The 51,764-nt window shown below is 42.1% G+C and carries 48 protein-coding genes, 1 rRNA gene and 1 pseudogene (1 of these 50 only partly in view); 39 read left to right on the forward strand and 11 right to left on the reverse strand.

The genetic code is table 11. The features are described from left to right. Nucleotides 1–300 carry the 3' portion of a CcdC protein domain-containing protein gene (locus tag BUA75_RS02645; RefSeq protein ID WP_255567423.1) on the forward strand. It extends 246 nt beyond the left edge of the window, so the window shows 300 of its 546 coding nt (coding positions 247–546); the start codon falls outside the window, past its left edge; its stop codon occupies nt 298–300. Here BUA75_RS02645 and BUA75_RS02650 read toward each other — a convergent pair. After that, nucleotides 275–1,918 (reverse strand): ATP-binding cassette domain-containing protein, encoded by a 1,644-nt coding sequence (locus BUA75_RS02650; protein WP_072873038.1) that lies wholly within the window; start codon nt 1,916–1,918, stop codon nt 275–277. The genes BUA75_RS02645 and BUA75_RS02650 overlap by 26 nt on opposite strands. After that, the gene (locus BUA75_RS02655) at nt 1,915–2,787 is read right to left on the reverse strand and encodes an ABC transporter ATP-binding protein (protein ID WP_083574029.1); all 873 of its coding nucleotides are present in this window, start codon (nt 2,785–2,787) and stop codon (nt 1,915–1,917) included. The genes BUA75_RS02650 and BUA75_RS02655 overlap by 4 nt, the downstream gene beginning before the upstream one ends. 101 nt (nt 2,788–2,888) lie before the next feature. On the opposite strand from BUA75_RS02655, the gene BUA75_RS02660 reads away from it, so the two are divergent. Beyond that, nucleotides 2,889–3,485 (forward strand): biotin transporter BioY, encoded by a 597-nt coding sequence (locus tag BUA75_RS02660; protein WP_072873040.1) that lies wholly within the window; start codon nt 2,889–2,891, stop codon nt 3,483–3,485. 32 nt (nt 3,486–3,517) lie between these two features. Here the strand turns inward: BUA75_RS02660 and BUA75_RS02665 are convergent, their stop codons facing one another. After that, complete coding sequence (locus BUA75_RS02665; RefSeq protein WP_072873041.1) at nt 3,518–4,201, reverse strand: GntR family transcriptional regulator; 684 nt, start codon at nt 4,199–4,201, stop codon at nt 3,518–3,520. Between the two features lie 265 nt (nt 4,202–4,466). Here BUA75_RS02665 and BUA75_RS02670 point away from each other — a divergent pair, with 265 nt between their 5' ends. After that, on the forward strand, nt 4,467–6,242 hold the full coding sequence (locus BUA75_RS02670) for a peptide ABC transporter substrate-binding protein (RefSeq protein WP_242650232.1): 1,776 nt from the start codon (nt 4,467–4,469) through the stop codon (nt 6,240–6,242). 52 nt (nt 6,243–6,294) lie between these two features. After that, complete coding sequence (locus BUA75_RS02675; RefSeq protein WP_072873042.1) at nt 6,295–7,017, forward strand: creatininase family protein; 723 nt, start codon at nt 6,295–6,297, stop codon at nt 7,015–7,017. A gap of 45 nt (nt 7,018–7,062) precedes the next feature. Here BUA75_RS02675 and BUA75_RS02680 read toward each other — a convergent pair whose 3' ends face one another. Continuing rightward, entirely contained in the window at nt 7,063–7,602 is a 540-nt protein-coding gene (locus BUA75_RS02680) for a mismatch-specific DNA-glycosylase (protein WP_072873043.1), read from the reverse strand. A 225-nt stretch (nt 7,603–7,827) separates the two neighbouring features. Between BUA75_RS02680 and BUA75_RS02685 the strand changes: the two genes are divergently transcribed. Beyond that, on the forward strand, nt 7,828–10,236 hold the full coding sequence (locus BUA75_RS02685; RefSeq protein ID WP_083574034.1) for an alpha-amylase family glycosyl hydrolase: 2,409 nt from the start codon (nt 7,828–7,830) through the stop codon (nt 10,234–10,236). A gap of 79 nt (nt 10,237–10,315) precedes the next feature. Here the strand turns inward: BUA75_RS02685 and glnA are convergent, their stop codons facing one another. After that, nucleotides 10,316–11,740 (reverse strand): type I glutamate--ammonia ligase, encoded by a 1,425-nt coding sequence (gene glnA / locus BUA75_RS02690; RefSeq protein WP_072873044.1) that lies wholly within the window; start codon nt 11,738–11,740, stop codon nt 10,316–10,318. Nucleotides 11,741–11,922: 182 nt separating this feature from the next. Between glnA and BUA75_RS02695 the strand changes: the two genes are divergently transcribed. The 3 genes from BUA75_RS02695 to proC all read left to right on the forward strand — a co-directional run bounded on the left by BUA75_RS02695 (nt 11,923) and on the right by proC (nt 14,293). Further along, entirely contained in the window at nt 11,923–12,702 is a 780-nt protein-coding gene (locus BUA75_RS02695) for an alpha/beta hydrolase (RefSeq protein ID WP_072873045.1), read from the forward strand. Between the two features lie 5 nt (nt 12,703–12,707). Next, nucleotides 12,708–13,208, forward strand: a complete 501-nt coding sequence (locus BUA75_RS02700) for an NUDIX hydrolase (RefSeq protein WP_072873046.1) — start codon at nt 12,708–12,710, stop codon at nt 13,206–13,208. Between the two features lie 206 nt (nt 13,209–13,414). Continuing rightward, nucleotides 13,415–14,293 carry a pyrroline-5-carboxylate reductase gene (proC, locus tag BUA75_RS02705; RefSeq protein ID WP_072873047.1) on the forward strand — a complete coding sequence of 293 codons (879 nt, stop codon included), beginning with the start codon at nt 13,415–13,417 and terminating at the stop codon, nt 14,291–14,293. Between the two features lie 9 nt (nt 14,294–14,302). On the opposite strand, the gene BUA75_RS02710 is transcribed toward proC, so the two are convergent. Continuing rightward, entirely contained in the window at nt 14,303–14,797 is a 495-nt protein-coding gene (locus BUA75_RS02710; RefSeq protein ID WP_072873048.1) for a MogA/MoaB family molybdenum cofactor biosynthesis protein, read from the reverse strand. 170 nt (nt 14,798–14,967) lie between these two features. On the opposite strand from BUA75_RS02710, the gene BUA75_RS02715 reads away from it, so the two are divergent. The 3 genes from BUA75_RS02715 to BUA75_RS02725 are packed head-to-tail and all read left to right on the forward strand — an operon-like array spanning nt 14,968 to nt 18,755. After that, complete coding sequence (locus tag BUA75_RS02715) at nt 14,968–15,783, forward strand: dienelactone hydrolase family protein (RefSeq protein ID WP_072873049.1); 816 nt, start codon at nt 14,968–14,970, stop codon at nt 15,781–15,783. A gap of 42 nt (nt 15,784–15,825) precedes the next feature. Then, entirely contained in the window at nt 15,826–17,550 is a 1,725-nt protein-coding gene (locus BUA75_RS02720; protein ID WP_072873050.1) for a phospho-sugar mutase, read from the forward strand. Then, nucleotides 17,547–18,755: an MFS transporter gene (locus BUA75_RS02725; protein ID WP_072873051.1), complete on the forward strand. Its 1,209-nt coding sequence runs from the start codon at nt 17,547–17,549 to the stop codon at nt 18,753–18,755. Before BUA75_RS02720 ends, BUA75_RS02725 begins: the two co-directional genes overlap by 4 nt. A 95-nt stretch (nt 18,756–18,850) precedes the next feature. On the opposite strand, the gene BUA75_RS02730 is transcribed toward BUA75_RS02725, so the two are convergent. Further along, nucleotides 18,851–19,051, reverse strand: coding sequence for a cold-shock protein (locus BUA75_RS02730; protein WP_072873052.1), 201 nt, complete (start codon nt 19,049–19,051; stop codon nt 18,851–18,853). A 241-nt stretch (nt 19,052–19,292) separates the two neighbouring features. On the opposite strand from BUA75_RS02730, the gene BUA75_RS02735 reads away from it, so the two are divergent. The 6 genes from BUA75_RS02735 to BUA75_RS02760 all read left to right on the forward strand — a co-directional run bounded on the left by BUA75_RS02735 (nt 19,293) and on the right by BUA75_RS02760 (nt 25,107). Next, a complete protein-coding gene (locus tag BUA75_RS02735; protein ID WP_072873053.1) occupies nt 19,293–19,496 on the forward strand; it encodes a hypothetical protein in 204 nt (67 codons plus the stop codon). Nucleotides 19,497–19,504: 8 nt separating this feature from the next. Further along, on the forward strand, nt 19,505–20,260 hold the full coding sequence (locus tag BUA75_RS02740) for a WecB/TagA/CpsF family glycosyltransferase (RefSeq protein WP_072873090.1): 756 nt from the start codon (nt 19,505–19,507) through the stop codon (nt 20,258–20,260). Between the two features lie 111 nt (nt 20,261–20,371). After that, nucleotides 20,372–21,568 (forward strand): methionine adenosyltransferase, encoded by a 1,197-nt coding sequence (gene metK, locus BUA75_RS02745; RefSeq protein WP_072873054.1) that lies wholly within the window; start codon nt 20,372–20,374, stop codon nt 21,566–21,568. Nucleotides 21,569–21,811: 243 nt separating this feature from the next. After that, the gene (locus BUA75_RS02750) at nt 21,812–22,249 is read left to right on the forward strand and encodes a hypothetical protein (RefSeq protein WP_072873055.1); all 438 of its coding nucleotides are present in this window, start codon (nt 21,812–21,814) and stop codon (nt 22,247–22,249) included. 454 nt (nt 22,250–22,703) lie between these two features. Then, on the forward strand, nt 22,704–23,273 hold the full coding sequence (locus BUA75_RS02755) for a DUF5317 domain-containing protein (RefSeq protein WP_072873056.1): 570 nt from the start codon (nt 22,704–22,706) through the stop codon (nt 23,271–23,273). Next, the gene (locus BUA75_RS02760) at nt 23,257–25,107 is read left to right on the forward strand and encodes a bifunctional diguanylate cyclase/phosphohydrolase (protein WP_072873057.1); all 1,851 of its coding nucleotides are present in this window, start codon (nt 23,257–23,259) and stop codon (nt 25,105–25,107) included. Before BUA75_RS02755 ends, BUA75_RS02760 begins: the two co-directional genes overlap by 17 nt. Before the next feature lie 61 nt (nt 25,108–25,168). On the opposite strand, the gene BUA75_RS02765 is transcribed toward BUA75_RS02760, so the two are convergent. Beyond that, nucleotides 25,169–26,509: a helix-turn-helix domain-containing protein gene (locus tag BUA75_RS02765; RefSeq protein ID WP_072873058.1), complete on the reverse strand. Its 1,341-nt coding sequence runs from the start codon at nt 26,507–26,509 to the stop codon at nt 25,169–25,171. Nucleotides 26,510–26,661: 152 nt separating this feature from the next. Here BUA75_RS02765 and BUA75_RS02770 point away from each other — a divergent pair, with 152 nt between their 5' ends. The 18 genes and pseudogenes from BUA75_RS02770 to BUA75_RS02855 all read left to right on the forward strand — a co-directional run. After that, a complete protein-coding gene (locus BUA75_RS02770) occupies nt 26,662–27,387 on the forward strand; it encodes a response regulator (RefSeq protein WP_072873059.1) in 726 nt (241 codons plus the stop codon). Beyond that, on the forward strand, nt 27,384–28,706 hold the full coding sequence (locus BUA75_RS02775; protein WP_242650233.1) for a sensor histidine kinase: 1,323 nt from the start codon (nt 27,384–27,386) through the stop codon (nt 28,704–28,706). The genes BUA75_RS02770 and BUA75_RS02775 overlap by 4 nt, the downstream gene beginning before the upstream one ends. 1 nt (nt 28,707) lies before the next feature. Then, nucleotides 28,708–29,571, forward strand: a complete 864-nt coding sequence (gene fakB / locus BUA75_RS02780; protein WP_072873060.1) for a DegV family protein — start codon at nt 28,708–28,710, stop codon at nt 29,569–29,571. After that, nucleotides 29,568–30,305 (forward strand): ComF family protein, encoded by a 738-nt coding sequence (locus tag BUA75_RS02785; protein WP_072873061.1) that lies wholly within the window; start codon nt 29,568–29,570, stop codon nt 30,303–30,305. The genes fakB and BUA75_RS02785 overlap by 4 nt, the downstream gene beginning before the upstream one ends. A 36-nt stretch (nt 30,306–30,341) precedes the next feature. Next, nucleotides 30,342–30,731: a TIGR03826 family flagellar region protein gene (locus tag BUA75_RS02790; RefSeq protein ID WP_072873062.1), complete on the forward strand. Its 390-nt coding sequence runs from the start codon at nt 30,342–30,344 to the stop codon at nt 30,729–30,731. A gap of 94 nt (nt 30,732–30,825) precedes the next feature. Then, a complete protein-coding gene (hpf, locus tag BUA75_RS02795) occupies nt 30,826–31,365 on the forward strand; it encodes a ribosome hibernation-promoting factor, HPF/YfiA family (protein ID WP_072873063.1) in 540 nt (179 codons plus the stop codon). 240 nt (nt 31,366–31,605) lie between these two features. Then, the gene (locus BUA75_RS02800) at nt 31,606–31,863 is read left to right on the forward strand and encodes a hypothetical protein (protein WP_072873064.1); all 258 of its coding nucleotides are present in this window, start codon (nt 31,606–31,608) and stop codon (nt 31,861–31,863) included. 112 nt (nt 31,864–31,975) lie between these two features. Further along, nucleotides 31,976–32,872, forward strand: a complete 897-nt coding sequence (locus tag BUA75_RS02805) for a methyltransferase domain-containing protein (RefSeq protein WP_072873065.1) — start codon at nt 31,976–31,978, stop codon at nt 32,870–32,872. 132 nt (nt 32,873–33,004) lie between these two features. Continuing rightward, entirely contained in the window at nt 33,005–33,547 is a 543-nt protein-coding gene (locus BUA75_RS02810; protein WP_072873066.1) for a sigma-70 family RNA polymerase sigma factor, read from the forward strand. 57 nt (nt 33,548–33,604) lie between these two features. After that, on the forward strand, nt 33,605–33,814 hold the full coding sequence (locus BUA75_RS02815) for a flagellar biosynthesis anti-sigma factor FlgM (protein WP_072873067.1): 210 nt from the start codon (nt 33,605–33,607) through the stop codon (nt 33,812–33,814). Continuing rightward, nucleotides 33,811–34,107, forward strand: a complete 297-nt coding sequence (locus BUA75_RS02820) for a hypothetical protein (RefSeq protein WP_072873068.1) — start codon at nt 33,811–33,813, stop codon at nt 34,105–34,107. Before BUA75_RS02815 ends, BUA75_RS02820 begins: the two co-directional genes overlap by 4 nt. 53 nt (nt 34,108–34,160) lie before the next feature. Next, a complete protein-coding gene (flgK, locus tag BUA75_RS02825) occupies nt 34,161–35,723 on the forward strand; it encodes a flagellar hook-associated protein FlgK (protein ID WP_072873069.1) in 1,563 nt (520 codons plus the stop codon). Between the two features lie 31 nt (nt 35,724–35,754). After that, complete coding sequence (locus BUA75_RS02830) at nt 35,755–36,669, forward strand: flagellin N-terminal helical domain-containing protein (RefSeq protein WP_072873070.1); 915 nt, start codon at nt 35,755–35,757, stop codon at nt 36,667–36,669. A gap of 66 nt (nt 36,670–36,735) precedes the next feature. Then, nucleotides 36,736–37,575 carry a flagellin N-terminal helical domain-containing protein gene (locus tag BUA75_RS02835; RefSeq protein ID WP_072873071.1) on the forward strand — a complete coding sequence of 280 codons (840 nt, stop codon included), beginning with the start codon at nt 36,736–36,738 and terminating at the stop codon, nt 37,573–37,575. 110 nt (nt 37,576–37,685) lie between these two features. After that, nucleotides 37,686–39,212 carry a flagellar filament capping protein FliD gene (fliD, locus tag BUA75_RS02840; RefSeq protein ID WP_072873072.1) on the forward strand — a complete coding sequence of 509 codons (1,527 nt, stop codon included), beginning with the start codon at nt 37,686–37,688 and terminating at the stop codon, nt 39,210–39,212. Nucleotides 39,213–39,230: 18 nt separating this feature from the next. Further along, nucleotides 39,231–39,536, forward strand: coding sequence for a hypothetical protein (locus tag BUA75_RS02845; RefSeq protein WP_072873073.1), 306 nt, complete (start codon nt 39,231–39,233; stop codon nt 39,534–39,536). Nucleotides 39,537–39,571: 35 nt separating this feature from the next. Next, nucleotides 39,572–41,839, forward strand: a complete 2,268-nt coding sequence (locus BUA75_RS02850) for a glycosyltransferase (RefSeq protein WP_072873074.1) — start codon at nt 39,572–39,574, stop codon at nt 41,837–41,839. 23 nt (nt 41,840–41,862) lie between these two features. After that, nucleotides 41,863–42,513: pseudogene (locus BUA75_RS02855) on the forward strand (class I SAM-dependent methyltransferase); the annotation flags it as partial. 124 nt (nt 42,514–42,637) lie between these two features. Here BUA75_RS02855 and BUA75_RS02860 read toward each other — a convergent pair. Beyond that, nucleotides 42,638–43,735 carry a glycosyltransferase gene (locus tag BUA75_RS02860; protein ID WP_072873076.1) on the reverse strand — a complete coding sequence of 366 codons (1,098 nt, stop codon included), beginning with the start codon at nt 43,733–43,735 and terminating at the stop codon, nt 42,638–42,640. Then, on the reverse strand, nt 43,732–44,805 hold the full coding sequence (locus BUA75_RS02865) for a glycosyltransferase (protein ID WP_072873077.1): 1,074 nt from the start codon (nt 44,803–44,805) through the stop codon (nt 43,732–43,734). The genes BUA75_RS02860 and BUA75_RS02865 overlap by 4 nt, the downstream gene beginning before the upstream one ends. A 122-nt stretch (nt 44,806–44,927) precedes the next feature. On the opposite strand from BUA75_RS02865, the gene BUA75_RS02870 reads away from it, so the two are divergent. After that, nucleotides 44,928–46,283 (forward strand): glycosyltransferase, encoded by a 1,356-nt coding sequence (locus BUA75_RS02870; RefSeq protein WP_072873078.1) that lies wholly within the window; start codon nt 44,928–44,930, stop codon nt 46,281–46,283. Between the two features lie 27 nt (nt 46,284–46,310). Here the strand turns inward: BUA75_RS02870 and BUA75_RS02875 are convergent, their stop codons facing one another. Further along, nucleotides 46,311–47,369: a glycosyltransferase family 2 protein gene (locus tag BUA75_RS02875; RefSeq protein WP_083574030.1), complete on the reverse strand. Its 1,059-nt coding sequence runs from the start codon at nt 47,367–47,369 to the stop codon at nt 46,311–46,313. Nucleotides 47,370–47,561: 192 nt separating this feature from the next. On the opposite strand from BUA75_RS02875, the gene secA reads away from it, so the two are divergent. From secA to BUA75_RS02890, 3 genes are all read left to right on the forward strand, one after another. Further along, nucleotides 47,562–49,949 carry a preprotein translocase subunit SecA gene (secA, locus tag BUA75_RS02880; protein ID WP_072873079.1) on the forward strand — a complete coding sequence of 796 codons (2,388 nt, stop codon included), beginning with the start codon at nt 47,562–47,564 and terminating at the stop codon, nt 49,947–49,949. 55 nt (nt 49,950–50,004) lie between these two features. Then, nucleotides 50,005–51,166, forward strand: a protein-coding gene (gene prfB / locus BUA75_RS02885) for a peptide chain release factor 2 (protein ID WP_207549692.1) whose coding sequence is annotated in 2 segments (ribosomal slippage) — nt 50,005–50,070 and nt 50,072–51,166 — 1,161 coding nt in all. Because the reading frame shifts where the segments join, the coding sequence is not laid out codon by codon here. 389 nt (nt 51,167–51,555) lie between these two features. Next, nucleotides 51,556–51,764: ribosomal RNA gene (locus tag BUA75_RS02890) — 16S ribosomal RNA — on the forward strand; the annotation flags it as partial.

Raw genomic sequence — 51,764 nt, forward strand, 5'->3', positions numbered from 1 at the left:
GGAGTGTATTATCGCGCCAATCCCTGGATTGGCATGGTGGTTATTGCTCTTTTTGTGTTTCGCTTTGCCTATCGTTATATTGAACTGTATCAGAAAATTCGTCAGTCTGAGCTGCTTCATAACGTCAAACCAAGTGCACTCTCTACAACCAGCGATCCTCTGACTTTCTTTTTATTCTACTTGGTGATTGCTTATTATCTAGGTTATTATGTTTTCCTTTTGTTCCGGCTGCGTCGATTTAGCAAAGAAAAAGCGGCTGAACAAGAGTTGGTTCTCAGAGAAGAAATAGACAAACCGTAAGTGAGCTGGCAGTCAGTAACCAAAAAATATCTGATCTTTTGAGTTTCCAAGGGGATGGATGCACCGTGATGTCACGTAAGTGTACCATCCCCTTGGCATGCAATGCGTCACTTGTGTCTTCAGCCATTTGTAACAAAACAAGTAAAAATGGCACAAAGATATAGGGGAGACGCCAAAAACTGAGACGTTTTTTGAAGCGAGCCAGATGAATGATTTGAAATCTATGCCACTCTTCTTGAATATGAGGTAGAAAACGCAGTACATAAGCAGTCGCAAAAGAGAGTGCCGCTGTGGGCACACGCAGCTTGGAAAGTGGTTGTAAAATAGATGCAAGCGCCTGTTGGAGTTCAGCTTCACTGGTTGTAAATGGAACAATGAGACCAAGCGCAACGGCGGCTAACAAGCGTATGCTGGTCTGTAGGGCTTGCAGCATAGAAGCTGGATGGAAGCCCAAATTGAGATATGGGTGAAAATGCATGGACAAGCCTGCAAACAGAAGGGTAATCACAGACAGATAAAAGAGCGCTCGCATCTGGCGGAGCACAGACACTGGTGAAGCGCCGAGTAAAAATATAGACGACACAGCTATTGCCAAGCTAAGCAGGGTACCTGCCCAATCGTGAGTGAATAAACACCCTAACGTGACGAACCAAGTGCCTATCCAAAGTATGCGTAAGTCAATATGAGTCCGCCTCTGTGTTTTGCTGTTGGCTTCTTCTATTTCTCTTAATACACTTCTCCTATGCTGGTTTTCGATAAGCTCGTTTTCTGAATGAGGTTTACGCACCGTCCAACCTTCCATGAGGAAGTTGGCCACTTCTTCAGCGCTCAAAAGGCGTGTGTTTGGCACGTCTCGTCCTTCGGATATCCATTGAGACTGCAAGCGTAAAACCGTCGGTATTTCTATTCCAATTTCTTCTAGCCATTCGGGATGCAAGAGTAGTTCAGATAAATGGCACTGGCGAATGTCTCCACCCTCCCCCAAGAGCAGAAACTGGTCAGCCACTGATAAAAACGCATCGATTTGATGAGTGGCAACCAGTACGCCGCCTTCTGGATGTTCCAGTTTCCAATTTTGAAGAGTTTCTATCAGTTTTTCAAGTGATTTACCATCTAATCCCACAGTAGGTTCATCACATAGCAGCCATTCGGCAGGTACAGAAGTCTCAACCGCAACTGCTGCCCTTCTTTTTTGACCGCCACTGAGTGAAAGTGGCGTTTGTTGCAGGAGCAAGGTTGGTAAACCTTGTTTGGACAATGCATAAGCCATCTCTTCTGATGATGGAGGTGTTTTGGCAAAAGGACTGTGACTGATGACAAATTCTTTGGCTAAGGTACTTGCCATCATGCTTTCCTCAGGGGATTGAAAAACAAGCGCAAATTTTTTTAACCATTCTTCGTCGTGTTCATTTTCTAGAGGTCTGTTGTTCATCCAAAGGCTTCCTGACTGTATCGGTAACAACCCTGCTACAACCTGTAGGAGACTGGATTTTCCCGATCCGATAGGTCCAAGCAAGACGTGGATTTTCCCTGATTCTACTTGTAATTGTAAGTTTTCAAATAGTGGTTTGGCTGTTCCTGTATGTTGAACTGTTACGTTCTCGAATTGTAAATTCACGAATGTACACCAGCACTTTCTAAGGACTGTATTTCTTGTAACGGCAATTCTGACCAAGGGATACCGCGGCGATATAACTCTTCTCCAACTTGAATGGAAAATGGAGGAATATATCCTAGTTTTCTGCATGTGCTTGGCTGCCATGGACTTTCTTCTGAGTAAAAAAATGAACGAGCATGCCAGCCAGTTTGTAACGTTCCGTTTTGCACGACGGCGATTTCGTCAGCGTAAAAAATATCTTCTAATTGTTGAGTCATCCAGAGTATAGATAAATTGGTTTGGCGAATTTTTTTTTCAAGAAAGTTTAGTAACCGATGACGGATGGCTGGATTCAACATGGCGGCTCCTTCATCGACAATCAGTAAGTCAGGATTGTCTAAAAGTGCAGAGGCAAATGAGAGAAGTTGTTTTTGCCCGCCAGAAAGTTTCTTTACCGGAGAATGAAGTGGTACAGACAACCCCAATTCTTCAAGCAGATCAGCTATATATTTGCCTGTATACGAACAGTTGCGAGCAGTTGCTAATTCATCAGCAACGGTTTCACCCAAGATTCCCGCTCCCAGTCGCTGCGGAATATATCTTGAAATCATTGAAGAAGTGGAAGATACAGTTAAACTCCCTTCCAATATTGGTGATAGTCTGAGTAGGCCTCTGGCTAAGGTGGATTTTCCCCCACCGTTTGGTCCTAATACGACTAACCACTGACCTTTATATAAAGTAAGATAGAGATTGTGCAATAGGACTACCCATCCGCGATGCGTCGGATAACCGAATGAAGCATTTTGAATTTCTAACAAAACAGGTGTATCCAACTCTATTCCTCCAGCAATGACGTCGGTTGTTTCAAGTGAAAGAAGGTCTACTTGCACTCTTTTAAACTTATGCTACAATCCAATTGTCAACCTATTAAATTTTATATATTAACAATCAGTTTGTCTACTTTGATAAACTGGGAAAGGATGAATTTCATTTGCGTATCACAGTTCGCGGCATCATTTTTAGTGCACTTTTTGCGGCATTATTAGCAGTTCTCAGTTTTGTTTCATTCAAACTGCCCTTTACTCCGGTACCCATTACATTGGAAAATTTGATGGTTATGCTCGCCGGGGCACTGTTAGGTGGTGGCTATGGATTTTTGAGTATGCTTTTGGTAGTGGTTCTAGTAGCCCTGGGTGTACCTATGCTGGATGGCAGCGGGGGAATTGGCGTGCTTGTTGGGCCGTCGGGTGGCTACGTTTGGATGTATCCTATCTGCGCATTACTTGCCGGTTATCTGATTCGCAGAGTGCGTGGTAACGGTCCTGTTTCCTTTGTTTGGATTGCCATCATAGCCTTTGTTTTTGGTGATTTGCTCTGTTATGTGACAGGGGTGGGTTGGCTAGCTCACCTGTATCATTTATCACTCTCCAAGGCATTGGTTCTAGCCGCTTATCCATATTTGCCTGGCGATGCAGCTAAAGCTGTCATCACAGCTTTGATTACGGTGCAGGTTCGCCGAGTCTTTCCTGTTGAACGTTTGGTTGGCAGTTCAAAAGTTAAACTCGCATCACCGGAAGTCAGCGCTTAAAAATACGAAGATGTTTTATAGATAGCGCATGGTTAGCCATGCGCTTCTTTTAGTTTGGATTCTAATTCTTTGAGAGTCGACAAATAATGCATATTTAACTCTTGAATGATCTTCTCTTTATCCCGGCTTGCCAGAGCGTCATACAAAATCTGATGAATCTCAACAACTCGATTTACTCTTTTGGGCAATTCGTTAGCAATGGTTAAAAACATTGCCCCAACCTGGCTGTCCATTTGGCTATGAGCTTGAATCAAACGAGAATGCTTAGACAAGCCAACAATCACTTTGTGAAACTCAATATCGCATGCAATCAGTTCTTCTGCATTTGCCTCTTGAACGGATTGCGCAAATCTTTCTAATAAGTGAGAGAGTGCTTGTAAATGCTCGTCTTGCAAATTTTCCAGACCCATTTCAATAGCATTGACTTCGAGCATCGCGCGAAACGTGTATATCTCGTAAGCGTCTCTTGCCGATAATATCGATACAGTAGCGCCCCTATTTACTTCATGTGTCACCAGACCTTCATTTTTCAACATCAGCAGCGCTTCTCGCACAGGACCACGTGAAACCTGCAAGTCCCGTGCTAAATGGACTTCATTGATACGTTGGCCAGGTTTGATAGTACCAGTTAAAATCATTTTGCGAATTTCTTTCACAACTTCGTTGGATAATGAGGTTCGATAAATTTTTCCTGCGGAGAACGAATCTATTGGCATAAAGCACCTCGGGTCTATGTTCGTCTAAAGCGTAATTTATTTCTTCAATCTATCTCACCTTATGAAACAAAGATTGTCAACCGCTCTTTTATGATTTGAATTTACAGATTTTTATGATATATTGAACATGAAAACTGTTAACACTTATTTGGGGCTTGACAAAAGGGTCAGTGTTTCATTTCGCAAACGAGATCGATCCAAACAAAGAGTAAATGAAAAGGTAAGTGGGCGTTGGTTTCTTGAATGGAAAAGAGGGGGGTTTAGAGTGGGGAATCATTCCATGCGTAAAATATCTTCTATGGTATTCATTGGGTTGGGACTTTGTATGGCAGTAACAGGGTGCGCAAGTCAGACACCTTCAAAAGGAACGGCTGGGCAAACTGTCAATGGAACAGTACATCCAACGCCAGGGGGAACCATAATTTTTGCAGAGCCACCACAGGCGAATTTGAATTGGTTTTTCCCGCTTTTTAACATTCAGGATGATGGCGTTGATAATGCCCAATTAATCAACATGCTTTATAAACCGTTGCTTTGGATTAACAATCAATTCGAGATCGATTGGAATTCTTCCATTGCTAGTAAAATTACCTACAATCGCCAGGGGACTGTCTACCATGTTTTTATGAATTCCAAATGGCACTGGTCTAATGGTCATCCTGTCACCAGCAAAGATATTCTTTTTTCTTGGCATGTCATTCAAGCTGCTTCTGCAGCAAACGCCCCTTCGCCATGGCCGTATGTTGGAGCTGGAACGGGGGATATTCCAAACGGCATAAAAAGTCTGAAAGCGAATGGTCCCTATGAATTTACTGTCACCTTGGATCATCCAGCCAATCAACAGTGGTTTATCTACAATGGATTGATTCAATTGACACCTTTACCAGCTAGTGCTTGGGACAAATATCAAAATATCCAGAAGGAGATTAAATATTTAGGTGACGAAGCTACTCATCCCATGTTTGATACTGTAGTTGACGGACCTTTTCAATTAGTGAGCGCTGTACCCAATCAGTCTTGGACAATTGTACCGAATCCACGATACAGTGGCCATAAAAGTATCGTGAACAAAATTATTTTTCAGTATGAAGCTTCCAATACGGCAGAGTTTTCCGGTCTGAGAACGGGGTCCATTAATGTAGGCTATCTGGATCCGAGTCAATACGGTTCACGACAAGCGCTTCTTTCCAAAGGTGAAGTGATCACACCTCAATATGCGTTTGGATATTTTGAAACACAACTGAACATGTTCCCTGGCTCACCTGTACGCCGTTTGTTTGACAAACTATATATCCGCCAAGCGTTACAGATGGGCATTGATAACGAAAGTATTGATCAAGCGGTCTATCATGGTTTTGCTCCTCCCTTGGACGGACCGATTCCGCAAATACCACATACTGCTTTTTTTGATAGCCAATTGAGTCAAAACCCATATCCTTATAACCCACAAAAAGGGAAGCAGCTTCTGGAAGCCCATGGTTGGAAGTTAGTCAATGGTATCATGACCAAAGGGGCACAAAAATTGAAATTTACCATGATTTATGCTGCCGGATCGGCATCAGAACAAAATCAAGTAGAAATTATGAAACAAGACTGGGCACAAGAGGGAATTGACGTAACGCTAAAAAGCATGCCAGCCAGTACTCAGGAGTCGATTACCTACAACGCCAAAAATCCTGGAGATTGGGAGATGTCCAACGGACTTGCCTGGTTTTATAACGGGCCTGGCTATTATCCAAGCGGCGGACAGTTGTTTGCAACCAACGCTCCATCTGGATTTGGCTACAGCAATCCGGAGGAGGACGCCTTGATTGCTGCTACGCATCAACCTTACGCGACACCAGAAGAGGCTATGCAAGCATTTTACAAATATGAATATTTTACAGCCTTGCATCTGCCTGTTCTCTGGGATGGCAATGTGGCCACACTCGCAGTACATGCTCCCCAAGTGCATGGAACTGTCCTATACGGTAATGCTTTAACGGGATTTCCGCAGATGAATTATTGGTGGGTATCTTCTAACGCAGCAACATCGTCTTGAGTTAAGGATGTTATGAAGTTATCCCATTTTGATTCGATAGGTGGTTAGAGATATGTACATGATGAAATTAACCCAACGAGAGTACGTACAACAGTTAAAAAAAGGGATAGACACCGTTCTCATTCCCATTGGCATGCTGGAGACACATGGGGAACACTGTGCTCTTGGTACGGACACACTGATTCCACGAGAGTTTGTCAAACGACTCGACGCTATTCTTGGTAAGCGTATCATGATGGCACCAGAGATTGCCTATGGGCATTCATGGGCATTGGCTCCATTTCCTGGTACGATTGATGTCTCACAGCGAATTTTTACAGACTATGTACGTCATATCGGTGAGCAATTCTTTCATCAAGGATTTCGACATATTGTGCTGCTGAATGGACATGGTGGCAATATTTCGGCTCTCAATGAAGTGTCCGAATGTTTGGCCGATCTCGGTGCGTATGTGTTGACGATTCACTGGTGGCTCGATTATCGCGAACAGATTGCAGCTATTGCGCCTGCTGTCGGACACGCTGGAGAAGATGAAACTTCTTGTGTTCTGGCGATTGACGAGTCTTTGGTGGATATGAGTGTAGCTCATCATCATCAAGATACATTATCTAGGAAAATCAAATCGAAAAAGATGGGGTTGCGGATTTTTCCCCATGGAAACTCAGGGGATGCAACAGCAGCCAGTGTAGAAAAAGGAGAAAGAATTTATCAGTCATTGGTTCCATTGATGGTAAAAGATATTGAGGAACTTTGGGAGTTTGCTCAATCTGAATAATTGACTCTATGGGCTACGTATCCACTATACAACGGCCGCCCTTCTTCAATTCTGGCGAGGCGGTCGATACCCTTTTTTGCGTAATTCCTCTACTTTTTTGGCCAATTCTTCATAAATAGAAGTTTGCACGGCAAAATCCATTCTCACTAAGCCGCTTGTCCCCGGAGCGACAAATTCCATCATGTCAGGCAATACAGTACACTCTTGAAAACCAAAATCAACTTTACTGCGTTCAGCGTATTTTTGATAGACGCCTTTTCCCACAAAACAAGCAATGATAGGTTTGTAAAGAGAAAGTTTATCTTTGAGTATAAGCCTGCCTGCTCGCCATTCCTCAGGTCGGATTTCATCTGCTCGTTTCGTAGTGCGAGCTACAATATTGGTAAATCCATATCCATACCAAGCCAGCATATGGGGGTTGTCAGAGGGAGGGTGTAAGATGGGGGTCAAACCCGATGAATGCAAGAGACGATAAAAACGATTGCTGCGATGAGCGTATGGAAAACCTGTAGCTGATGATGTTGGCGAAGGATTAAATCCAATAAATACGACGACTAATCCTCGATGTAAAAGATCGTTGATCATAAAATGGTGTCACGCTCCTACCGTTATTCTCCCCATGTCGAATGTAAACGTCAACTTTTTCAAATCAATGCTGAAAGTTTAACCATGCCTGCTTATTTGAAATGAGCAAGAAAATAAGGATTTACTATTGACAGACAAATAATTTGTAATATTCTTAAAATTATCATCAAATATTTCTGATTAGAAAGTGAGGGAAGTTCGGTGAATGCAAATTTTCGCACCTTAATGCAAACGTTTGCATTTGTGGGAGCATCAACTTTTGCTTGTGTATCAACAGCTTGGGTCAATCCGGCAGATATTGTGCAGGCATCCACTAGTGTAGACAGTAATGCTTTGTTTTCCGATCAAGGGCCACTTTATTTTACACCACAGGAACCTACTTCGAATCAACCGATTACAGTAACGCTTCGAGCTTCAGCAGGAAATTTAAGCAGTGCTAATGTCGTTGTATACAACACTGCATCGGGATCGACCACGTACTATCCGATGTCTCTGGAAGGAAACGACGTCAATGGGGTCTATGAATTTTGGTCGGCTACCCTGCCTGCTACGTCTAACACGGAGTACTATTATTTTCAAGCGAATGATGGTTCCTCAACCGTTTATTACAATGCTTCCGGTGCTACTTCTACAGCCTATCCAACACCAACTTTTTCCGGAAATCAATGGAACACATATGATGACTTTGTTATCAGTCCGAATTTTAGCACGCCAAGTTGGGCCCAAAATGGTGTGATGTATCAAATTTTTGTCGATCGTTTTTTTGATGGAGATGTCAGTAATGACGTTACGAATGGCGAGTATTCTTGGTATGGGCATCCGACTGTACAGCTTAGTTGGGGGCAAGACCCTGAATTGGGCGATCCCGGTGGGGCAGATCAGGTAGCCTTTGCTGGTGGAGATTTAGAGGGTGTTGCCGATAAATTGAATTATATTGAGCATACGTTGGGAGCCAATATTCTCTATCTTTCACCAGTATTTACGGCAAATACTAACCATAAATATGATGTGCAAAATTATTTTCAAGTTGATCCGCATTTCGGAGGTAACAGTGCTCTGGAAACCTTAATTTCGGATGCCCATAATACTTTGGACAATGCTGGACAACAGGGACGAGTCATCTTGGATGGCGTATTTAATCATACTGGGGCTTCGAACTCTTGGTTTACGAGTGCACAGTCCAGTCAATCCAGCCCTTATTATAATTGGTATACCTTTACCAATTGGCCATCTCAATATGCTACTTTTGCAGGGGTATCCAATCTTCCCAAACTCAATTATGGTTCTTCTTCCTTACAGAATGAAATTCTCTCTGTCGCCGATACCTATCTCGAACCCCCATTCGATGCGGATGGATGGCGGCTTGATGCACCTGGACATATCGGTGCTAATGGATATGACCCAGAAGCAAATGGAAATTATAACGATCCAACGAATCATGCTTTTTGGGAAAGCTTTCGTCAAAGTGTCAAGTCGGTCAATCCTAATGCCTTTATTTTTGGGGAGTGGTTTGAAGGGTCACAACCTGAGGAATGGTTGAACAATGGTAATCAATGGGATGGTTCAGTCAATTATAATGGATTTTTACAACCGGCCTCAGAGTGGATTACTGGATATGATGATGGCTTTAACGCAAACTCCATCTCTCCAACCACACTGGAAAGTTGGCTAGTTGGAACACTCAATAGTGTTCCAAGAGCTGCTCAATTGGCTCAAGTCAACGAATTAAGTACACAAGATGTGCCGAGATTTGCGGAACGTGCTGCAGAAACTATCAATTACAAAACCTATACCACGCCTAGTGGAGGAACAGTCACCTATCCGTATGGTGGAACACCGAATCTATGGAAAGATTATCTTGGCGCCTTTTTACAATTTACGTATGTCGGTATCCCTACCATTTATTATGGCGATGAATATGGCATGATGGGTGGCGGAAATAATGATGCAGGGAAACGTTGGACATTTGATTGGAGCCAAGTGGCCAATGGTGGCAATAGTGTCTTTCAACTCTACCAACAATTGATTGCGATGCGTCATCAATATCCCGCGTTGACAGACGGATCGTTTATGCCTTTGGTAGCAGATGACAACAGCAATATTTTTGCTTTTGCGCGCATGGATGGACAGCAAAGAATCATTGTTGTTTTGAATAATTCCAATGGTACGGAAACGGAAACCATTCCTGTCTATGAGGCCGGATCGCCCTATAATAGTAGTTTTACTAATATTACGCCGCTTGTTGGTGGGGCTTCGGAAGCTTCTTCAGTCAGTGTGGATGGTCAGGGTAACATTAGTGTCACCGTGCCTGGGCATTATGCGGAAATTTTGGTGCAACAAGGTGGACCATTGACAGCGGTAAGCACAAACCCTGCGCCTTTGGTGGCAGGTCAGCAGGCGACGATTACGTACAATGGTCCGTTGGCCAGCACAGCTTCTTCATTAACAATGCATTGGGGATACAACAATTGGAATGGTATTACGAATACAGTCATGACTCGCCAGTCGAATGGAGAATGGACAGCTGTCATCACTGTGCCTAATGGCAGTGTTTTGAATGCGGCATTTGAAGATAGTAATGGAGATTGGGATAATGATAACTCTCAGAATTACAATTTTCCTATCTCATCTTAAAATGAATAAAAAACATAAAAAACAGCGAGGGAGAATCCTGCCTCGCTGTTTTTTCTATAGCATGAGTAAAATGCACGAATTATAGATCGAGATAGAGATGGAATTCATACGGGTGTGGTCGTTGTGCAAGAGGTTGTACTTCACTTGAGCGTTTCAGATCAATCCAGTTTTGGATGAAATCTTTAGTGAAGACACCTCCGCGCAACAGAAATTCGTGATCAGCCTGCAGAGCATCGAGCGCTTCTTCCAATGAACCAGGAACATTCTGAATCGAAGCTTTTTCTTCTGCACTCAATTCGTAGATGTTTTTATCAATTGGCCCAAAACCAAGTTGGGTGGGGTCGAGTTTTCGCTCAATGCCGTCTAAACCTGCCATGAGCATGGCGGCAAACGCTAAGTAAGGATTGGCAGTACCGTCCGGGGTACGGAACTCAATACGGGCTGATTTGGGTGTGACTGCAGCAACAGGAACACGTATGGCGGCGCTGCGATTTCCTTTTGAGTAAACCAAATTGATGGGAGCTTCAAATCCGGGCACTAGACGTTTGTATGAGTTGGTACTCGGGTTGGCGAAAGCGAGCAGAGCAGGAGCATGAGAGAGAATGCCAGCGATGTAATGACGCGCCAGAGCACTCAAATTACCGTATTGACCTTCCTCAAAGAAGAGTGGCTGATTACCGTTGAAAAGGCTTTGATGCACATGCATGCCAGAACCGTTGTCGCCCAGAATCGGTTTGGGCATAAAGGTAGCAACTTTACCGTATTTACGTGCTACTTGACGGACGATATATTTGTACATCATGACGGTATCGCCGGTTTTGGTCAATGTATGGAAACGGAAGTTGATTTCTGCCTGTCCGGCAGTAGCCACTTCATGATGGTGACGTTCAACGCGAATGCCTGCTTTCATAAGTTCCTTGACAATTTCCGTACGGATATCCTGCTGAGTATCCGTTGGCGGGAGAGGGAAATAACCGCCTTTGTTTTTTACTTTATAAGCCAAATTGGCTTCTCCGCCACGACCGCTGTTCCAAAATGCTTCCTCGGAGTCAATGGCATAGAAAGCGCCTGATGGAGAACTGTCATAACGGACATCGTCGAGAAGGAAAAATTCCAATTCCGGTCCGAAATAGGCTGCATCCGCAATGCCTGAGTCCTGCAAGAATTTCTCTGCTTTTTCTGCAATGAATCGCGGATCGCGTTCATAGCGAGTACCGTTGGGTTCATAGACTGTGCACATCAGACCGAGCGTGGGCGCAGCCATGAACGGATCGACATAAGCACTCTCCAAAACAGGTCGCATGACCATGTCGCTCTCCTCAATGCCACGAAAACCTTGAATACTCGAACCGTCAAAAGCGATGCCATTTTCCAGCATTTCAACGTCAACTTCCACGGCAGGCACTGTCACATGATGTTGTCTGCCAGGCACATCAACAATTCGAAAATCAACCATTTCAATTTGATTTCTTTTTATAAGATCTAAAACTTCCTGAGCAGTCACGGACGGATTCCTCTCCTCACCTTTATACTCAAATGCATATGTTTTGATGATAGAAGGAGAAAGGTAAGAACGTCAAGGTGATATGTTAGGAAACCTAACATATCATTTGAGGATTTTGTCGAAATGATGAGCCGGGAGAAAGTGGTATGATGGAAGTATCAGGATGAGTGGAGGTTGAAGCAATGCAGTCAGCAATCAGTCTCAATGTGGACGGAAACACGCTGCGCGGTATGCAACATTGGCCGGACGAGGCGTTTCTTGGCAAGCCCATACAATCGTTTCCAGCTATCATTCTGTTCCATGGCTTTACAGCCAACAAGTTACAGGAACATCGCCTTTTTTTGAAAATCAGTCGTCGATTGTGCGCTCTTGGCATCGCTTCATTTCGATTTGATTTTTCTGGCAGTGGTGAGAGTGATGGAGATTTTGAAGAGATGACTGTTCGTAAAGAAGTTCAAGAAGCTCATGCGATACTCGACTTTGTCCAATCTTTGCCCTCCATTCAAAGACATCGTGTGATGTTGCTTGGTTTAAGCATGGGGGGATTGGTAGCTGGCATAGTCGCTGGAGAACGGCCGCAAGATGTAGAACGCCTGATTTTGCTTTCGGCCGCCGGAAATATGCGGGAACTGATTCAGGCAGCCATGGGTGAGCATCCGCCAGAACGCATCAGTCCAATTTTGTACGATCGCGATGGTGATTTGATTGGCTGGGATTTTTATGATGATTTAATGACCATTGATGGTTTTGCCTGTGCTCAACCTTACCAGGGTCCGGTGTTGGTCGTGCATGGAACTGAAGATCAGGCAGTTCCGTTTGCAATCGCTGAGCAGTACTGCAATGAAGTATTTCCAGGTCGCTCAAAACTGGTGCGTATTGAAGGGGCAGATCATACTTATAATCGATTAGATTGGGAGCAACAGGTGTTGGATGCAATAGCGGCATTTGTGGTGGAGGGATAAACAAGGTGGCGTTTCATGTCAGGCTTGCTGTGCGGCGAGGCTTGCTGAAAATTTATGGTCTACTGCCGCGCGGTTTGACGAGCCGCCTCATCAAACTGGTTCATCCTAGTGTTCTTTTGGCGGTTGTGGGCGTGGTTTTCCGAACGGATGGTTCTTTTCTTCTTTTGCATCACAGTTATCACAAACCGAGTTGGCGATTGCCGGGAGGTTTGGTCAATCGAGGAGAATCGCTTCAAGATGCTGTCTGCCGTGAGATATTAGAAGAAGCAGGCTGTCTTGTAGAAATTCTCTCTTTTATAGACGCTGCATCGCTTGCATACTCCTATGATGTGGCTTGGTTGTTGCGTCTAGTCGAGGAACGGCCATTTTCTCCTTCCGCTGAGATTGTCGATCGCGTTTGGGTGGATTTTTCCCAACGCCAAGAATGGGGTCTTACAAAGGAACAGCTAGATTTTCTTGAAAAAGGTTACGAATTATGGAAAAAGACGGGATCTCCCTTGCCCTGAAATTTGAAATGCCATTCACAGACAGCAAGGACTCATGAGTTTCATGAAACAGTTCTTGCTGTTTTTGCATTGCATTTATATTCAAACTATTGTATTTTAATTGGAAATTCAAACAAAAAAGGCGTTGTTCTGTTTTCAAAATAGTTATAGACGGACGATTGACCGCGCACTAATCTTTACCAGACAGAGAGATAGGAGTGGTGAACATGTTCAGCTTTAATGAGGCAGATATCCTTCCGTTAGGAAACAAGCCAGCCCCACGCTTGTTTTTACTGGGGGCAGGAGCTATGGCGGAAGCGTTTATTCGCGGCATTGTCCGTAAAGGGGCATTGCAGCCTGAACAGATCTATGTTCTCAATCGCAGCCGCGGTCAAAGATTGATGGAATTACAAGAAGAATACGGAGTGGTTCCTGCTAAAAGTTTGATAGATGCTGCAGATGCGGCGGTTGTGGTACTGGCAGTTAAACCTGCTGATGCCGCACAGGCGCTTGATGAGTTACGCCCCTATTTGCACGGTCAACTATTGATTTCCTTTGCAGCCGGTTTGTCAACAGAGTGGTTATTAGAAGCGATTGGCAACCAGGCAGCAGTTGTCCGCACCATGCCCAATTTACCAGTTGCAGTGGAATCGGGTGTGACGGCTGTCGCTTTTGCCGAACATGTCACCCATAAAGATCGATTATTGGCTCGCTTTTTGCTGGAGCAGGTGGGCGCAGTGGTGGAAATGGAAGAATCTCTATTGGATGCTGCGACTGCGTTCTCCGGGAGTGGACCTGGATTTGTATGTTATTTTTTAGAGGCTATGGAAGAAAGTGCTCGACGATTGGGTTTTGATGAGGAGACGGCGCGCGCACTATTGCTTCATACGGTGGCTGGAACAGCCAAAGTGCTTTTGGATTGGCAACTCTCGCCTGAAATTTTGCGCCGTCGCGTGACTTCGCCGCGTGGGACGACCCATGCTGGCCTGCAAGTTTTCGAACAATCTGGACTCAAAACATTTGTCAATGAAGCGTTGCAGGCGGCAGCAGCGCGATCGGCAGAAATGGGGAAACAGTTTAAAACAAAGGATAGACCTAAAGACTGAAGTGTTACTTTATGGATGTTCTGTCTTGCCGCGAATCAGATCGATAGTATGTAAAAGTACCGGTTGGATAACCTGAAAACATTCGTTGACAGCTTTTGGACTGCCGGGGAAATTAATAATTAATGTCTGACGGATGACACCCACAACTTGCCTTGAAAGCATCGCGAAAGGTGTCTGGTTCAGACTATATTGGCGCATGGCTTCAGCCATTCCCGGCAGCGGCCGCTCAATGACTGACAAAGTTGCTTCTGGAGTCACATCACGCGGAGAAATTCCTGTCCCACCAGTGGTGGCTATGAGACAGACTTCCGGTACGGCAGCATATTCTTTCAATGAATGTGCAATAAACTGTTCTTCGTCGGGTAAGACGAGATGTTCATAGAGAACAAGAGGAAGAGATTCTATTTGTTGTATCAGCAGTGGCCCGCCAGCATCTTCCCGCTTGCCGGCGTAACATGAATCGCTGATGGTCATGACCACAAACTTTCGAGTCTGCTCTGGCATTCTCCATCCCCCATTCCTGTACTCTTTTGGATTTATTGTAAGTGTCCTGTAGGCAATCGACAACTTGTAAATAAAATCGAAAAAAGAGGAGTCGGTTATTTTGTTTCGTGTCTCTAAATTCGGTATCATAAAGGCTGTAGTGCTGATTTGATTTGAGGAGGTTATCACCAATGACGATTCAAGCTGATTGGATTCGCTATGGTGCAGATCAAGAGTATCTTGGATATTTAGCCGTACCTGAACGTGTCAAAGGTCCCGTTCCGGCTGTCATTGTACTGCAGGAAATTTGGGGAGTGGACGATCACATCCAACATGTTGCACGACGTTTTGCAGAGGCAGGGTATGTGGCACTTTCGCCTGATTTATACGCTAAAAATGGTGAGCGGCCAGAAGCTTTGAGTGGCGAACGGATTGTCAAAGTGAAACATTTTCTCGAGACCGTACCACCCAGCGCTTGGAACAATCCTGAAGAACGGGATCGGGCTATGGATGCCCTGCCTGAGCCAGAGCGCACTGAAGTGCGTACGACGTTTGGAACCCTGTTTGGAGGTCTCGATCCGACGCGATACATACCGCAATTGAAAGCCAGCAGCCAATATTTGCGCGCTGAACAACCGTTGTCCAAAGGAGCCAAAGTGGGTTCTGTTGGCTTTTGTATGGGCGGGGCTCTTTCTGCAGTTTTGGCTACTGAAGATCCCGAATTGGCTGCAGCGGCTATATTCTACGGCAATGCACCAGCGAAAGAGAAAATTTCATCCATTCAATGTCCTGTATACGGTTTTTACGCGTCGCTTGATCCGCGAATTACCGATCAGGTTCCTGAGTTTGCCAAACAGATGCAAGAAGCAGGAAAGTCATTCCAATATAAAGTTTACGAAGGAGCCCATCACGCCTTCTTTAACGACACGCGTGCATCGTATCATATTGATGCAGCACGTGATTCTTTTGCCACGGTTCTGCAATTTTTTGCTGAACATTTGCGGTGATTGTAATATATGAACCAAACACTTAGGTAGTGGGGGTTGTCCATGGACGCACGCAAAGAATATGAACGCTGGTTGCACTCTGACAAACTAACGGAATATGAACGCCAAGAATTGACGCGCTTGGGAAAAAAAGATTCAGAAATTCACGAGCGTTTTGGTCGCCAACTTGCTTTTGGAACGGGTGGTTTAAGGGGTGTGATGGGGCTTGGATTGAACCGGATGAATGTTTATACGGTTCGTCGCGTATCCCATGCGCTTGGCTGCTGGGTCAAAGAACAAGGCGGTCAACTGGTGGTCATTGGCTATGATTGTCGTCATCAATCGAGAGAGTTTGCCATAGAAACTGCGTGCACACTGGCGGCCTTAGGATTGCGTGCTGAAGTAGCGCCTGAACTCTGTCCTACACCGGAGTTGTCATACAGCGTCCGCCGCCGAAAAGCGGCGGCTGGTGTCATGATAACGGCCAGTCACAATCCACCGGAATATAACGGTTATAAAGTCTATGGACCTGACGGGGGACAGGTATTGCCTGAGATTGCAGCACAAATAGTAAAATTTCTTTCTGAACCAGAAGATATCTTCCAGTTACCCGTACTCAGCGAAGAAATCGCTCGAAAGCAGGGTAAACTGAGCGAGATTCCCAGCGAAGTTCGACAAAGTTTTGTTGAGACAGTAGTACATAACGTGCAGAGTGCACTTGTCAGTCAGGAACAACGCCGTCGACTGACAGTTCTTTACACGCCTCTGCATGGCACTGGGCGTGTACCAGTCATGGAAGCTATGAAACTTGCTGGATATTCAAAGTTTCAGGTTTTTGCTCCACAAGCGCATCCTGATCCGGATTTTTCAACTGTGCAAAGTCCCAACCCAGAAGAAGCCGAGGCACTATCCATGGCCATTCAGGCGGCTGGCGATTTACAAGCCGATATTGTACTCGGAACCGATCCAGATGCGGATCGCGTTGGGATTGCCGTGCGTACTTCTGATGGGCAATACGAGTTGATGACAGGCAACCAGGTTGGAGCCTTGCTGGCAGATTTTTTGATTCGTTCCAAGCGCCATTCAGGAGAATTGGCAAGCAACAGTATTCTCTTTAAGACGATTGTTACTGCTAATCTTGGTGCGCAAATTGCTTCTCACCATGGGGTAGTGGTTGAAGAAACGTTGACTGGATTTAAGTTTATTGGTGGAAAAATTACAGAATATGAGCGTTCAGGTCAGTACAAATTTCTTCTGGGTTACGAAGAGAGTTACGGTTATTTGCTCTCAGATATGGTTCGTGATAAGGATGCGGTACAGGCGGTTTTAGGAATTTGCGAAATGGCAGCTTATCATTTGCAAAAAGGTCACACGCTGCACGATGCACTGGAAGAACTTTATAAAGAATTTGGATATTCTCATGAATTTTTGCTTAATTTTCATCTTGAAGGCGAAGATGGTCAGGAGCGAATGATTGGGCGCATTGACGAACTGCGCAAAACCCAATTACATATTCCCAACATGCAGCTTGTTCGTGTAGAGGATTATGAGAAGGGAGTGGCCAGTATGTTTGACGAATCTCTTCAAAAAGTTTGGCAGGAGTCCCTCAGTTTGCCAAAATCGGATGTATTGAAATTTATGTATCGCGATGGATCCTGGATGGCCGTCCGTCCATCCGGCACCGAACCTAAGCTTAAAGCGTATGTTTCGGCCACTGGAGAAAATGCCTTGCAAGCCGCGGAAAAGGCTGAACGGATGCGAAAAGTAATAGAGGATCGCATGCAATGAATTGGCGACGTACGCTTGTTATCCTCTGGATAGCAAACTTTGGTGTCATGGCCGGGATGAACCTGGTCATTCCTTTTTTACCCATCTATCTGGGGGAATTGGGAATCCATCAACTCTCTACACTGGAGCGTTGGTCAAGTTGGGTTTTTGCAGCACAATTTGTCACTTCTTTTGCTTTTCAACCTATCTGGGGTGCGGTGGCCGACCGGCGAGGCAGAAAAATAATGCTTTTGCGCGCTGGTTTTGGTATGGGAACCATGACGGCTTTAATGGGTATGGTGCATGCGCCTTGGGAATTATTGATTCTGCGTTTTATAAATGGTGTGTTCTCAGGCTTCATTTCTATGGCCATATCTCTGCAAGCATCGGTTACACCAGAAGAAGAAGCGGGACGCGCACTTGGCATTTTGCAAACAGGCGGTATTGCTGGTGGTTTGATTGGTCCTCTTCTGGGCGGCGTGTTAGCCGAGTCTTTTGGCATTCGCCATGTCTTCTTGTTGACAGGAGCTATGCTCTTCATTACCAGCATAGTTGTATTGCTTTTTGTGCATGAAAAGCCAGTTCGCAAAGAGGGGCGCAAAGAGAAAGTCAAAGGTGGCAGTTTCTTGATTCTGCGCTACCTCTTACCTGTTTTTCTGGCTTCCTTTGTTACCCAATTAGGTGTCATGAGCATTGAACCGATTGTAACGGTATTTACTAAAACGATTTATCACGGCCGCCATCTCCAAGTCATTGCTGGTCTGGTTGTAGCCATGTCGGGAATTGCCAATTTAATTGGCTCGCCTTTGCTGGGTAGACTAGGGGATAGGATAGGGCAGAAAAAAATACTCATCTTTGCGCTCTGTGGCGCTGCCTGCATGTACATTCCACAAGCGTTGGCCTATAACATTGGCTTGTTGTTGGTAGGACGATTCTTGCTGGGACTCTTTATTGGAGGAATGTTGCCGAGCTTAAATGTATTGGTTCGAAAGATGGCACCCGAGCGTATGCAGGCGACAGCCTTTGGCTTGAATTCAAGTGCTACTTTTCTCGGTAATCTGATTGGGCCATTGCTGGGTGGAATGGTGGCTTCTATTTACGGCATTCGTTCTGTTTTTTATGTGACCATGTCGATTTTGGTGATGAATGCTATTGTGCTTATCTTTAACAAAAGCATCAACCATCCGGAACATTTGAATATCGATGTTGACACAGCAGAATCGTGATCGAACCAATAAATATCTAATGTGGATATGAAAAAACTGCCCCGTGTGAGTGGACACACAAGGCAGTCACTTCATATCCACATTGGGATTAAATTTTATAGTTTGGTAACGTTGGCTGCCTGAGGTCCGCGTTGACCTTCTACAATCTCGAATTCAACAGCTTGGCCTTCTTCGAGAGTGCGGAAACCGTCACCCAAAATGGCGGTGTAGTGAACAAATACGTCATTGCCGCCTTCTACTTGAATGAAGCCATAGCCTTTTTCGGAGTTAAACCATTTGACCGTCCCTTGTTGCACCTTATTGCCTCCTACCAAGTACACACGTACTCGCTAAAATTTTCCCTACGCCGCAACAGTAACATTTCATTATGATAAAGTCAATCAAATCTCCACAATTTCTCCAAATATAATCTGTTATTCTCTGTATACAAGAGAGTTTCCTTTACTTCTTGGCGAAGAATTCTAGAAATAGTTTCAAATATCCAGTCTACAGGATACACTGAAATTATCGAGAATAACGGTTTAGGAGACTATGAGAGTGAGGGAAGGGTTTGCACTCGAAGCAGAGAATAGAAAAAAGCTTTCATCTAATAATGGCTGTCATGGGATTTTTCATCACCCTAGCGGCGGTTTGGGCGTTTATGGCTGGGAAGGGATTCGAGGTTATTGCCCCGCTTTGGAAAATCATTTACAGCTTGCTGTAGCAGCTGTGCTTAATTCCCATTCCGTTTGGAAAGGATGAAGTTGCTTTTGGCGAGCGAAGCTTTAGCAGAACATGTTGTGGATGTCCTCGGTGTGCGTTTTCATCGTGTTACATCCAATGAAGCTGTGGAGTCTATTTTGCATTGGATAAGTGAAAAAAGTCGCAGAATGGTAATTACGGCTGGGCCGGAATTTGTCATGCAAGCGAAAGAAAATCCTGAAATGATGCGCATCAGTCGTTCTGCTGATTTAGTAACGGCTGACGGTGTGGGTGTGGTATGGGCAGCCGCTCGAATGGGACGGCCTGTTCCGGAAAGGGTGACAGGTGTCGATCTCGGTCTGGATATATTTGCCGAGGCTATGCGTCGCCATACGTCATTGCGTGTTTATCTGCTCGGTGCATCGCCTGAATCTTTGCAAGCTTGTATGGCAACATTGCAACAGCGGTTTCCGCTGCATCAGTTTCAGGGTCACCATGGATATTATCAAAATCAAGATTGGCCGCAGATTCTTAAGGAAATAGAGTCGTTTCAACCGCATCTTTGGTTGGTTGGCTTGGGACAACCTCGGCAAGAAATGCTCATTTACAAGAATTTGGCGCATTTGCCTCCCTGTGTGGCTTTGGGCATCGGTGGAAGTATCGATGTCTGGGGTGGAACCATTCAGCGAGCACCTCATGTTTTTCGCAGACTCAATTTAGAGTGGCTCTATCGATTGCTCAAAGAACCCAAAAGATTGCGTCGACAAATGGCTCTTCCGCGCTTCGCCTGGCAGATGTTGCGGCAACAGCGACCGTATTCATAGAAAGGTAAAGAATTCCAGGTTGCTTCTTGATTGACGAGATTCGACAAATAGATTACGATTACCCTGTTTTGTTTTGAAGGGGTTAAAGAAGTTGGGAAGGGGTTGGTGAGGATGACTATTCGCCGTCTGTTTACTTCTGAATCTGTAACAGAAGGGCATCCTGATAAAATTTGCGATCAAATTTCAGATGCAGTACTGGATGAAATCTTAACTCATGATCCGCATGCGCGCGTGGCCTGTGAAACATCGGTTACGACTGGTTTGGTATTGGTGGCGGGGGAAATTACGACGTCTTGTTATGTGGATATCCCGAAGATTGTCCGCCGCACGCTTGCAGATATTGGATATACTCGTGCTAAATTCGGCTTTGATGCGGAAACTTGCGCAGTCATCACTTCCATAGATGAACAGTCGCCAGATATTGCTCAGGGCGTCAATGTTGCACTGGAAGCTCGTAACTTGACGGATGAACAGGTGGAGGAAATCGGTGCGGGGGACCAGGGCTTGATGTTTGGTTTTGCCTGTGACGAGACACCGGAACTGATGCCGCTACCCATTTCTTTGGCACATAAGCTTTCACGGCGGCTGAGTGAAGTGCGCAAAAACGGCACATTGCCCTATTTGCGTCCGGATGGTAAAACCCAAGTTACGATTGAATATGATGGGGACAAGCCTGTTCGTGTCGATACCATCGTAATCTCTACCCAACACGATGATAACACGACTTTAGAGACCATCTCTGAAGATATGCATACACATGTGATTTCTGCTGTAGTACCTAAAGAGTACTTGGATGCAGAGACCAAATATTTTATCAATCCGACAGGTAGATTTGTCATTGGTGGGCCGCAGGGTGACGCTGGATTAACGGGAAGAAAAATTATTGTCGATACGTATGGTGGCTATGCCCGACATGGCGGTGGAGCTTTCAGCGGTAAGGATCCTACCAAGGTAGATCGCAGTGCTGCTTATGCGGCTCGTTATGTTGCCAAAAACTTAGTAGCTTCTGGATTGGCTCGCAAATGCGAAGTTCAAGTAGCGTATGCCATTGGTGTCGCGCGTCCGGTTTCTATTATGGTAGATACTTTTGGAACTGGTAAATTATCAGAAGATGCTCTGGTAGAGTTGGTTAAGCGTAATTTTGATTTGCGTCCAGCAGCCATTATTCGCGATTTGGATTTGCGACGTCCCATTTTCCGCCAAACAGCGGCATACGGTCACTTTGGTCGATCCGATTTGCAACTTCCCTGGGAGCGTACGGATAAGGCAAGCTTGTTGGCTGAACAAGCTCGCGCCATCAGTCAATAAATTTTTTGCATTCCTCACGTGACCCCCATAAAAAAGAATAGAATCACGTATGCTGTAGTATTACCCTTACCCCATACCCTGAGTGCTTTGGCCAATCGGTCAAGGCACCTTTTTTTCTTGGAAGTGCTCAATCCAAAGGATGCTGACAAGAGCCAACTGAAGCGTTTATCTTTTTACATGTGTTTTTTAAAGTAGCGGACATTCACTTTCATGCATAGGTTGATGCAAGGAGGTGGGGCGTATATGTTGGTGACGCTCCTTGTACTATTGGCAGCTCTTTATGGGTTTTTAGCCTTTCTTACACAGATTGTCCATCTGTGGAGAAAGAGACGCCATCCTCAACTACCTATGATGTATATTTTGCTGATGAAAGATGCCAGTGAATCTGTTGAGGGCATCATACGCCAAATCATTCGCCGCAGTGATACGCTGAAAAGTGAACCCACCATAGTCATCATGGATTTTCAATCTCATGATGACACATCAGCCATTGTGCAACTTTTGCAATCTCATTGGTCCGAGGTCTATTATCATCCAGTTCAGTCGGAAGACGATTTTTTGCAAATTCTGCGCGATTACTATTTATCGAGTCATCACGTCGCTTGGCTATTCGATCTTCGCACGCCAAGTGCCAGGCAGCTTTCCCTACAAACCATCTCAATGATTCCCATGATGCAATAGAAACTAATTCTATAAAAATTCACACTAAAGTAGTTTGAGAGACACTCTCTCAAACGATTTATTTTTTAAATTAGCAAAAAAATATAGAATGTGGAGAATTTTTGTCTAAACCTGTAGAAAATCTTAACGGTTTCACTATATAATGCATGCATCGGGGTGTAACTCCTTTACTAGGATTCATAGCTACGGCACTCGGTAGTCTACTTAGACAACTAAGTATAGCCGGCAACTCTTGACAATCGCAGCAGAATTCAAAGCACTTCAGATCGGTCGTTATCTGACCCATCTGAGGAGGAACCCACGATGTCAAACAAAGTAAAAGCCCTTGCTATTTTTGGAGCGCTCGCGCTCATGACAGTCGCAGCGCAGGCAGGATTTTTCTGGATTTCATAATTATTTGACCGGGTTTTTACCCGGTCCCGTTTTACAAAAAAGTATAATGCGGGGTACACCAATGTCAGTTGAGATTCTTGCCATATTGATAGGAATAGGTTTTGGATTGGTGAAGAAAGGCAGCATTTATAATTTGGCCAATTTGAAATTAAAATTTTTCTGGGTGTTGCCAGTCGCATATGTATTGCAAATGATTAGCATTCATTATTTCTCAAACAGTCTTTACTTGATTATGGTCATATTAAGCTATCTTGCACTTCTGATTTTTTGTCTCCTTAATATTCGCTTTAAAGGAATCCCTTATATGTTAGCGGGAATATTTTTAAACTTTCTTGAAATGACGCTCAATGGGATGAGGATGCCAGCTTATTTACCGTCCGTAAGAGCCTTTGGTAAAAAAGCTGTAGATGATCTTTTGTCTGGACATTACGGTAAAAGTATTGCTATGGATAAGCATACATTGCTTCCGTTTCTTGGAGATATTATTCCGTTTCACTTTTTGATTTTTAATATTGTTAGTATAGGTGACTGTGTTTTTGCCGTTGGGCTTGGGGTGTTAATTTACAACGCAATGTTGCTCCAAAATTATTCCGTAGTTAGTGGAGGAGGAGCAAATGAATCTGCAAAATAGCTGGCGTTATAAATCAATAAAAATATATCAGTTCATAGTAGCGTTGACAGTGATTGCTGTAGCAATTTATCAATTAAATTCAATAAAAATTCCCGACGACTTAATTTTATATTCGTTAATCGGATTAATATCATTAACTCAGATGTTTAAGATTATAATTAATGAGCATCTAGGGTTTACGTGGAATATGACATTTTACTTAGGGTTTTCTTTAGTATATCCTTTGAAAACCGTTCTTGTAAGTGGAGCATTCATGGCATTATATACCTATATTATTAATTTAAAGAATAATAATAAATCTGAGAAAATAGATGAAATGTTTAATCAGTCTATATTTACTTTATCTTCGACATTTGCTGTCTGGTTTACTAGATCATTATTTAACGCTCAAGGTTCTAATAATCTTTTCAATTATGATTATGTGTTGTTATGTCTGATCACTTATTCAATAGTTAATATGCTATTAATATTAATTTGTTATATTATAATGCAAGGTTTAGTTGGCTTGAAGATAGGGATTAAGTCAATGCTTCAAAAGTCAACATTTAGTGTGTTGGTAGTCGGTGGTCTCACCGCCTATCTTCTAGCTTTGACCATTCATGCCTCTGGACTGAGAGGCGTTATCATATTTACCATTCTCATTTTGATCGTTTCCCGTGTTTACCAAGAATACTTTAAGCTTACCAACCATTTTAAACGCTTATCTATCACAGATGAACTCACAGGATTGCATAATCATCGTTACATACATAACTGGTTAGATAAACGAGTGGCCGATAACCTTCCATTCAATGTATTACTCGTGGATATCGATAATTTTCGCAGATATAATGATGCCCACGGACATCTGCATGGCGATCTCGCTCTGAGCCATTTAGGAAAGCTCTTTCATACAACGGCCAGAGAGGGTGAGTTAATCGCCCGAGTGAGCGGGGAAGAATTTTTAATTATTATTCCGGATGTCTCCGTTGAAGAAGCCACTCAACGTGCTCAAGTTTATTGCGATGCTGTTCAACATTACAATTTTCCAAGTACGGAGCAGTATCCAGTAACAAAGTTGACTGTCAGTATAGGAGTAGCAAGATATCCTGATACTGGTGAGAAAAAGCACGAGGTCCTGAGCGCTGCAGATGATGCGTTGTATAAGATTAAAGTTGCTACACACAGTCGTGTTGCAGTGTTTAGTTCCATTGCCGAAGATATTATTCGCGAATTACAAGGACTGGATGTTTCTGAGAAATTGATTGACGAAATGCAACAACTCATGCAATTGATGCATTCACGCGATCGCTATACATACCGACATACTGAAAGAAATGTTAAATATGCAGCAGCTCTCGCGCGGAAACTGAATCTCGATAAAGATTTGCAAAAAACTATAAGAGTTGGAGCATTTTTGCATGACATAGGGAAATTGAAGATACCGGTAGAGGTCATTGCCAAAAGTGACCCGCTTTCCAAAGAAGAATGGGATCTGATGCGGGACCATCCAAATATTGGTTATCAACTGGCGCTCGGCTTATCAGAAGTTGCAGACTGTCTGCCTATCATTCGTTATCATCATGAAAGGTATGATGGTACCGGTTATCCGGAAGGGAAATTAGGGGCAGAGCTTCCATTGTCAGTCCGTATTATGACTCTTGTGGATTCATTTGATGCCATGACCACCAGTCGTCCGTATCGTAAAAAACGGACAATGGAAGAAGCTTTTGACGAATTGGACGCATGTCGAGGTACTCAGTTTGATCCCGATTTGGTCGAGCCGTTTAAAGAAGTTGTTCGAGAAATTGGCATTCTCCAATCCGAAGAACCAAAAGAATCGGCCATTATTTGAACTGTTGTTCAGATGATGGCCGATTTTTATGATTTTCTGTTGTAACTATGGAAAAGGCTTCTTAAGTGCGAGAATCAATCCAACGAACAGGATTTTTAGGAAGTAAGAATGATTCAAGTCGTTCTTGAATTTCGCGAATCTTAGCTGGCTGACCAACTTCCTTAAGCCATAGAATAGCAGTGGCAAGCCACTGGACACGAATATCGAGTTCTTCCTCTGGAAATTGATTTGCCAAATCAATTAAAACGTCTGCCGCCTTTTCCGTCTCGCCGGTCATTTTGAAATAATCAGCTTGCAATTCTCCAAGCTCTTTAAGTGTGTCCCGATAAGAAAGCTGAGAGAATTCACAAATACCATGACAATCATTTAATATCTCACTGGCGCGTTCAATGCGTCGGAGAGCGGCTGACCACTCGCCCCTGCTCATTTCAGCCCTTGCTCTATGACATTCTGCCTGGATAAACAGGTAGGTTGTCTGAGGTGCTATACAATGTTGTTCTTCAGAAGCTGTGCTGACTTCTTGGAGTTCCGGAATTTTTTCAGACGCCTCTGTTATAGTTGCCTGCACAACATCACTTTGCTTAAGGAAGCGAAGACTTTCTACTAGTGTTAAAGCTTTTAAAGCTAGTGTAGTGGCGAGTTGAGTATCCGCATCTTCTAGAAATTCGGCATCCATAATCAGCATTTCTGCCATATGTTCAATTTTAGGTGCTGATTTAGCGAGTTCTATAGCTTCTTGAAGATAACTGATAGATTCCATTTGTCCATCATATTTTTGACGAGTAATTTGATACATCTTATAGTACATATCCATCATGTCGCGATTAAGTTCTACAGTGGCACAAATTTTCTCTTGTCTCAGTTCTTTTCCGTAGAAGACGGCTTTCTTCCATTCATGCAATGCACCATCTTCATTTTTCATGCCAAGCTCAAGGTATCCAGATTCTCGGCAAACTTCAAATAGAAGCAATTTGTCTTGGCTGCGAAAAGCCTGTTCGCGAAGACTCTCTAAAATAGGTACGCCGCTCTGGTACTGACCTAGGTGCCTATGAGCCATAGCTTGAGTTAACATCAATATACGAGTATTTAGTCCATATGCGTTCTCGGTATGAATTTTATTTAAAATTTCTAATGCTTTTTCAGGGAGGCCAACTTCAACATAATAACGTGCAATGGCTAGAGTAGCTGAAGCAGATTGTTGACCGTCCATTTCTGTAACAAAATATTCAATGGGCATACCTAGTCGAATAGCCAAATTGTTCAGTAAGTTATAAGAAGGCTTAGCTCTGTCTGATTCAATTTGACTAATCATACTCGGTGTAACAATTCCATCCGCTAATTCGCTTTGCGTCAGTCCCCGTTGCTGACGCAATTCACGTATTTTTTCTCCTATGGTGGCCATTAATTCACCAACTTTTCCAAATGTGGGATTTCATAAAAATAAGAATTAAGATGGTAGATTCAACAGAGAATTCTATTTAACTATATCATATTGTAATCCATTAGGGGGACAAGTTAAAATGAGTTTAAGTTAAAAATTTGGAGGGCGATGGCGTGCCAACAGTCCTGGTTGTGGATGATGAAGAGTCCATTCGTACACTGGTTGCTTACAATTTTCAAAAATCAGGATATGAGGTTGAAACGGTAGGAGATGGTAAGTCTGCTTATGAACTTATCCGTCAGAACCCCCAACGGCTCTCATTGGTCATTTTAGATTTGATGTTGCCTGGTATGGATGGCTTGGAAGTCTGTCGTCGTCTACGCCAGGAAAAAGTTGAAGTACCCATTATTCTTTTAACTGCCAGAGATGAAGAAGTGGATTTGGTGGTCGGTTTGGAAATGGGGGCTGACGATTATGTCAAAAAACCATTCTCTCCTAGAGAATTAGTAGCCCGCGCCCGAGCAGTTTTGCGGCGTATGGATAATACCGAAGAAGACATTGAAGAGGCAAGCAGTTCGCGCACACTCAAAGCGGGAGATGTTCTGGTAGATCTCTCTAAGCATGAAGTATCTTTGGCGGGAGCACTGATTGATCTCACACCCAAAGAATTCGACCTTCTTCAATATTTTCTTGAAAACAAAGAACATGTACTTTCTCGAGATCAATTGCTTGATCGCGTTTGGGGATATAATTCAACAACAGATACGCGAATTGTCGATGTTCATGTATCCCATTTGCGAGATAAGATTGAGAAAGACCCTAAAAATCCGCTATATATCAGAACCGTACGAGGTGTTGGTTATAAGTTTACCGATCCGTCTGGAAGGAGTTCTGGATGATTGTACCCGTAATGCTGGCCTTTTTTGCAGGTATGGTGACTCCGCTGATTGTTTTTGGAATTCGTCGGCGTTGGGGCAAATATTTTATGGAGTATTTACAAGATTCTTTGGACGCTTTTGGCAACGGTGATTACAGCTTACGCATGTACGAATATTTACGGCGTGGATTTAACCGTGAGATAGCCAACAGTTTTAATCAAATGACCAGTCGCATTGAAACGGTGGTCGATGAACTATCTGCAGAACGTGATGTTCTGGAACACATTTTGCACAACATGACCACGGGAATCATCTATATTACCCGCGGTGGAACCATAGAGATGGTCAATGAAGCAGCCCAGTTAATGTTCCGCAAGCCTCTTGAACATTGGACCAAACAAGACCATTGGTCTCTATTTAGAAACTATCATTTAGGTGCGGCAATAGACAACGCATTGTTGTTTGGAACTCCATGGCAGAGCGAACTCAATTTGCGCGACACACAGACGGTGTTAATCCGTTTGGTACCTGTGCCATCCAAGAGCAAAACCGCAATGCATGGGGAAGTGGCTTTTGATGTTCTCATGCTTTGCAATGATGTCACTGAATTTCGTCGACTAGAAAGAATGAGAAGCGAGTTTGTGGCTAATGTCTCGCATGAATTAAAGACTCCAATAGCTGCAATCCGCGGTTTTGCAGAGACATTGCTTGATGATGAAGCACCAGCAGAAGTACAAAAACAGTTTTTGCAAACTATCTACGACGAGTCCAATCGGATGAACGCCCTGGTCAGCGATTTGCTGGAACTTTCCAGATTGGAAGCTGAAGAACATCGGATTCAATTGCTTACTGTTCCATTGATGGATGTGGTAGAACGGGCGCTTGATCGGTTGACCCAAGTAGCTCTAGCACGCCAGATTCAACTTGAATTAGAACCTTTTGAGCCGGTGAATGTTTGGGCGGAAGACGACTTGCTTTTGCAAGTATTTCTCAATTTAATGAGCAATGCCATTCATTACACGCCAAGTGGCGGCAAGGTGACGATTCGTTGTGAAATTCTCGTTGATAGAGTGAAAGTTCATGTCATAGATACAGGAATAGGTATTGCTCCAGAACATCTCGATCGCTTGTTTGAAAGATTTTACCGAGTCAATCGGGATCGCAGTCGGGCATCTGGTGGGACTGGATTGGGGTTGTCTATTGTTAAACATATAGTAACAGCGCTTGGCGGAGAAGTTGGTGTAGAAAGTGAAGTGGGTAAGGGCAGTGATTTTTGGTTTACGCTTTCCAGAATGAGCCGACTTCCAGAAGACAAATCTCTATCGATGGGAGGAGAATAACTTGGGCAAAATTGCCTTTGTCACAGACAGCACAGCGTATTTAACGCCTGATCAAGAGCGTTCATTAGGAATATCTGTCGTTCCTCTCGACATCGTTATTGACGGTGAAGCCTATGCAGAAGGAGTCGACGCAAGTTACAAAGAAATATATGAAAAAATGGCAGTCAGCGAAAAGTTTCCGAGTACTTCTCAACCTTCCCCTTCTCGCTTTGAACAAGTATTCAAGAAATTAATAGACTCTTCAGAACATATACTGTGCCTGACATTATCTTCGGGTTTGAGTGGAACCTACGAGAGTGCTAAAAATGCGGCTCAAAGGGTTAATCCTCAACGTATTACAGTATTTGATTCAAAGATTACTTCTTTTGGATTGGCTGGTCCGTTGCAAGATGCAGTAAAAATGGCAAAATCAGGGTGCGATGTAAATCAAATATTAGAAATGTGGCAATATGTGAGTCAACATATGGTTTCGCGATTTCTGATTGACAATTTAGAAGCTCTGCGAAGAGGTGGAAGGATTGGCGGCGCATCCGCGTTACTGGGTTCTCTGTTGCAGATCAAGCCAATTCTTACTGTTCGAGATGGGAAAATAGACTTATACGAAAAAATGCGAACGCACAGACGGGCTTTGGAGGCACTGAGAAGCGAATTTCATGCTTTTGCAGAGAAACATTCGCAAGTGAGGCTAGGCGTTATTCATCGCGATCGCGCTGAAGATGCTCATTCATTATTGCAGGAATTGATGGGTGGTCATGAGAATGTTCTAGGTGAAGTTTGTGAACTTGGTCCTGTGATTGGCATGCACACGGGGCCAGGGTTGCTTGCGCTTGTTTACTATCCGAGCAAAGCAGATTGGGTAGAATGAGAACGTTTCGTGGCTATACATTGTCGTTTTTACTTGCATCTTTCGCTTCTTTCGTTTTGGATATGATTTATTTTAACGAACAACATCGATGTGTACTCTGTGGAAGAACACTGTATAGAGAACATCAAAAAGAGGATAATCTGATCTTGCTTGATAAAGTTTGCCTGTTTTGTCAATTAAAACTTCTGCAAGTAGATATCCTACCCGCAAGGCGTTCTCTGGTAGTTCAAGGTAGGCAAGTACCAGTCTTTGCTGCATTTCCTTATCATGGGTTTTTACCGGAAGTCATTCGTTCGTGGAAGTATGATAGCGCATTAGGCTTGACGGATTGGCTAGTTTCTCCACTTTTACCATTCATCGAAAAGCAGTTGCCCTGTTCATTCGATATGATTGTGCCCGTGCCTACTACGAATCAGCGAATTACTGCCAGGGGGTATCAACAAACAGAGGTTTTGGCTTATGCATTATCCAAAAAAATTCGTCGTCCTGTAGTCTCTCTATTATCGAAACAGTCCATTCAAGCGGAGAGTCAAACAGGGAAAAACAAAGCCGAGCGTATGGATGCTATACAGCATGCTATACAGGTAGTATTTCCGGAGCGTTTGCAAAAGCGCAGGTTGTTGTTGGTGGATGATGTAGTGACGACCGGATCGACCATGGCGGCTTGTGCTAAGGAATTGTTAAACGTGGGAGCTCAATCCGTGATGGGCGTGGCCATAGCTTATGTACCATGAATGTTGAATGAAAATGAACAGGTAGGTGTATGCAGGATGCCGGTGGCGAACTGTAAGCGATGTGGAAGAATTTATAATCGATTGAGGCGAGATATATGCCCGCAATGCGTTCACGAGGAAGAAGAAATATTTCTTCAAGTACGCACATTTCTAAAAAATCATCGGAATGCTAATCTTCAAGAGTTGGCAGAGGGAGTCGGAGTAGACCCGGACATTATTGTGGGCATGATTCAGGATGGGCGCATTATCTTACGAGATAATCCGAATATTTCATATCCATGTGAAAAATGCGGAAAACCGACACAGTCTGGTCGGCTTTGTGCAGTCTGTTCTGCAGAAATGGTAAGGGATTTACAAATAGCATCTTCTGAACTATCGGCTCAAAAAGAAAAGTCGCATAAAGGTAAGGGGTTTTATTCGCGATAATGCCCGCGTAAATCTACTGTTAATTCAGAAAACAGACCATGACTTTCCTCGTGAAAAAAGGTATACTAGAAATACGAAGGAGGCGTTGGTGCTTATGAACATTCAAGTGCATGGTGATCATATGGGGATCACTCCGGCGTTACACGACTTTGTGGACAAGAAGTTGGGTCGCTTGGAAAAGTACTTCGACGCTCCGCCCGAAAGGGAGATTTCTGTAACTCTGTCAGTGGAGAAAGGCTTTCACAAGGTGGAAGTCATGTTGCAATTGCATGGTGTACTTTTCCGCGCGGAAGAAAAATCAGCAGACATGTATGCATCCATTGATCTGGTCGTAGATAAGTTAGAGCAACAAATTAATCGACATAAGTCTAAAATCAATCAGAGATTTCGTAATCAGGGTTTAAAAACACGCATTCAATCATCAACCGGAATGGATACACGGGAAGAGAGTGAACTCCGTGTGGTGCGTACGAAACGCTTTCCTGTGAAACCTATGGATGTTGAAGAGGCCATGATGCAAATGGACTTGCTTGGACATGATTTTTATGTGTTCACGAATGCAGAAACTGAAGAAGTGAATGTATTATATCGTCGCAAATCAGGCGACTATGGATTGATAGAACCGCAATATTAATAACAAATTGGCTGACAATCGCATATTTGTCATTTGATTTTTAGAATGATGACTCTGTTTCTATGCCTCCATATCCGCCGTTAATCGTGGGTTGGAGGCTTTTTCGTAGCTTAATGTAACTAACGGAACACGGAAAGATTAATAAGACTTACGCGATTTTCAATTTGGCCAAACAAGAATAATGTCCATATGGCATACCTCTGAATAAATACAACAGTGTGAAGTTTGGGGGGACAGTATATGCCGATTCTCATGTTTATTCTTCAAGTGATTGTCTTTTTTCTCATTTGGCGAATTGTACTTATGGTACTGACGAATATCATTCGTAAAAATACCCTTTCTATATGGGTGAGAATGATAGCCAATTTAGTATTCGTCATTTTTTATTTTGCTGTATTGCATTGGACTCATGGTTATTGGTGGTGGTCCATTGCCAGCGGATTATTTGTGGGTCTTCTGTTCGCGTTTGCGTCTAACAACGGATCGTCACCTGAATAAACTTGTTGTATGCATGCAAAGCAGAACAATTTTCTGGCATGCTGTGCTATAGTGGGCATAAGTAGTATACTTTGCCAATCTTTTTATAGATTGATCAGGAGGCCGTTCACCTTTGTCTCTGCAGAATCTTCAAGATATAATCCTGCAACGCTTTCAGCGTCATGATGCGCTCTATCAATTTTTACTTAAACAAGAATATGTGCCGGAACGTTGGTTGTTAGAACAGACCATTTACACAGGTCCATCACGTCGTTCTCTGCTCGGATATTTACCAGTTAAAGAGAATCATAGAGTTCTCGATATAGGGTCAGGCTTTGGTGCGTTTGCTTTTGATTTCGCCGCAGGATTTCCGGTGGAAGTAGTAGGTGTGGATTATGATTATGAATTGGTGCGACTATCGGAAGCGTTGCGAGATGAACTTTATAAGCTAGGAACTGCGGCGTTGCATGAACGGGCAAAAATATCTTTTTATCGCGAAGACGTATATCGGTTGGGTAAACTTCAGTCTCTGGGTGAATTTGATTTTGCTGTTGCTCGTTTTCTCTTTCAACATTTACAGCAGCCTTTAGAGGCAGCGGTAAGTATACGCGATCGTTTAAAGATGGGTGCGACTCTTTGTGTTCTTGATATTGATGATGGAATGACAATCACTTATCCAGAGAATCCCCAAGGGTTCAGTCGATTGCAAGCTGCTTTTAGTCAATTGCAAACCCTTGAAGGGGGCGATCGCGAGATTGGTCGAAAGTTACCTGGGATTCTTCAAGAAGCTGGATTTCGTGTGACAGCAACAGCTCTTTTGCCGCAGGCTCAGTTTATTCGCACTACGTCTCATGATGAAGGTGTTCGAATGACTGTTCAAAGATTTAAAGAAAAGCGTAATAGGTTGCTGGAAGAAGGTATTATGACAGCCGACGAGTTTGAAGAAAGTGTGCGCAATTATTTGGAGGAAGTTCAGGGGTATCAGTTTCATACAGTGTGCCAAGTCGTCGTTATGGCGGAAAAAGTCTAAAGGTTGGTTATATCGGAAGATATGAAATGGTTTTAAAGAAATGGCATAAAAGATATTTGGGTAGGATTTTATAGGTCAACTCGGAGATATTTTACTAGAGGCAGATGTAAGGGTAAAAGGAAGAGATGATAGTTGGAAAGCTTGTTAACCGATGGGCAGGAACAATATATACAACGTTTAGCCAGAAGGTATGTGCATTATCGCAAAAGTGCTTCGATTGATGTGGATGATTTGGTAGCGTCAGCCCGCATGCGCTGGTGGCAATTCACTCAAACCGAGGCGCATCATATACTCACGGAAGAGGCGCGATTGCGCCTTTTTTATGCGCACGTTAAAGGTGCGATGCGAGATGTGGTTCGGAGTTCCAGTCCGCTTAAAATTACACGGACCTATCAAACACAGTTGCAGGCCTATCAAAAACCGCAAGTTATGAATATTGAACACGCCATTGATGTGCGTGCAGAAGAATCTCCAGTAGAAATGGAAATATGGCTGGATGTGGTTCAAGGTATTCAGCAATTGGATGAACGAGAAAAATTGGTGTTGTCACTTTATTTTGAGGAAGATTTGACTTTTACAGAAATTGCAGAAGTTTTAAATGTGTCTGTATCAACAGCTACACGAATTTATCAGAAGGCTATTAAGTTTCTACAAAAAAAATTACAACATCTCTGAAAATCATGCAAAAAATCTTTAAATTCGACCGTATATGACAATGTAGGGGGGAATAAGATGCTCTCTTCATCAATGGACGGAATTCAGGGAAAGCCATCTAACGAAGTTCGTGCAACCGATTCACAATTGCTAAACCGAGCAACAAATTACGAAAGTAGACAGCAAAAAATTAATCGTTTAAAGCAACAGATTCAATCGGGTGTATATTCAATTCAGCCAGAAAGACTGGCAAAAGCTATTTTGCAAAGTGGGGCCTTACAAGAATGATGGAATGCGAGTCTGCTGAGTCGATTGTTGGTGAACTGGAGTCGTTAACTTCTGAAATTAACAATTACTTATTAAAAGCGGATTCAACTGGAGTTGCGGAGAGGGTCGTTCGTCAATGTCGCTGTCTTCAACGGTTGGCTCAATATACAATAGATTCTTCTTTGCAAGAAAGATTGAAAGCTGTACACGAATCGGTTATTCAACAACAATTACTTATTGAACAAGCCTTAAAAATTGCTGAAGAGTTTAATAAAGCGTATGTCAGAATGAGCAGTTATGCTGAATTCGCATAAACCATTTTCCGTTATAAAGCGAATTGGGAACGGAATTTCTGGGGGCTAAGAGTATGCCGATATCTACTTTCCTTGGTTTGAATATTGGAGTGAATGCATTAGAAACTGCTACACAAACAGAAAATGTGATTGCCAATAATATAGCCAATGCGAATACTCCCGGCTACGCGGTAGAAAATGCCCTCATACAAGAAAGTAGTCCGTTTCCGGCAGATAATGAATCTTTGCCTGTAGGACAGTTGGGACAAGGTTCGCAAGTGAGTCAGATTCAACGCCAAACCAATCCGTATCTAGTCCAGCAGGACAGGGCGAATCAAGCTGATTTACAGATGTATCAATCTCACCAAACCGTGTTGACGCAAATTCAAGGAATTTTAAATGAACCTTCCTCTGACAGTTTGCAGAATTCTGTCGATCAATTCTTTCAAGCGTGGCAAACTTTGTCGACAGATCCGACCAATACGGCTGCGCGTCAAGCTGTAATTGAGCAGGCCAAAACAGTGGCGCAGACATTTCAAACGGTTACACAACAATTGGAAGATGTGCAGTCAGGTTTAGCTGGCACGATTGAAGGACAGGTCAATCAGTTAATTACAGATGCGCAAAATGTGGCTCAACTGAATGCGCAGATTGCTATGCAAACGGCGATAGGTCAATCTCCCAATACACTCTTAGATCAGCGCTCGGTCTATCTGGATGATATGTCTAAACTTGCTGGAGTCAATATTCAGTATCAGGAGAATGGTACTGTGACTGTGAGTATTGGCAGCGGCAGCAATGCGGTTCCTTTGGTTGGTGGAGCGAATGGTAGCGAATATAATGCAAATCAAGATTTACAACCAAGTCAACTTCAATCTTATCAAAATGCTCCTTCTGGTGGGACAAGCTCATACTTACCCTCATCTGGGTATACGTCATCAGGCAATGCTTCACCAGCTTCTAATAACCTAATTACTTTGTTGCAATCAGGCTCCATTCTTGGCAATGCACAGGGATTGGATGATGTCAATAAAACATTGGCTAATTTGAATTCGTTTCTGGATACGTTTGCGACTGCAGTAAACAATCAGCAGAGTAGTGGGCTTGACTTAAACAATTCTGCAGGGCCAAGTATTTTTGTAGCTCCAGCGGGCGCTACTACAGATTCATCTGGACAACCGGTGGATTCGCAAGGGAATGTTGTTCTTGATGTAAATCCATCACTTACAACAAACGATATAGCAGCAGGATCAAGTTCAGATGGTGCTGATGGAAATTCTAACGCTAATGCGATGGTTGCTTTATCTACTTCAACGAATACATACAGTTCATGGACCTACGCCGGAGTGGTTTCTGATGCTACCCAATCTGGCACTGCTAGTAGTGGTACGTTTGATCAGACACTAGCAGCTTTGGTTTCTGGTGTTGGTGTGGAAGCGCAAGGAGTTCAGGCTGGATACAATACAGCTAATGCGCTTGCTGAACAATCATCCAATCTAAGGCAATCGGTGTCGGGTGTTGATATGAATGCCCAGGCGGCTGAGATGGTTCAGTTTCAGAATAGCTATAATGCGGCGGCAAAATACATCTCTATATTTAATCAAATGCTGCAAACATTGATACAGAATGTTGGCTAATAAGTTAGACTAGCTGTTTGGGGGTGAACATATGCAAATCACACAACAGATGATGGTAAATCAGTTTTTATATAACATTACAAACGAGAATACGACAATGCAAAATCTGGAGGATGAACTTTCTACAGGCAAAGTATTAAATTTACCACAAGACAACCCGCTTGCTGTATCTCAAGATATGTCTGCTAGAGCAACTTTGTCATCAGCGCAGGGTTATCAAAACACTCTGCAATCTGCGTTGACATGGATGAACAATACATCATCTGCTTTATCTCAAATCGTCAACACTCTACAGTCTATTCAAAGTTATGTTATGGAAGGTTTGAATACAACGAATCAAACTACTTCAGATAAAAATGCTCTTTCAGAAACAGTCCAACAATTATCGAAGACAATTTATCAGGAATTGGATACTCAACAAGGGTCGCGTTATTTGTTTGGAGGAGCTGATCCTCTGCAACCTCCTGTTACTACTTCTACTAATAATATCGGCTATACAACAAGTGGTAATACGGCTGCAAGTATGGAAATGCAAATTTCAGCTGGAATTAGTATCACAGTCAATGTTAGTGCATCGCAAGTTATGGGTACTGCCTCTGGTTCAACAACCAATTTGGAGAGTACTCTCAACTCTACTATTTCAGATTTGCAAAATGGAAATATTACAGGTCTCCAAACTGATTTAACGAATTTGCAGACAGGTATTACTCAAGTGGTAAATATCAATGCAGAATTAGGTTCGAGAATCAAACGAGCAACAGCCATGCAGACGCAAATTTCACAATATGTAACTACCGTTCAAAATTATAAAGGTGATTTGGAAGATGCTAATATGGCGAAAGTTATCACTCAATTTAATACTGACCAAGGTGTTTTTACAGCAGCGCTAAAAATGGGTTCTGAAATTCTTCTACCATCTCTGGTGAATTATCTTCCTAACGGTTGATAACTCAGGAGGAAACTCCTTTGTTATAAATTAAAGTCAATGCAAGAATGAGAGGAGCAAAAGAAAATGGGTATGTCATTCAGTGTAAACAACAATGCATCAGCCTCGAACATTTTGTCCAATTTGGACTACGTTCAAAATCAGCTGCAAACTTCTTATCAGCAGTTGTCAAGTGGTAATCGTATTAACAGTGCAGCGGATGATCCGGCTGGCTACGCAATTTCCCAACAGATGACTTCGCAAGTGAATGGTTTGAACCAAGCTACTCAAAATGCTCAAAACGCGGTTAGTCTGCTTCAAACGGCAAGTGGTGCTATGAATCAGGTCATGAATATTCTTCAAACCATGAACACACTGGCTGTTGAAGCATCAAACGGTACTCAAACCACAACAGATCTTAACAATCTTCAGCAAGAATTCACAGCACTAGGTAACCAAATTAACAATATTGGAACGCAAACTCAATTTAATACCATGAGCTTGCTTGGAGGTTCTTCTACAGCAACTGTTGGTGGCTCCTTTACCTTCCAGGTTGGTTCCCAAGAAGGTCAAACTCTTTCTTTGACAATTAATGCTGTTAACCTGTCAGCTTTGGGTATTAGTGGAACGGCTATCAGCAGTCAAGCTTCAGCGCAAGCTGCTATTTTTGCAGTACAAGCAGCTATTACCAGATTGTCAGCATACCAGGCAAATGTAGGTGCAGTAGAAGATCAGCTGAACTACACAATTTCAAATCTGCAGAATTCAGCTGAGAATTTACAAAATGCAGATTCAACCATCACGAATACAAATATGGCTCAAACATACACCAACTTCAGCCAGCAGCAAGTACTGAATCAGGTCGGTATTGCAATGCTCTCCCAAGCTCAACAACAACCTGACGCTATTCTCAAACTGCTCAGCTAATTTGTGGCTTCTGCCTGAGCCGATATTTCGCGTGATTTTCCTGATTGCGTCGCGAGCTTCAGGAAGGTCACGCCTTCTCTCTATTATTATATAGAAAGGAAGTGTATTCAATGTCTTTTAATGCTTTGCAAGCGTTGAACACGATTTCCAATCCTGGCGGCGTCGGCTTACCTGTGACTCAATATGCACAAGCTATGCAGCAAGCTTTGACTCAACAACTTACAACAGCTCCTCAGACACAACTAGATACTTTACAAACGCAACAGAGTGCGCTGTCAGCCTTACAAACTGCATTGCAAACTTTCCAGAACGCAACTTATACGCTTGCTAGTTCGCAGAGCTGGGATTCGGTATCTGCTACATCGAGCGATTCGAGTGCTTTTTCAGCAACCACATCTGCAGGGGCGCAGGTGGGTTCGTATACCGTGCAAGTAACTCAGTTAGCTTCATATCAAACTACGATTCAAACTTCAAATGCTCAAAGTAGTGCAACAGGTACCTCCACTCTATCGGCAGGTTCATTAACGATTAATCCAGTATCAGGATCGTCCAACAGTTCGGCTTCCATTTCTATTACATCAGGTGAGAGCCTATCCAGTATAGCCTCAGCTATCAATGCTGATACGAGTTCAACAGGGGTTCAAGCGCAAATTCTTGATACGACGAATGGATATGTTTTATCACTATCTTCCTCCCAAACGGGTGCGAGCAATGGTTTTACAATTACTGATACCGTAAGTGGTTCGTCAACTGGACAATTTGGTTTTACTAATGAGAGTACAGCACAAAATGCCAATATGACGATTGATGGACAATCATTTACATCTTCGACCAATACATTCTCGCAGGCTATACCTAATGTCACCATTACAGTGTCTGGCACTACTTCATCTTCTCAAACTTTGAGTATTACTTCTGATCCTTCATCAGCTGAAAAAGCTGTTCAAACATGGATGAGCGCTTATAATACACTCATCGATTTGGTGAATAAAGATACGGCCTATACACCTGGTAGCAGTTCTGGAAGTGCAGGCACATCAGGACCACTATTTACTGATCCAAATGCGACAGGTTTGTTATCTCAGTTGCCGCAGGCGTTAAACAGTGTTATTAGCACAGTTTCTTCTTCTGTAAATTCTTTAGCATCTGTAGGAATTGTTATCAATCCTACCAACGGACATTTAGAATTTCAGTCATCGTCTGGATACAGTTTTTCTGGCTCTCAGTTTACAGGTACTTTACAAAATGGACAGACCATGTTTGAAAACGCCATGAGCCAAAATGCCCAGGCTGTTCAACAATTATTTGGTGTGGTTCAGTCTTCTGCAAGCACAGCCATTCCGACAAGTGGAGTTCTTGGACAAATGAATCAAACACTGAATACGTTTTTGGATGGTAATAATGGTCAAAGTCCATTACAAGGGGATATCAATGCACTAGCTGCTCAGCAGACAAATATTCAAAACTATCTCAATCAGATTAATCAACAAATACAACAACAAGTACAGAATTTTACTAATCAATTGAATCAATTAAACTTGGCCATGCAACAATCACAGGCTCAAATGCAACAATTGTCAGCTTTAATGGGTGGTTCCTCGTCAAGCGGTGGATCTTCTGGTAGTCCGGTTCTATAAACTGGTGGGGGAGCATACATGAAAGAAAACATAGATTTTCAAACGGTACACCAATTGTCTAACATGATTTTTTCAGCGCTTCATGAGCAACGTTTTGTCGATGTGTTCGTTTTATTACAACATCGTTCAGATTTAATCGATCGAGTTCTTCAGATTTCAACAAATAACATTGAAAATAAAGATATTGAAAAAGCGTATTTAGATACGCAGAACATGATTGAAAAAATCAAAATATCCTTAGATAAAGTACAAGCTCATTATGAATCGTATCTTTCCAATGTCAACGCCCATCGAGCGTATATGATGTCTAAATTTGCTTTGTAGTTATAACTATCAGGCGTTGGAGAGGAATCTTACTTATGTTGCTATCCGCTTGTTTAATTGTTAAAAACGAAGAATTGACATTGCGTAGATGTTTAGAATCATTGCAGGGTGTAGTAGATGAAATTGTATTGGTAGATACAGGTTCTACTGATCGTACTTTAGATATAGCCAGAGAATACACTTCAAAAATTTATCATTATGATTGGGATAATCATTTTGCTCACGCAAGAAATGAGTCCTTAAAACATGCTCAGGGTGAATTTATACTCGTCATTGATGCTGACGAATATTTAGATGATATTAAGCGTCACTCTCTACGAGAGCAACTTACACATATAGAAGCAGATGGCTTTTTGGTTAATATATTAAATTACGTGGGTGAAAATGGTAAAATTTTTTCAACTAGACCAGTTTCTGTTGTAAGATTGTTTCGAAATGGATACTTTTATGATGGCTCAGTGCATGAACAAATTGCTGAGGCTATTATGAAAGCAGGAAAACAAATTTCTAAAATTAATTTGGATATCCATCATGTGGGTTATTTGAATGAAATATTTACTTACAAAAATAAATCATCCAGAAATATTCTTTTACTAAAAGAAGAATTGGAAAAGGATCCTCAAAATTTATTTCACTTATCCAATTTGCTTGCAGAATATATTCGTCTGAGTAATTTTCATCAAGCATTAAAAATTGTTAAAAAATCTTTGGATATTATAAGAAAAAAACCGCCTTCAAGTTGGGATCATATCACGGCTCGTATTTTTGTCTTTCATATTACAACGCTTGTTGGATTGCAAAAGAACATTGAAGCAGAAGAAATAGCTTCTAAATATATCATGGTATATCCAGAATTAGCCGAATTTCGTACTCGATACGGAATGATTCTAGCGGAAAATGGTAAATTCAAAGAAGCTATTGAACAATTTAATTTTGCAAGGAAATTAGGAGATCCAAAAGAGGCATTGTTTGACTTAGTACAAGGAATGGGTAGTTTTCTGGCCGCTTTAATGTTGGGTAGATGTTGGATCGCTTTGGGGGATAAAGATACTGCGCTTCAATACTACTTTACTTCTTTTTTAGAGAATCCTAATCAGGATATATTGATTTTTCCCTTAGTTTATCTTTTGCCATATGAAAAAAAATTTTTTGAGCAGGAAATTGAACCTCGTATTACAGATCCTGTTGCTTTGGCTAGTTATTGTGAAGCTTATTTTTATAAATCTCCAGATGATATATATCATCTCATTCAAAGAATAGAGTCAAAAATTGCGCAAGCAACGGTTCTAGAAAGAGTAAAGTTAGCAGTTCTTTATAAACAGGATCCAAAAAAGGCGCTTGAAATCATAAATACTGGGCTTCAAAATCCTTATTTAATTTCATTAAGTATACTCATTAAAATAAATAATCGTTGTTTGCAAATAAACGATATTCCTGATTTTCCAGATGATCGTATTCAGACATTGAAAAACGTTCTTTTGTGTGAATACAGTTCAACGCCTATTTCTCCATTTCTACGGGATATTTTACTTTTTAACTGTCATGATTTATTGTCAGAATGGTTGCCGAAAGCACCCGATCGCTATGAGGCCTACCTGTATCTCATGCATTTTCCTGAACTTCCTTGTGATTTTAATTGGTCAGGAGAGACTGCATGGGAGTGTGAAATGCTAGCACTTCGGGCATTTAAAAATAAAAATTTAGATGTTGCTGATATATGGTTGGCCAAAGCTGCAAATCATTCTTTAACCATAACCAGATTATTGTTAGAATGCGATGTAGCTTTAGCTAAGGAGAGAACCATATTTGCTCAATCTTGTCTGCAGATAGGGTTGAAAGAATTTCCTGAATCACAACTTTTAAAGAACGTTGCTATTCAACTAGGTATTTCCTCCACGTCACAGTATGATGAAAAATATCAATTAGAATGTGTTTCGGAGATGGTAGAAATGAGGGCAAGTGATATTTATTTAAAAAATTCAGTGCATACCATGCCGTTTCATATGCAACTGTCAGCTTTACATGAACGGGCAGCAAATTTAGTTAAATATATTTATTCTTGCTATAAGCAAGAAAAGATTTTAGAACTGCGAAAAGCTATTGAAGAGATTCAAAACATTATTACTTTTATTCGGGGTTCTCTTGATTTAAGCTTAGAAGCTTCACAAGCTGCAGACAAAGTCTATGCTTTTTATTATAAGATGTCTGTTGAATGGTTTATCCAACCTCAAAATATTGAACAGAATTATGAAGAAATGGAGAATTTCTGGCGTTCATGGGCGGAAACGTGGAAAAAAGTTTAATTTTGATATAGGGAGGATTTTGAATGGATTGGTGTTTTTATGATGGGGAGTTTGTTTCTGATCGCTATTATAATGCTTATCAGATTACTCCAGCATGGATTGGCCATCGATGGTTTGCCTATGATTTAGTGTCTTATTGTAGACCCCGTAAAATTGTTGAACTTGGAACACATCTTGGAGTATCGTTCTTCTCTTTTTGTCAAGCGGTCAAAGATAATCGTTTGAACTGTGAATGCATAGCTATAGATACATGGTGTGGTGATGCTCATAGTGGATTCTATACGGATGAAATATACAAAATTGTTGAAAAGATAGCTAATGATGAATTCTCAAAAATTACACGATTGATGCGTATGAAATTTCAAGAAGCATTACCTTTAATATCAGATGAATCCATTGATATCTTACATATTGATGGGTTTCATACCTATGAGGCTGTAAAGAATGACTTTGAGGAATGGTTACCTAAAATAGCACCAGAAGGAATAGTGCTCTTTCACGATATAACAGTATATGAAAATGAATTTGGAGTTTATCAATTATGGGATGAATTAAAAAAAGAATATCCATCTATTGAATTTAGACATTCTAATGGACTAGGAGTACTGTTTCCTAAAGGAAATCAATATTTCGACTTGATGAAAAATCAAGAGAAATTTTATCAAAAAATATACTTACTATCAGAAGAAAATGCTCAAAAAAATGAAAAAATTAATCAAATTCTAGCTCAAATGTTAACATGGAATCAAGTAATTGAGCAGGCAAAAGCGTATATACAAAGCCATGTAAACGTATGATTCATGAGGTGAGATCAGTACTCATTAACAAACAAGTTTTTTGAATCGCATGTTCAATTCGATCTACAACCTGTTTTTTCGAGTATTTTTGCACAGATTGAATACAAGATTCCGGATCTGGAAGATTTAAATTTTTATCTAAGACAGCCTGTAAAAGATTAGCTAGTTCATGGACATTTCCTTTTTGGAATAACCATCCATTATTAGAGTTGACAATTTCGTCAGGACCTTCACAATGACTAGAGATGACAGGAATTCCGCGTGCTAATGCCTCAACAAGGACCATACCAAAACCTTCATATTCAGAAGATAAGACTAATAGGTTGGCTGAGGTTATGGATTGCCAGGGACTCTCCTGCCAACCTTTCCATGTAATATAGTTAGAGATGTGATATTGTTCTGCTAGATTCTGTAGAAACTGCTTATCTGGTCCATCTCCAATTACAGTTAGATGATAACTGCCATGGACATAAGAGAGCGCTTGCAACAGTACATCTAATCTTTTTTGATTGTTTTCAAGTCTTCCAACATAAATCAGCTGACAAGTTTGTTCATCTCTCTTAAGGGGCTTGATGGATTCGATTTCCACTGGATTTCCCGCATAATAAATTGGCACCTGATTTTGAACTGCACGAGAAATAGAATGACCAACGCTTTTCGAAATAGCAATATGGGCGTCAGCATATCGTAAAAAATCTCCACCTCCATACGCTTCTACTGGTCCGTGTAACCAGGAGAGAATGGGAGGTTGCATATTTCCGTAAGACGCTATTGCCATACGCGTCAAAAGAGAAAAATACGGTGTGTGAGTTGCGAGAATTACATTCGGCTTACCCATTTTTATCAATGATTTTCTGTATTCGAGAGCTTGCATGAATATAGGAATTTCTCCGGGATACGCATTTTGTTTTTGTAAATAAAATGGATCATAGTAATAAAGATTAGGCAGTGTTTCCAACCATTCCGGATATATGGGCGGTTGGAATTGGAAAATTCGCACTTCATACTTTCGATCGATCAATTCATGGGAAACAGTTGAAAGTACATTTTCTAATCCACCTTTACCTGTAGCCAATCCAAGTACAATATCTATAATCATATCGTGTCACCTTCTTGATTATTTGGGCATATACTATTTAACATTCTTTCTATAACATGATGCTTATTGTATTTTTTAACAGATAGAATAGCATTTTCAGACATAGCTAATCGTTCATTGGGGGTAAGGTTTTGAAAGGTAATCAATTGTGCTGTAAGTTCTTGAACATTTCCCCGTTCAAATAAGAGTCCATTTTGACCATGTTGAATTAAATCTTCTGGTCCAGTGGGACATTTAGAAGAAATAACAGGTAATCCTCTAGAAAGCGATTCTCCAATTACCATTGGTAAACCTTCAAAATCAGACGTAAGTAAAAGTGCTGAAGCGCTTTGAATTGATTCCCAAGGGCGATCTACCCAGCCATTCCATCTAATTTTTGATGCAATACCTAATTTTTTTGCAAGTTGAAATAGCTTGTCTCTATCAGGTCCATCCCCGTAGATATCCAGTAACCAATCTGATTTTAAATAATGTAATGCGCTAAAAAGGATATCTAATCTTTTTTGTTGGTTTTCCAGTCTACCAATATAAATAAAGCGAGACGATCCTTGGTGAATTGAGACAGGTGGGATATTTTGTTCGATAGGATTGCCGACCCAATAAATTTTGGAAATGGGTATCGTGTTTTGTAGTATGGATTTGATACCCTGTGAAATACACCAATGGATATCTGCATAATTCACAAAATGACTGTCGTTAAACAGATTGGGAGGATTGTGTAGCCATGACACGATAGGAATATCATAATGTCCAAAAGCCATCTTACTATAAAGTACTGTATGAGGAACATGAGTTCCGACAACCAGATCTGGTTTTGGCAATTGATATGCTAAGGAAGAGAGTCCTAAAATTCTCTTGGTAACAAAATGTATGCCATTGATAGAACTGTTAGCTCGCTCATCATAATAGATAATATTGTGATTGACTTCCCAAGTCGGTTGGTCACTTTGATCAGGTAGAAAAATGAATATATTGTGTCCGATTTTCTCTAGTTCTTTTGTGATAGTTTGTAATACAGACTCTACACCGCCACGCCCACTCAAATGTTCCAATACAAAAAAGATCTTCAATGTAGTTCACTCCAAAGTGTTATTTCATTCATAAATTGTTCGTGGTAATCTAGATGCCTAAGACATCCAATTGTTAGCACAACTATTAAATTAGTACACAATTTTTATTAAAGGAGCCTGCAATGGAACCGCTCGTTAGTGTACTTATGCCGATATATAATGGGGAGAAATATTTATATCAATCAATTCAATCCGTTTTAAATCAATCTTATGAGAATTTCGAGTTGATTTTAATGGATGATGGTTCAAATGATTTGTCAGTAGAAGTCATCAAACATTTTCAAGATCAACGCATTCGTTTTTATTCATCTTCCATTAACCGTGGACTATTTCCTGCTCACAATTGGCTGATAAAGCAGTCGAGAGGTGAATTTATTAAGTTTTTACATCAAGATGATATTCTCCCGCCAGATTCTCTTTTAGAATACGTAAAGTTATTGGAAAGTAATGAAAAGCTGGCTTTTGTTGCTGCTGTAGCAGAATTTATTGATGCTGAGGGCAAAAAAATATCTGAATTTCCTTGGGCTTTTGCGAAAGATAAAATTTGGCCTGAAAAAACTCTCTATAGTCTTTCTTGGCAACTAGGAAATCTGATAGGCAACCCACCGAGTGTTATGTTTCGTAAATCATCTTTCATTGAAGATTCTCCCTTTGATGAAAGATTTAAAAATTCATCAGATTGGAAGCTCTTACTAAAACTTGCTTCCACAAGTCCGTCTATTTCAACGTCAAAAAAATTAGTGCAATACCGTATACATGTTCAATCTCAATCTAGCTTGAATTATCGGCAAGCTATCACAGTTAGGGAAGATATGCAAATTATAAAAGAAACAAAAAGTGATAATTTACCCTTTAAACAAATGATTTCAAGTTTTTGGAGACAACATTTACAAATTATTTACTCCGTATTTCAGCTAATGCAAAATAGTCAAATTTTGCGTGCTATAGAACTTTTGGAGTTTATTTTAAGAGAAGATCCTTATTTGTCCAGTTATGAACAAGGAGCTTGTTTACAGGATATAAAAAATTGGATCGAAGTTTTATCTTCTATGTCAGATAAAGAGAATCAATGGCAAGTTTTACTGCTTAGCAAAACAAAATCAGTTTTATATTCGTGGTTTATGCAACGGGGCCTTGGAATTTCATATGAATTTTTCGATAAGCTAATTCACATATCGTTTTCTAAACCTTTGAAATTATTTTTAATAGGCTATGATGCTGGTGCTTTTGGATTGCTAGAATTTTTGAAAGCAAAATTGAATATTCAAATTGTTGGCGTATGGGACTTTCTTCATCATTTATCAAATGAACAAAGTTTTCCTGTGTTCTCCGAATTTCGGTTAGTACCAGCAGATGCGTATGTCATTGTAACCGACAATCGACTGCAAGATTTTCTGCTATATCAGCAGATTACAGAAATGTTTGAGGCGAATGCTATCGCCACTCCAGTTATTCGATTTAGAGAATGGATTCTGTAAATTCCATTAACAAGCTACAAAACCAAATTAAAATGATATTCTGTGATCTTTTCGCCATTTGGTTTCTAAGTGCTGATAGATTTTAGCTTTTTCCAAGTTTCCAGATGCTTCATATAAACTGGCAAGGTTGTGGGCAGCAAGATAAGAACCTGTACCTTCCACGCTGGTTGTTATATTTTCATCACCAAGCGAAAGGCAGCGAAGATAAGCAGTCTCAATTCGAGGAAAATACAGAAATTTGGACGGATCGTACAATATCCATTTCATATAAAAAATGCCACAGGCAAAATGGAAATCTGGATACCAAGCAAGTTGGCTTTCATATCTTTCAATAGTATATAGTCCTTGTTCAAAATACTTGAGTTCAATGCAATTGTAAATCAAATCGACAATTAACATAGGAAAAATAGAGGAAGTAGCTGGACAGATTTGCAGAGCTTTGGTCAGCAGTTGATGAGCTGATTCAAATTGTTTTACATTTCGATGTTCACGAGCTAATTGAAAAAGGTGATAAAAAGAATTCGGTTCGCTTTCTAAAAGATCCATCAATATGGGTATGTTTCGCTCAGATTTATGAGAGCCAAAGTATCCATCGTGATCGACTACAAAACCGTCAAATTGAATAGTGGGCAATCCTGGATGAACAACTTGCTCATGAATAGCTCCTTCATAAAAAGCTTCTCTAGGTAATATTCGAGAAACATAGCTGTTTTCGTATTGTATGTTTCCGTTTGTTTGAAATTTGCTCCTAATTCTCAAACGTCCCACAAAGGATGCATGTAGGGCTTGTTGTTCAAGAATCGCCTTTTTTAAATTGTTTCCCGCCGTTAGATATTCATCGGAGTCAATGACCAATCGCCAATCGGCATCTGATTTCTGTAACGCTGCATTACGTGCTTTGGCAAAGTTGTTTTCCCATGGTATTTGGTAGATTTTCGAATCATACCGTTTGGCGACAGTTTGTGTGTCGTCGCTCGATCCGGTATCGACTATGATGATATCGTCAACTTCTGTTCGGAAGCTTTCCAGACAACGAGGTAGTGTGGAAGCGGCGTCTTTCACTATCATAACCAGGTCGAGTTTCACAGGGGAGGCACCTCTATTTATTTTCAAGCCAGTTTGGAATTGCTAGATAAAGACTAAAAATGAAAAAGAAAAGTGGAAGAAAAGATTCGGTATCTCTTGCCACTGTACTATAATCAGCCAGTATTGTACAATCTTAAAATGGAGACTTTCAGGGCCGGGAGGCTCAATCTGTGAAAGGGGTGTAGCCTTTCCGTGGGACTCCTTAAAAATATTGTCAATGGAAATGAACGAGAAATTGCGCGGCTGAGGCGTCGTGTTCAACGTATCAATGATTTGGAGTCTAAATATGAGTCCATGTCGGATGAAGAATTGCAAGGCATGACTTTGCAGTTCCGAGAGAGATTAGCTAATGGAGAAAAACTGGACAATCTTCTGTATGACGCGTTTGCAGTAACGCGTGAAGCTGCGAAACGCGTACTTGGCATGCGCCATTTTGATGTTCAATTGATGGGTGGCATTGTCCTGCATGAGGGTCGTGTTGCAGAAATGCGCACGGGTGAAGGAAAAACTCTTGTGGCCACTTTGCCGTCATATTTAAATGGATTGTCAGGCAAAGGTGTACATGTCGTAACGGTTAACGATTATTTGGCTCGGCGTGACGCGGAACAAATGGGTCAAATTCATCGCTTTCTTGGACTGACCGTTGGATTAAATATCCACGATATGAATCATGCAGAAAAGAAAGCAGCTTACAGTGCAGACATCACTTATGGGACAAACAATGAGTTTGGTTTTGATTACTTGCGAGACAACATGGTAATGAGTGTTCAAGAAATGGTGCAGAGAGAACTGAACTTTGCCATCGTCGACGAGGTGGATAGTATTCTCATTGACGAAGCGCGTACACCACTCATTATTTCAGGACCTGGTGATAAATCGGCAGATCTCTATTTTCGTACAGATATTTTTGTCCGCAGTCTAAAACCGGATGACTATGAGATTGATGAAAAGATGCGAACCGCAAACTTGACGGAAAGTGGCATGCATAAAGCGGAACGTTTCTTCCAGGTGAAGAATCTGTTCGATCCGGAGCATGTTACCTTGATGCATCACATCACCCAAGCTCTCAAAGCGCATGGTCTCATGCATCGTGATAAAGATTATGTGGTGATGGGTGATGAAATCGTCATTGTAGATGAATTTACGGGACGATTGATGCAAGGCCGCCGTTATAGTGAAGGTTTGCACCAAGCGATCGAAGCTAAAGAGGGCGTTAAGGTACAAAACGAATCCAAGACGTTAGCCACCATTACACTGCAGAATTATTTCCGTATGTACAATAAGTTGTCGGGTATGACGGGTACAGCAAAAACGGAAGAAAAAGAGTTGACTGAAATTTATGGTATGGATGTAGTAACGATACCTACCAACCGTCCGACAATTCGAAGAGATATGAGTGATGTCATCTACAAAACGGAGATGGCTAAATTCAAAGCGGTAGTAGAGGAAATCGTTCGTCGCCATGAAAAAGGTCAACCGGTTTTGGTGGGTACTACTTCTATAGACAAATCGGAGATTATCTCTCATTTACTGACACAGCGTGGGATCAAGCATCAAGTCCTGAATGCCAAACATCATGAAAAAGAAGCAGAAATTATTGCTCAAGCAGGGCAGCGAGGAACGGTCACCATTGCTACCAATATGGCTGGACGTGGTACCGATATTTTGCTCGGTGAGGGCGTACAGGAACTTGGCGGTCTGCATATCATTGGTACAGAACGTCATGAGAGTCGTCGTATCGACAATCAGTTGCGCGGTCGTTCAGGTCGTCAGGGCGATCCCGGTTCATCACAATTCTTCCTTTCGCTTGAAGACGATTTATTGCGTTTGTTCGGATCGGACAATATCAAGCGTTGGATGGATCGTATGGGGTTGGAAGAGGATGTGCCGATTGAACACAAAATGCTCACCAATGCCATGGAACGGGCGCAGAAGAAAGTGGAAGGTAACAACTACGACGTTCGGAAACACGTTCTTCGCTACGATGATGTGATGAACAAACAGAGAGAAGTCATTTACAAACAACGACGGCAGATTTTAGAGACCGACAATTTGCGACCGATTGTGGAAGGTATGGGCAAAGACCTTATTGAGCATATGTTGGATGTGTACTGTTCCACGGAACAAGTTCCGGAAGATTGGGACTTACAGGCGTTATTGCACTATGCTGAGCATCATTTTTTGAAACCACAGCAAATTTCCGAAGAAGAATTGCGCCATAAAGATAGGGAAGAAATTTTTCAAGTGCTTTATCAAACTTTCTTGTCCAATTATGACGAGAGAGAACAAGAGTTAGGCGCTTTTCTGCGGGAATTAGAAAGAATTGTTGTGTTGCGAACCGTTGATTCAAAATGGATGGATCATATCGACGCAATGGATCAGTTCCGGCAAGGTGTACATTTGCGTTCCTATGGTCAGGCCGATCCGTTAGTTATCTATCAGCGTGAAGGTTTTGAAATGTTTGAGGCCATGATTCACTCTATTGAAGAGGAAATCGTTCTTTATGTCTTTAAATCTACAGTGGCTACTGCTCCGCAGAACTTACCCATCCAGGAGGCTGTTCCGATACAGGGTGGTTGATGCGGTTGGGGATGTCACTGGATGTAGTTTGATGGGCTTGAAGGAGAGGTAATGAATGGCAGAAACATTTGGTGAGTTACGTTCGGAAATCTCCGCTATGGCGACTAGGCTTGCGGATATCGGGAGGTCTCTTTGACCTTTCTACCAAAGAAGCGCGTGTTGCTGCTTTAGAAGAGCAAATGGCACTTCCTTCTTTTTGGGATGATGGTTCGAAAGCCCAAAAAATTATAGCGGAGGCTAATGGACTTCGTTCGCTCATTGAAAAGATGCGAAAATTGCAAGAGCAAAAAGATGATTTGGAAGTTACGTTAGAGCTGGCTGCCGAAGAAGATGATGCTGACTTGTTTTCGGAAGCAAATCGCCTTGCGGTTGACTTGCAAAATCAAATTGAATCTTTTGAGTTGGAACTTATGTTGTCGGGTCCATACGACAAAAGCAATTGCATTTTGGAGCTTCATCCAGGTGCAGGAGGTACTGAATCACAGGATTGGGCTTCCATTTTATTGCGCATGTATACTCGTTGGGCAGAAGACAAAGGCTTTAAAGTTGAGGTATTGGACTATCTTCCTGGTGACGAAGCGGGTTTGAAGAGTGTGACTTTGATGATCAAAGGTCATAATGCCTACGGTTATCTGAAGGCCGAAAAAGGGGTCCATCGACTTGTTCGTATTTCCCCTTTTGATGCTTCAGGGAGAAGACACACTTCTTTTGCTTCAGTGGATGCTATACCGGAAATCGATGATGAAATCGAGATCGACATCCGCACAGAAGATTTAAAAATTGATGTCTACCGTTCGAGTGGAGCTGGTGGACAACATGTCAATACAACAGATTCAGCCGTTCGAATTACACATCTACCGACAGGTATAGTGGTTAGCTGTCAAAGTGAACGTTCGCAAATACAAAACCGCGCAGTAGCTATGAATTTGCTCAAAGCTCGACTGTATGAGCGCCGACGTCAAGAACAAGAAGCGCATTTAGCCAGTATACGTGGTGAGCAAAAAGAGATTGCCTGGGGTAGTCAAATTCGCTCATATGTGTTTCACCCGTACTCGCTTGTCAAAGATCATCGAACAGGCTGTGAAGTAGGTAATGTCCAGGCGGTTGTAGATGGGATGCTCGATCCGTTTATTGACGCATACTTGCGCTGGCAGCTGGCGATTGCGCAAGGACGGGCGAGTCTATCTTCGAATGTTGATGTAGAAATGGATATCTAAAAATTGGTTGATAGCTTTGAGATTGCTATCTATCGTTGTTTGCGAATTTACAATAAATATTGAGAATGAGAATGGCATGCTCAGAGGGCATGCCATTTTGCGTTCAAAAAAAGCCGCTTGAAAACGATAATGAATAGATATTGCCATCTACCACTAGTCACTGAGTAAATTTAAAGTTTTTTCAGAAGTTTAAGTTACTAAAAATCGCTTAAAATCACTTGCATCTGCCAAAATGGCGTGCTATATTAATAAACGTCGCTGCAGACAACGCTCTAAAAAGTTTAGAGTTTAATAGCAGCGAGAGAACCTTGAAAACTAAACACGCACAAGAATCACCAAACGCCAGAGAAGAAGTGCCCGAGCTCGAGAGAGCGAGGGAGAAGGAATAAGACATTGAGAGTTTGATCCTGGCTCAGGACGAACGCTGGCGGCGTGCCTAATACATGCAAGTCGAGCGGGTATCGAAAGATACCAGCGGCGGACGGGTGAGGAACACGTGGGGAATCTGCCTAACAGACCGGAATAACGCCTGGAAACGGGTGCTAAGGCCGGATAGGCGCATGAGGCGCATGCCTGATGCGGGAAAGGATGCTACGGC

It is taken from the genome of Alicyclobacillus tolerans (genome assembly GCF_900142255.1).
GTDB lineage: Bacteria > Bacillota > Bacilli > Alicyclobacillales > Alicyclobacillaceae > Alicyclobacillus_I > Alicyclobacillus_I tolerans.

What these genes read in the sequence shown, in the direction of transcription:
- BUA75_RS02665 (WP_072873041.1), bottom strand. Translation starts at nt 4,201, where the DNA reads ATGCCAATAGATTCGTTCTCCGCAGGAAAAATTTATCGAACCTCATTA.
- BUA75_RS02675 (WP_072873042.1), top strand. Translation starts at nt 6,295, where the DNA reads ATGTACATGATGAAATTAACCCAACGAGAGTACGTACAACAGTTAAAA.
- BUA75_RS02680 (WP_072873043.1), bottom strand. Translation starts at nt 7,602, where the DNA reads ATGATCAACGATCTTTTACATCGAGGATTAGTCGTCGTATTTATTGGA.
- BUA75_RS02685 (WP_083574034.1), top strand. Translation starts at nt 7,828, where the DNA reads ATGCAAACGTTTGCATTTGTGGGAGCATCAACTTTTGCTTGTGTATCA.
- BUA75_RS02695 (WP_072873045.1), top strand. Translation starts at nt 11,923, where the DNA reads ATGCAGTCAGCAATCAGTCTCAATGTGGACGGAAACACGCTGCGCGGT.
- proC (WP_072873047.1), top strand. Translation starts at nt 13,415, where the DNA reads ATGTTCAGCTTTAATGAGGCAGATATCCTTCCGTTAGGAAACAAGCCA.
- BUA75_RS02710 (WP_072873048.1), bottom strand. Translation starts at nt 14,797, where the DNA reads ATGCCAGAGCAGACTCGAAAGTTTGTGGTCATGACCATCAGCGATTCA.
- BUA75_RS02715 (WP_072873049.1), top strand. Translation starts at nt 14,968, where the DNA reads ATGACGATTCAAGCTGATTGGATTCGCTATGGTGCAGATCAAGAGTAT.
- BUA75_RS02720 (WP_072873050.1), top strand. Translation starts at nt 15,826, where the DNA reads ATGGACGCACGCAAAGAATATGAACGCTGGTTGCACTCTGACAAACTA.
- BUA75_RS02725 (WP_072873051.1), top strand. Translation starts at nt 17,547, where the DNA reads ATGAATTGGCGACGTACGCTTGTTATCCTCTGGATAGCAAACTTTGGT.
- metK (WP_072873054.1), top strand. Translation starts at nt 20,372, where the DNA reads ATGACTATTCGCCGTCTGTTTACTTCTGAATCTGTAACAGAAGGGCAT.
- BUA75_RS02750 (WP_072873055.1), top strand. Translation starts at nt 21,812, where the DNA reads ATGTTGGTGACGCTCCTTGTACTATTGGCAGCTCTTTATGGGTTTTTA.
- BUA75_RS02755 (WP_072873056.1), top strand. Translation starts at nt 22,704, where the DNA reads ATGTCAGTTGAGATTCTTGCCATATTGATAGGAATAGGTTTTGGATTG.
- BUA75_RS02760 (WP_072873057.1), top strand. Translation starts at nt 23,257, where the DNA reads ATGAATCTGCAAAATAGCTGGCGTTATAAATCAATAAAAATATATCAG.
- BUA75_RS02765 (WP_072873058.1), bottom strand. Translation starts at nt 26,509, where the DNA reads ATGGCCACCATAGGAGAAAAAATACGTGAATTGCGTCAGCAACGGGGA.
- BUA75_RS02775 (WP_242650233.1), top strand. Translation starts at nt 27,384, where the DNA reads ATGATTGTACCCGTAATGCTGGCCTTTTTTGCAGGTATGGTGACTCCG.
- BUA75_RS02785 (WP_072873061.1), top strand. Translation starts at nt 29,568, where the DNA reads ATGAGAACGTTTCGTGGCTATACATTGTCGTTTTTACTTGCATCTTTC.
- BUA75_RS02790 (WP_072873062.1), top strand. Translation starts at nt 30,342, where the DNA reads ATGCCGGTGGCGAACTGTAAGCGATGTGGAAGAATTTATAATCGATTG.
- hpf (WP_072873063.1), top strand. Translation starts at nt 30,826, where the DNA reads ATGAACATTCAAGTGCATGGTGATCATATGGGGATCACTCCGGCGTTA.
- BUA75_RS02800 (WP_072873064.1), top strand. Translation starts at nt 31,606, where the DNA reads ATGCCGATTCTCATGTTTATTCTTCAAGTGATTGTCTTTTTTCTCATT.
- BUA75_RS02815 (WP_072873067.1), top strand. Translation starts at nt 33,605, where the DNA reads ATGCTCTCTTCATCAATGGACGGAATTCAGGGAAAGCCATCTAACGAA.
- BUA75_RS02820 (WP_072873068.1), top strand. Translation starts at nt 33,811, where the DNA reads ATGATGGAATGCGAGTCTGCTGAGTCGATTGTTGGTGAACTGGAGTCG.
- flgK (WP_072873069.1), top strand. Translation starts at nt 34,161, where the DNA reads ATGCCGATATCTACTTTCCTTGGTTTGAATATTGGAGTGAATGCATTA.
- BUA75_RS02830 (WP_072873070.1), top strand. Translation starts at nt 35,755, where the DNA reads ATGCAAATCACACAACAGATGATGGTAAATCAGTTTTTATATAACATT.
- BUA75_RS02835 (WP_072873071.1), top strand. Translation starts at nt 36,736, where the DNA reads ATGGGTATGTCATTCAGTGTAAACAACAATGCATCAGCCTCGAACATT.
- fliD (WP_072873072.1), top strand. Translation starts at nt 37,686, where the DNA reads ATGTCTTTTAATGCTTTGCAAGCGTTGAACACGATTTCCAATCCTGGC.
- BUA75_RS02845 (WP_072873073.1), top strand. Translation starts at nt 39,231, where the DNA reads ATGAAAGAAAACATAGATTTTCAAACGGTACACCAATTGTCTAACATG.
- BUA75_RS02850 (WP_072873074.1), top strand. Translation starts at nt 39,572, where the DNA reads ATGTTGCTATCCGCTTGTTTAATTGTTAAAAACGAAGAATTGACATTG.
- BUA75_RS02860 (WP_072873076.1), bottom strand. Translation starts at nt 43,735, where the DNA reads ATGATTATAGATATTGTACTTGGATTGGCTACAGGTAAAGGTGGATTA.
- BUA75_RS02870 (WP_072873078.1), top strand. Translation starts at nt 44,928, where the DNA reads ATGGAACCGCTCGTTAGTGTACTTATGCCGATATATAATGGGGAGAAA.